Source organism: Brevibacillus centrosporus (assembly GCF_003710815.1).
GTDB lineage: Bacteria > Bacillota > Bacilli > Brevibacillales > Brevibacillaceae > Brevibacillus > Brevibacillus centrosporus.
The window spans coordinates 1-55660 of sequence record NZ_RHHP01000026.1 but is presented as its reverse complement, the minus strand read 5'-3'; the positions used below and the strand labels follow the sequence as shown (position 1 = coordinate 55660).

Here is a 55660-nt window from a genome sequence, read left to right as displayed (position 1 = left end):
CCGAAAAACCAACAAGACCTTTAACAGCGGGTATTGCTACCCCTGTTTCACCAAACTGCCGGAAAATGACCTGTGCATCGTCAAACCGCACGAATGTCATTTTGACTTGGGGACCTGCCGGGATGAAAGCTTCGGCGAAACGTACTGCATGATTCCCCATTTGGTCTATCTGGCGGTTTCCAGCGATATGAAGGTGGGCTTAACCCGCAAGCACAACCAGCTGAAGCGCTGGGTGGATCAGGGGGCGATCCGGGCGATTCCGATTGCGGAAGTACCTACACGCCGCATGGCAGGACAGCTGGAGTTTCATCTCAGCCAATACTTGCCGGACAAGACCAACTGGCGAAAAATGCTCAAGGGCGACGTCAAGGAGATCGACCTGCTCGCGATGCGCGACGAGGTATACAGCCATTTCCCTGACGAGTTCAAGCCTTTCCAGTATCGCGAGGACGAATGGGTGGATATCACTTATCCGATTTTGGAATCGTTGGACAAAATCAATTCCAAAACACTGGACAAAGAAGAGAAGCTCGGTGGCCGCCTGATTGGCGTCAAAGCACAGTACCTGATTTTTGACAACGGTGTGTTTCAAACGCGCAAGCACGCAGGCTATCAGGTAGAGATTACAGCAACTCCCTCTGCATAAAGTCACGCAAACTCCTCAAACTGAAAAGCAACAGCAGGGAGGAGAGAAGGCCATGAGGGATGAACATATCGAATATACAGAGCCATTGACCGGAACACTCGCCGAGGCAGTCGAAAGAGAGGACGCCACCCAGCTGGGAGTCCCTTTTTCGCCACTCGCCCAGACGTGGCAGGTCAATCCAGCGGACGAGGACTCCGATCAGGCTCAGCAGTAGGAAAGCGGCAAAACGACAGGCATAGCAACTAGGGAAACGGCAGCCAGAGAGTAAGGATGGCTGTCGTTTTTTGTGCGAATAAAAGGGATGAGTGGCTTACGTTTTCGAATGGGCGGCTGCACAGGTGGCAGGCGCAATGGTATGCTAGCGATAAAGAGCTTCATACAAGCAATCCACACAAATGACCGAGGTGAATCTTCATGGCGATAAAAGCCTATCTGTACAACAAATGCGACACCTGCCGCAAAGCGAAGAAATGGCTGCAGGATGAAGGTGTAGGGTTCGAGGAAATTCCGATCGTGGATGCGCCGCCGTCGAAAGAAGAGCTGCGCCGTATCTGGAAAGCGAGCGGACTGGATTTGCGGAAATTGTTCAACGTGAGCGGAGTGCAATACCGTGAGCTGGGGCTAAAAGACAAGCTGCCAACCATGTCAGATGAAGAAATGCTCGAGCTGCTGGCGTCCAACGGCAAGCTGATCAAGCGCCCGCTGATTACAAACGATGAGACAGTGACACTTGGCTTTAAGGCAGAAGAACTGGAAAAAGCGTGGGGAGGCAAATAACTATGCGTCAGCCCTCCAAACGCCTTGCTTATCTATCTGCGGCTATTTTCTCGGAAATGGCTGCACGCAAACGGGAAGTGGCCCAAAAGAGAAAGGTCTACGATTTAAGCATCGGAAGTCCCGATCAGCAGCCGGAGTCCCACTTGCTGGAAACGCTGGTGGAAGCGGTTCAGCAGCCAGGCGCGTTTGGCTATGCACTGAGTGAGGGAACGGCTGCGTTTCGCGAGGAGGTGGCTCGCTGGTACCAATTCCGTTTTGAGGTGGAGCTCGATCCGCAAACAGAGGTCCACTCTCTGATGGGCTCCCAGGACGGCTTGGCCCACTTTGCTCTGGCTTGGTCAGACCCAGGAGATCTGGTGCTGGTACCCGATCCAGGCTACCCCATCTATGAGGGCAGCGTTCATTTAGCGGGCGCAGTTCCGTACCCCATGCCCCTTCGAGGGGAAAACGGCTTCCTTCCCGACCTGAATGCCATTCCGGCAGATGTGGCGAAGCAGGCGAAGTTCATGATCCTGAACTATCCGAACAATCCAGTGTCTGCTGTAGCGACCCTCTCCTTCTTTGAAGAGGTAGTAGCTTTTGCGAAGCGTCATGACATCATCGTCGTACACGATCTGGCGTATTCCGAGATGGCGTTTGACGGATACAAGCCGCCGAGCTTTTTGCAGGCTTCGGGTGCCAAAGAGGTAGGAATCGAGTTTAACTCCTTTTCCAAAAGCTTTAATATGGCAGGCTGCCGGATTGCGTACGTCGTAGGAAATGCGGATATCATCAAGCCGCTCGCAGTCGTGAAGTCCAATGTCGATTACGGTGTCTTTTTACCCGTTCAGCAAATGGCGGTAGAAGCATTGCGCGCGGACCGAAAATCGGGTGGTGCGAATGCGGTGGGACCGATCTATCAGGAGCGCCGGGATGTGCTGCTGTCTGCTTTAGCCGAGGCAGGCTGGCAGATTGAGCCGCCGAAAGCGACCATGTTCGTCTGGGCAAAAGTACCCGATGGCTGGACCTCGAGGGAATTTGCTTTTGCCCTTCTGGAAGAGACGGGAGTCGTCGTGATTCCCGGGAGTGCATTCGGTGTGGAAGGTGAAGGGTATGTTCGTATTGCCCTGGTACAGACACCGGACGTATTGAAGCAAGCAGCCGAATCCATTCGCCAGTCAGGAATATTAACGAGCAGGCAGAACCGGAAATCGCCTGTGCACGAATAAATTCCTGATTTTATGGGAAATAACAAATGAGTACACGACCGATATTTTCAAGGGGAGAAACGGGCCTTACACCTTGTGAAAAAACGTCTGTTCAGAATTTTGAGGAATGAAGAGGAATCCTCGAATGTTCGTCAAATATGTATGTGGTATGGATAGTACCTGATAGGAGGATACGTAAACGATGGAATTCCCGAAAGATCTACGTTACAGTGAAGAGCATGAGTGGGTACGTGTAGAAGGAAACAAAGCTTATATTGGCATTTCTGCTTTTGCTCAGGCAGAGCTGGGTGACATCGTATTCGTCGAGCTGCCAGAAGTAGGCGCGACGATTCAACAAGATGAACCATTTGGCAGTGTGGAATCCGTCAAAACGGTTTCCGAGCTGTACGCTCCAGTGAGCGGTAAAGTTGTAGAAGTAAACGGTGAACTGGAAGATGCGCCAGAGCTGGTCAACTCCTCGCCATATGAAAAAGCTTGGATGATCGTCGTAGAGCTGTCTGATGCGGCTGAGCTGGAAAAACTGCTGACCGCCGACAAATACGAAGCAATGGTAAAAGAATAAGCAAACAGGCAAAAAGCCGGGCGATGCATGATCGCTCGGCTTTTTCTATGTGACATTACGACAGCTTGAACACGCGAACGGCATTGTTCATTTCTTCCGCCATCGTTGCTAGCATGGTTGCCGCTGCGGATATTTCCTGCATGGAGGCATTTTGTTCCTCTGCGGCCGCAGCAACATTTTGAGAATTGGCGGCAGAACGTTCGGAAATAGCAGAGATGTGATCGATGGCTGCAATAATCGTTTCCATCTGCTCGCTGATTTGTTTCATTTCCGTGCCGAGGCCATCTGTACGGGCAAACAATTGTTTCGTCGAGCTGGTGATTTGGTCGAAGGCAGATCGGGTTGATTGGACATTTCCCCACTCCCGATTCGATCAAACCTGAATATAAGCTTTAGGCAGAGCAGGGAATAATTTCAAACTAGTCAGAAAACATTGGTCAGTAAGACGCGAATCAGGTACAATAGGGGAACCATTACATTTGCCATCAATCGATTGGTATCTTTTGCGGGTAGAGAGATCTGCCGTGAGTAAGCTACAATTGCTGATACAGACAGAGTGTCGACCAAACGAAGCATAGTTTGGCGAAGAAGGAGGGAGACTATATGAGTTATTGTTGTGGTGCCGGAATGGTAGGATCGGTTGGGTCTGTCCGTCATTATAAAACGTTGGTGCATAACGTCCCCATCATGTTTTGTCCTGTATGTGACAGAATTGAAGTTCATCCCGCTATTGAGGGCGAGTATGAAATTCTAGTAGAATATGCTCAGGGAGATCAGGCTCCTGAGGTGGACTTTGCTGATTTCGTAAGTGTTGACAATACTACTGAGTTGTTTGAGAATTGTACCATGACGGATGAAGCAGCGAGCTTCGCCGATGTACTCAAACAGCAAATCGATATTTCGCTGGATCTTTTGGGCGTCGCCAAAGAATTGAAGGATGAGGAATGGCGTGAAGCCCTGATGATCCGTCTGAGAAGGTTAAGCGAGCGGCTGAAGCAGTACAATAAGAGAAAGCAAATGTCGCAGAAAAGCGCGTGACCGTAAGTTGACTTGGGAGGCAGTGTGAATGTTTCATTTGAAAGGCGTTCATCACATCGCATTGAATTGCAGCGATGTCGTGAAGGTAGCTCATTTTTTTAAAGACATTTTGGAAGTTCCGATCCCAGAAGAGAATATCGTGGAAGGAGCACCTGTCTACTTTCAAATTGGCACATACACACGGATTGGTCTCCATCCATATAGCGGTGGGGAAGGCAAAGGCGGAGTGGGGCAAGTCGACCACATCGCTTTTTCCGTAACGAGCCGCGCCGAATTGGACTATCTGGTTGACAAACTGGAAGCGGAGAATATTTGCTATCGGGGTCCAATCACTCGACCGACGAGCTTTAATCTCTATTTTGAGACACCGGATGGACATCATCTGGAAGTTCGACTGGATAAGGACGAATTTGACGAATAACATGCGTATACAAGAGCTTCCGCCCAAATGGGTGGGGGCTTTTCTAACGATTCGACGGCATGTCGAGAAAAAGAGGCTCTCGCTGACAGGACACGACAGGCGTTCCCATCCCTCGTCAAAGGATTCGACCAAGCCATCCGCGAACCCATTGGAGGGAGAGGAGTGGGCGAGCATGGTCGGAATCAGTGGGGTGCTGATGGAAGTGGCAGAACGTTTGCAAAGGAAGGCTCATGTACGGCTGTTGACAGCAGGATGGGACAAACGGATCGGCATTGTGGCAGTGGATACCCGGCTCCGGTGGCAGATGACTTTTGTCAAAGGAAGCGCTTCTTGCGGGGAGTGGAAAGAGGACGTGCCCGCCGACTTGATCTTGCATGGAAATGAGAAGGAAATCCATATGCTTCTGGCAGGAGATGCTCTGCAATACGCCAGTGTCAGGCAGCGCGTAAGATTTGTAGGAACGCTGCGCGATCAATTAAAGCTGGATGCGATCTTGCGGCTTACCAGCAAATGATCGCAGGCTGTTGTGTTATAATAGAAAAAATATAGAGAATTCGAGGAGGAACCGCGTATGTCCACGACGATTTCTTTGAAGCAGGCGGTGACGGCACGTGTGTCATCTATTGACGAAACATTCCGCCATTTGCACAACAATCCTGAGATTAGCTGGAAAGAAGTGCAGACCACACAGTATCTGGCGGAGCGGATGCACAGACTCGGACTGCGTGTAACGACGTTTGATGATTGTACAGGCCTGGTTGCGGAATGGGGCGAAGGAAGTCCGGTGGTGGGCTTGCGGACTGATATTGACGCGCTCTGGCAGGAAGTGGACGGGGAGTGGAGAGCCAACCATTCCTGTGGACATGACGCGCATATGACGCTGATCGTGGAAGCAGTCGAGTCGTTGATCGCTTCGGGATATAGCCCCCCGGGGACGTTGAAAATTTTGTTCCAGCCTGCGGAGGAAAAAGGGACTGGCGCCCTCAAGCTGGTGGAAAAAGGTGTCGTAGATGATGTGGACTATTTGTACGGCGTGCATCTTCGCCCGATCCAGGAGATGAAGGGCGGCTACGCGGGTCCTGCGATCTACAATGGCGCCGCAACGTTTTTATATGGAGAAATTACAGGTGTATCTGCTCACGGCGCGAGACCGCATTTGGGAATCAATGCGATCGAGGTAGCCAGCGCGATCATAACAGGAGTCAGTCAGGTACATACAGATCCACGAGTGCCGGCGACCGTGAAAATGACAATGCTCCAGGCAGGTGGAGAGAGCTACAACATCATCCCGGACAAAGCGCGATTTGCGCTCGATTTGCGCGCTCAAACCAATCAAGTCATGGACGATTTGCTTACCCGTGTGCGCCAAGTGATTGATGGAGCCGCCGCTACTTTTGGGGCGACGATCGAGGTGCAGCAAGGCTCTCGTATGGTGGCAGCCGAAGTAAACGATGAGGCGAAAAAGCTGATGGAGGAAGCGATCATCGATGTGCTTGGCGAGGATAAGCTGGAAGAAGCGCCTGTCAGTCCGGGGGCAGAAGACTTCCATTTCTACACCGTAGAACGCCCTCAGATCAAGGCGACGATGCTTGCATTCGGCTGCGACTTGAAGCCGGGCCTGCATCATCCGCATATGGAATTTGACCAGTCGGCATTGGTAAAAGGGGTCGAGATCCTCTCGAATGTCGTGATTAGGACTTTTGCTAAAGGGAAGTAAAGAGAGAAAAAAAGAAGCCTCGTACCGATTTAGGTACTGGGCTTTTTCAGCGCCGATTTCGGTATTCTTTCGCCGCTTTCATTTGTGGTATGTTTGCGTTAGGGAATTGGATAAAAACAAGGTGGTGGAAAGGAATGAACAGAGTAACGCAGCAGTTCGCTTTCTCGAAACGAAATCCCGATTTGCCGATCATGGGAGCAGCCTATGCCAAGACTGATCCTGATATTATGCCATTCGCTTATGGATTTCCCGCACCACAGGCTTTTCCGATCGCTGCTTTTCAGGAAGCATCTCAATCCGCCTTATTATTAGAAGGAACAAGAGCCCTGCAATATACCGGAGGACCAGGGCAAAAGCAGGTACAAGCCTGGATCGCCCAGCGCTCCCCGCTGCGCGGCATCAAGCCAGAAGAGGATCAGCTCATCGTGACAACCGGCTCCATGCAGGCGATCGATATGGTGACTCGCGTACTGACGGACGAAGGAGATGAGGTGTGGGTAGAGTCGCCTTCCTTCTTCGGGACGATTCGCTCCTTTATCACGAATGGATTGAATATTCGGTCGTTTCCGATTGATGAGGATGGTCTGTGTGTGGATGAGCTGGAGTCAGCCTTGCAAAAAGCAGAACAGACAGGCGGTAAAATGCCCAAGCTGCTCTACATCATGCCCAATTATCAAAATCCCTCAGGAGCTACCTTGTCTTTTGCTCGGCGTGAAAAGCTGGCGAAACTGGTGCTGCGCTATAACTTCTACATACTGGAGGATGACGCCTATGTCGATCTGAGCTTTTCGGGCGAATACCTTCCTTCCGTCTACAGCTTCGCGCCAAAGAGGGTTGTCTACATTAGCACGTTCTCGAAAATCATTGCTCCTGGCGTGCGCATGGGCTGGGCAATCGCCGACAGCCAAGTGATCGAAAGGATGAAGCTGTTTAAGTCGGATGGGTATACGAGCGTATTTGTCCAGGAGGTAGTGGGGCAAATGCTGCAGAAGATGGATTACACCGCTCACATGAATCGGATCAACGAGATGTACCGAAGCCGCAGAGATGTCATGGTAACCGAGCTGCGTCGCGTTTTTGGGGATCAGATTGACTTTCAAGTTCCAGATGGCGGCTTTTTCTTGTGGGTGCGTTTTCCGGAAGGGGTCAATACGACGGAGATGCTGACGCACGCATTGGAATGTGGAGTCAGCTTCTTGGATGGACAAAACTTTTACCTCGAAGGAGTGGACGGTACCCGATTTGCTCGGCTGTGCTATACGTACTGTGATGAGGAGTCCATTAAAAAGGGTGTGGCAGCCTTGCATGAGGCATGGAGAAGAAGTCACTCTCTCCGATAATCAGGGGAAGAGAAGTCTGAAACAGGGTAAAGCAAAAAAATGGGCAAGTAAATGAAGCTTATGTGAACAAGAACCCGATGCCTTGCTGGTATCGGGTTTTTTGTGTACCATTAATTCACTGCCGAGCTAGTGTGGAAAACTGGGGGGACAAGGGAAAACTAGCGGGAGAAGTGGTATTCACACATTCTCCATAAGAGATTATAAAATTATGTAGCTTATTTGATTAAATGTGATATACTAATTACAAATTGAGCAACAATAATTAAACTTATTTCGAGTCACTCTCGAGGTGAGCGACCGTATTAACGGATAGAATGACCGAAGTCGAAGGTTAGTCATCATAATGGATATACATTTGGGAAGGAGATCGTTCACACATGGAAACCAACACCGTTCATAAGCTTACTGACATTTTGGGAGCTGCAAAGGTCTATAATAACCTGCCAGTTGCGAAGCTCGTAGAAATGGCGGTTAAGCGTGGCGAAGGGATTTTGACCGACAAGGGGGCGCTTAATGCGCTAACAGGCAAGTTTACAGGCCGTTCGCCGAAGGACAAATTTGTGGTGGACGAAGCTTCCGTACACGATAAAATCAACTGGGGTCCGGTTAACCAACCAATTTCCTCTGAGAAATTTCTCCGTCTGCAGCAAGATGTGCTCGAGTACCTGCAAGGAAAAGAGCTGTTTGTGTTTGACGGTTTTGCCGGTGCGGATACGACTTACCGCTTGCCGATCCGCGTAGTGAACGAATACGCGTGGCACAATCTGTTTGCTCGTCAGCTGTTCATCCGTCCGTCCGATGAAGAACTGGCGAACCATGAAGCAGAGTTCACCGTAGTGTATGCGCCAAACTTCAAAGCGAACCCGGCTGTTCACGGAACAAACTCCGAAACGTTCATCGTGCTGAGCTTTGAACACAAAACCGTTTTGATTGGTGGTACCGAGTACGCTGGGGAAATGAAGAAGTCGATTTTCAGCGTAATGAACTACATGCTGCCTGAGCGCAATGTACTGTCCATGCACTGCTCTGCAAACGTAGGCAAAGATGGCGACGTTGCCCTGTTCTTCGGTCTGTCCGGTACTGGGAAAACGACTCTGTCCGCTGACCCGAACCGCTTCCTGATCGGTGACGACGAGCACGGCTGGTCTGATAACGGCGTTTTCAACATCGAAGGCGGTTGCTACGCAAAATGCATCAACCTCTCTGCAGAGGGTGAGCCGCAAATCTGGAACGCGATTCAATTCGGTACCGTTCTGGAAAACGTAGATATCGACAGCGAGACACACAAAGCGAATTACGACAGTGCAAAATATACGGAAAACACCCGTGCAGCTTACCCTGTTGAAATGATTAACGGAGCGGTGATCCCTGGTGTGGGAGCACAGCCAAACGTAATCGTGTTCCTGACAGCGGACTCTTTCGGGGTATTGCCTCCGATCTCCAAGCTGACGAAAGAGCAAGCGATGTACCACTTCCTGTCTGGCTACACCAGTAAAATGGCAGGTACAGAGCGCGGTGTAACAGCTCCACAAACCGAGTTCTCGACTTGCTTCGGATCTCCATTCCTGCCGCTGCACCCAGTGGTATATGCGGAAATGCTCGGCAAGAAAATCGACGAGCGCGACGTACAAGTATACCTGGTGAACACAGGCTGGACGGGTGGACCAGTGGGCGTAGGAAGCCGTATGAAGCTGTCCTATACTCGCGCTATGGTTACAGCAGCACTGAACGGCGATCTGGAAAAAGTGGAGTACGTGGCAGACGCTACCTTTGGTGTTCAAGTACCAACCACTTGCCCGAACGTACCAGCAGAAGTACTGCAGCCACGCAATACGTGGGCGAGTAAAGAAGACTACGATAAACAGGCAGCTGATCTGGCTTCCCGTTTCATTGAGAACTTCCAAAAGAAATTCCCGAACGCAACGGATATCGCACAAGCAGGTCCTAAAGCGTAATCAAATAACGCAACAAGCAAAAACGGTTAGACGCGAGGTCTAGCCGTTTTTGTGTTGGGGAGTATGGAGCTATTGGTCTTTCATCTCCAAAATGACAGGGCAGTGATCGCTGCCCAGGATCGCGGTGTCAATTCTGGCGTCGATGAGAGAGGGCGCCAGTCTTTTCGAGGCGAGGAAATAGTCGATGCGCCAACCGATATTTCGCTCCCGGACATTCCCCATATAGGACCACCAGGAATAGGCGTCTGCCTGCTCCGGGTAGAAGTAGCGGAAGGTGTCGAGAAAACCGGATTCGAGCAGCTGCGTCATCTTGCCGCGCTCCTCAGGAGTGAAGCCAGAGTTGTTGCGATTGGATTTCGCATTCTTCAGGTCGATTTCCTGGTGCGCGACATTGAGATCGCCGCAGACGATCACGGGCTTTTGGGTGTCGAGCTGCATCAGATAGTGACGGAAACGATCTTCCCACTCCAATCGGTAATCCAGGCGGGAAAGGTCGCGCTTGGCATTGGGTGTGTATACATTGACGAGGAAGAACGAATCAAACTTCAGTGTAATGACACGTCCCTCAGGCTCGTGATTTTCTTCCAGACCATAACGGACGGACAGTGGCTTGACCTTTGTAAAGACAGCCGTACCGGAGTAGCCTTTTTTGATAGCGTAATTCCAGTACTGCTCGTACTCTTCGCCGCATTCAGCTGTAAATTGTCCTTCTTGCAGCTTTGTTTCCTGGATACAGAAAATATCCGCATTTATTTGGGAGAAATACGCTTGGAAGCCTTTGTTTACGCAAGCGCGTAATCCGTTTACATTCCATGATACCAGTCTCATAGTCGCTTTGTTCTCCTTACTACGGTTTGGGCAGATGCCGTTTCTACTATCCTAACACAGGGAGGAGCGGTTATGAGAAAGGAAAAAACCCTCTGCAAAATAGAGGGTTCATGGCAATTGGCGGTCACGTATGGGGAGGAATCGAGGCCAGTTCCTTCATGCGATTGGCAACAGCTTCTGTCAATTCTTGTGTCAGCTCGGGGATCGAGGTCTTCAGGAAGGCGTTCACCATCGGAGCCTTCACACCTTTTGCGGTAATGTCGAGAAAACCCGTCATTTTCGTTCGATTCAAACTCAGCGCCTGTGCCTGGAAGTAGCCATCACCGGCAAAGTTTTCGTTCAAGCCGGTGAGGGTAAACCTGACTAGAGTGGGCTGGATCCAATCTGTAATATCGACCTGCAGCTGAATTTTTTTCTTCATGATGCCGATATCTCCCGAAAAGGTCCAGGTGGATTGACGGGCATGGATGATCTCATGGCTGATGTAGCCGGGCACGAGCGGAATCCAGTTGTCCATGACACTAACAAACTCCCAGATCGTGGAGATAGAAAGGTCCAGCTCGATCTCATGCAATCCTTGAGGCAAGGTTCCTCACTCCTTTCTCGCGTGGTGGTTCATCCTGTTATATGTATTGTGGCAAGCCGCGAGATATATCGGGAATTTTTAAAAAGCCACTTGATACGGCTCCGTCATGGGAATATAAGCAGAGGGACCCGTCATTTTCCAAACGATGAAACAGGATGATCAGGCTGTTCGGGTATCACACACGAGCGGTGAGGGAAAGATGTTCCAGTAGCAGGTGGAGGGGCGGAGCATTGTCGCCAATTTCCGACTTTTTAAATATAATGATTTAAAAATTACAGATATGTTTCATTCCTTGATTTATAATTATTCTTATTATAAGATGAGTATTGAGAATGGATTGAGAATCAACCAACTCACTTCTGACGTTTATGGAGGGAATTCAGATGACAGCTGTACCGCATTTGCAAATAAAAAACCTTCGCGCCAAGATCGAGGATAAAGAAATCCTCAAAGGCATGAATTTGGAAATTAAGGGCGGCGAAGTCCATGCAATCATGGGCCCGAACGGAACTGGTAAATCTACTTTGGCATCTACGCTGATGGGTCACCCTAAATACGAGGTAACCGAAGGCGAAGTCATTATCAACGGCGAAGACTTGCTGGAAATGGCAGTTGACGAGCGTGCACGTGCTGGACTGTTTTTGGCGATGCAATATCCATCCGAAATCAGCGGTGTGACCAACTCCGACTTCCTGCGCTCTGCAATCAACGCACGTCGCGGTGAAGGCAACGAAATCTCCCTGATGAAGTTCATCCGTGAGATGGACAAGAAAATGAGCACGCTGGAAATGGACGATTCCTTCTCTCATCGTTACCTGAACGAAGGCTTCTCCGGCGGGGAGAAAAAACGCAACGAAATTCTGCAAATGATGCTCCTCGAACCTACTTTCTGTATCCTTGATGAGATCGACTCTGGTCTCGACATCGATGCATTGAAGATTGTAGCGAACGGCGTAAACGAAATGCGCTCCGCTGATCGCGGATTCTTGATCATCACGCACTATCAGCGTTTGCTGAACTATGTGAAGCCTGACTTCGTACACGTCATGATGCAGGGTCGTATCGTGAAGTCCGGTGGTCCTGAGCTGGCTGAACGCCTGGAGGCAGAAGGCTACGACTGGATCAAGGAAGAGCTCGGCATCGAGGATGAAACCGTAAACGCCAACGTGTAGGAAGAAGGAGGCAGCAGTGAAATGAGTGTGGATGTACAGCTCCGCTTCGACTCCGAAGCGATCACCGAGTACTCCAAAGCCAATCAGGAGCCTGCCTGGTTCCTGGAAAAGCGCCTTGCCGGCTTAAAAGCGGCAGGAGAGCTGCAACTGCCCGCTTTGGAGAAAACGAAAATTGATAAATGGAATACCACTGAGTTTGACCCGTTTCAAACGGCTGCCAAAGCGGCAGCAGCAAGCGAGCTTAGTGAATTGGTTAAAGCCCAAATCGATGTAGACAGCGTAAAAAACCTGCTGGTGCAAAAAAATGCATCCTCTGTTTTTGAAGCAGTCTCTGAGGAATTGAAGAGCAAAGGAGTCATCTTTACCTCTTTTGCCAAAGCTTTGGTCGAGCACAGCGATTTGGTACAAAAATACGTAGGAACAGTCGTTTCTTTCGACGAGCACAAGCTGACAGCTCTGCACACAGCAGTAGTGAACGGCGGCGTGTTTATCTACGTTCCTAAAAATGTGGAAGTAGAAGTGCCGCTGCAAGCAGTGTTTGAGGTGGCTGGCGACCATGCGCTTTTGTCCCCGCACGTATTGATCGTAGCGGAAGCGAACAGCAAAGTGATCTACGTGGATACATTCGTATCTGGCGAAGGCACGAGCATGGTAGCGAACAGCATCGTAGAAGTATACGTAGGCGCAGGTGCATCCGTGCAGGTAGCTTCTGTACGTTCCCTGTCCACAGACGTGCACGACTACAGCTTCCGTCGTGCGACTGTTGATCGCGACGGTAAAATGGAATGGATCCTGGGCGAGATGAACGACGGCAACACCGTTGCGAACAACACCACCATCCTCAAAGGTACCGGCTCTACAGCCGAAACCAAATCCATCTCTGTTGGAACAGGCTCCCAACGACAAAACCTGACTTCCCAAGTACAGCACATCGGTACGCATTCCGAGTCTGATATGGTCAGCAAGGCTGTTATGACAGGTGAAGCAGTCAGCATTTTGAACGGTATCACTAAAATCGAAAAAGGCGCTGAAAAAGCAAACGGTGTACAGGCAGAGAACATCCTGATGCTGAGCGAAAAATCTCGTGGAGACGCCAACCCGATTCTTTTGATCGATGAGGATGACGTAAAAGCGGGTCACGCAGCTTCAGTAGGACGCTTCAGCGAAGAGTCTCTCTACTACCTGATGTCTCGCGGGATTACCCGTCAAAATGCAGAACGTCTGATCATTCTCGGCTTCCTCGATCCGGTTGTGGCTGAAATTCCGGTTGAAGAAGTGAGAAACAGACTTCGCCAAGCGCTCGAAAGGAAGTTAGGCTAATGAACGCCAAGGAGCTTCGGAAATATTTTCCTATCCTTCATCAAGAGATAAACGGGCATCCGCTCGTGTATCTCGACAATGGAGCGACTTCCCAAAAGCCGATTCCGGTAATGGAAGCGATGGATAAATACTACAAGGCGTACAACTCCAACGTTCACCGCGGCGTACACACTCTGGGCAACATGGCGACAGACGCGTATGAAGGAGCGCGCGAGAAGGTTCGCGCGTTCATCAATGCTCGGGAAGCAGCCGAGGTGGTATTTACCCGCGGAACGACGTCGGCGATTAATACCGTAGCGTACGGCTATGCTCGCGCGGTTCTGAAGCCAGGCGATGAGATTGTGACCACGATCGTGGAGCACCATGCCAATTTCATTCCATGGCAACAAGCAGCCAAGGCGACCGGAGCTACCTTTAAGTTCATTCCGCTGCAGGAAGACGGAACCGTGACCCTGGATGCAGTGAGAGAAACGGTTACGGACAACACCAAACTCGTCGCGATTCACCATATTTCCAACGTACTCGGGGATACTACACCGATCAAGGAAATTGCGAAAATCGCGCATGAGCACGGCGCACTTTTGCTGGTGGATGGGGCGCAGGGAGCTCCTCACAAAAAAATCAACGTCCAAGACCTGGATTGCGATTTTTATGCGTTTTCCGCTCACAAAATGGCAGGTCCGACTGGTATCGGCGTGCTGTACGGCAAACGTGAAGTGCTGGAGCGAGTCGAGCCGATGGAATTTGGCGGCGAGATGATCGACTTCGTGGAGCTGTATGATTCCACGTGGAAGGAGCTGCCTTGGAAGTTTGAAGGCGGTACTCCCATCATCGCGGGCGCTATCGGACTTGGTGCAGCGATCGACTTTTTGAACGAAATCGGTATGGACAACATCGAACGCCATGAAAAGCAACTCGTGAAATATGCGATGGAGCAAATGCGTGAGATCGAAGGCTTAACGATTTACGGCCCGCAGCAGGACCGCAGCAGTTTAATAACATTCAATCTGGATACGGTACATCCGCATGACCTGGCGACGGTTCTCGACAGCTATGGAATCGCAGTCCGTGCCGGTCATCACTGCGCGCAGCCACTGATGCGCTGGTTGAATTGCACGGCTACCGCACGGGCAAGCTTCTACGTGTACAATACAGAGGAAGAAGTAGATGTACTGGTAGAAGGATTGAAGAAGACGAAGGAGTATTTCGGCAATGTCTTCTCTTGATGATTTATACCGCCGCGTGATTATGGATCACTACCAGAAGCCCCGCAATCGCGGGAAGCTGGAGGAATCCGACGGACTCATTGTCAATTTGAATAACCCGACCTGTGGCGACAGCATCTCGCTCTCCTTGAAAGTTGCGGAGGGCAAGGTGGTGGACGCGAAATTCATGGGCGAGGGCTGCTCGATCAGCATGTCCTCCGCATCGATGATGACGGATGCCGTAAAAGGAAAGCCTGTAGAAGAAGCGCTTGAGCTGGCTCACAAGTTTTCCGATTTGATGCAGGGCAAGGAGATCGACGATTCGATCGATCTTGGGGACATCGAGGCACTGTCTGGTGTCGCGAAGTTCCCTGCCCGCATCAAATGTGCGACTCTCGCTTGGAAGGCGCTGGAGCAAGGCATCAAACAGGCCGAGCAGGAATAGCTTTTCAGCATATGAAAATAAAGGAGTGAGCAACGATGGCTAAAAAAGCCCCTGAAATACAGGATTACCAGTACGGTTTTCACGATAAGGACGTTTCTGTATTCCGTACGAAAAAGGGTCTGACACGCGAAATCGTCGAAGAAATTTCGCGTATCAAGGACGAGCCAGCATGGATGCTGGAGTTCCGTTTGAAGGCTCTGGATATTTTCAACAGCCTCCCAATGCCAAAATGGGGCGGCGATCTGGATTCCCTCGACTTTGACAGCATCACCTACTATGTGAAGCCGTCCGAAAAACAAGGTCGCAGCTGGGATGAAGTACCAGAAGAAATCAAAGCGACTTTTGACAAGCTGGGAATCCCTGAGGCGGAGCAAAAGTTCCTCGCGGGTGTATCCGCTCAGTACGAGTCTGAGGTTGTTTACCACAACATGCAGGAAGACCTCGAAAAACTGGGCGTTCTTTTCTGTGATATGGACTCTGCCGTGAAGCTGTATCCAGACATCGTGAAGGAATACTTCGCGACCGTTATCCCAACAGCAGACAACAAGTTTGCTGCTCTGAACTCGGCTGTATGGTCCGGTGGCTCCTTCATTTACGTGCCAAAAGGCGTAAAAGTAGAGACTCCGCTGCAGGCTTACTTCCGCATCAACTCCGAGAACATGGGTCAGTTCGAGCGTACCCTGATCATCGCGGATGAAGATTCCTTCGTTCACTATGTAGAAGGCTGTACAGCTCCGATCTACAGCACGGACTCCTTGCACTCCGCGGTTGTAGAAATCATCGTAAAAGAGCGCGCACGCTGCCGCTACACCACGATCCAAAACTGGTCCAACAACGTATACAACCTCGTTACCAAACGTGCGGTTGCTTACGCAGATGCGAACATGGAATGGATCGACGGCAACATCGGTTCCAAGCTGACGATGAAATATCCAGCGGTTATCATGAAAGGACCTCGCGCAAAAGGTACTGTTCTTTCCATCGCGGTAGCAGGAAAAGGACAACACCAGGACGCAGGTGCGAAAATGATTCACCTGGCTCCGGATTGCACATCGACCATCATTTCCAAATCCATCTCCCGTGATGGCGGTAAAGTAACCTATCGCGGCCTGTCGCAGTTTGGACGCAAGTCGGAAGGCTCCAAGTCCAACATCAAATGCGACACGCTGATTCTCGATAAGCTGTCCACGTCCGACACGATCCCGTACAACGAGATCATGAACGACAACATCACGCTCGAGCACGAAGCGACTGTTTCCAAAGTATCCGAGGATCAGCTGTTCTACCTGATGAGCCGCGGCCTTTCCGAAGCAGAAGCAACCGAGATGATCGTTATGGGCTTCATCGAGCCGTTCACCAAAGAACTACCGATGGAGTATGCGGTTGAGATGAACCGTTTGATTAAATTTGAAATGGAGGGAAGTATCGGGTAAGATAAAGTGAAGCGTATCAATGACTGAACGGTTTTCGAACGCGGCTTGATACCGATTTGATACCGTTTAGTCAAATACGCTCATGACTTCTTGCTTTCTTTCAACATAGAGGTGTCCATATGTGTTAGCGGTTTGTTTGATATCGTCATGCCGCATAAGTTCTTTAACCAGATAAATGTCCACGCTTTTGTTTATTAGATATGATGCGTAGCTGTGTCGTAGATCGTGGATTCGCAGATCTGGGAACACCCGTTTAAATCGTTTATGATAGTGTGAGTAGTGGTATGGGGCCACTCCTCCAAAAACATAAAGCTCATTATTGAATCCGTATATCTTTTGTGCGGATTCTTTTTTTATTTCTGCCAGCATTTTAGAAACAAAATGGGGGAATGGTACATATCCAACGCTCCCCGCTGTCTTTGGTGTTGTGATACTGCGTGTTGTGATATCCATCGTCTTGTCCACATAAAGTTGGTTCTTCTCTAAATCAATGTCCTTCCATGTTAACGCCATTGCCTCACCTATCCGCAAGCCGGTGTAAAAGAGCAAACGAGTAAGTTCTCGGTAATAGTGGATGTCAAAGTTGTTTATTTTTCGCTCGAATTCATCCCTTTTAATAAAGTTGATCTTTGGCTTTACTCGCTGTATCGCACCAACCACCAGGGTCGGGTCCACCTTCAAGCCAAAAAACTTGACGGAGTGATTAATCAGTATTTTAAAGTTGCTGTAAACCGTTCGAGCGCTGTTCAGTGATACAAATTCGCTTTCCAATTTAGCTTTAAAGTTAACGACATGCTGTACATTAATGTCCCTGATTTTCATATGGCCGAAGAGAGGCTGGATGTGTAATTTGTATTCATTTGTGCGTCTCCTGATTGTTTTTTCTTTAAATCTCTTGTGCTTGATGTTATGTTCGAATACCTCATCGACCGTTACCTCATCTGAAAAAGCGGTCTGTATGCTGGCAAGAAATTCAGCTTCTGCAAGGATAGCATCTCCACGCTTTTTAAATCCTCGTTTCATCTTCTGCTGATTCCGCCCGTACATATCCTTGTACCTGACTTTGTAATACCACGTTTTGCGTTCTTCATCTTTGTATACTGGCATGACCTTTTCCTTTCATGGGAATATATGTTCCATAAAAAATATATAGAAAACAGCCTTGCGGCTGGGAAGCGCAAAGTTATTCAAACATTTCGAGTACACCTAAAGGTTCAAAGCAGATAGTATGATGGCCAACCGTTACCTTTATGCCAAACTTCTCAATATAGCGTTCCAGTGCTGATTCTAGGAATTCCTCAGTAACACAAAGAAAATCAGCAAGTTCGTATCGGTTACGAATACCTTGTTTGTGAGCTTGTACGAAAGAAGAGAGAGGAATGAGTTTTTCGTAAGCCCATGCTCGAGCTCTTAATTCTTGCTTCCGATTTTCAACTTTTTCCTGATCTAGGATGTCTCCAGCAGAAGTAAAATGATGGCCAAGCTCCTCCGCCAAAATGCAGCCTTTCTCGATACGGGTTTGTATGTGTTTATTAATCCAAATAATATCATCAGCGTACAATCCTTTAATCCTCAGCTTCATAGGACGTTCGTATACTTCTAAGTTGTTGTGAAATGCCTCCCTGAGTAGTGTCTCATATACCATATTGTCACTCCTGGTGTTTTCGTTTTGATCTCACGAACTCCTTGAATTTAGCAATTTCCTCCAACTCTTCCTCGGTCCATTGCTCTCCATCGTGGTGCGCGGCGAGCGTAAGGACTTCCTTTTCCCCAGCTGCCATTTCTTCTAATTCTTCAACCGTTATCCCTAAAGCTTTACATACTTTGATTACGTTATCGACTGAAGCTCTACCGACTCCTCGAGTAAGCATGGACTGTAGGGTTGTTGGTGGGATGCCAATTTCCTCAGCAAAGGCTCTCCTGCTCCCCTTTTTATCTATTAGATCTGCTAAAATCTCAGCTTTCTTATCCACCGATCGCACCCTCTCAATATATTAATTCTATGTACGCTTTTCCGTATATACCTACATCCTACAGCAACTTACAAACTCTGTAAAGTATGAAATGTACGCAAACGCGTTCGAAAATAGAATAAAAAAGTTGACAATGAACGATATAGCGTTTATTATCTGTTTTACAAACGCAATTGCGTTCAAAGTGGTAGGAGGTGGTTAAATGAGACACAAAAATTTGCGTGCCGAGATGGCAAGGCACAATGTTACCGTTGGTGATTTGGCTGATTCACTAGGCGTTCGTTATGCAACCGTGAGCGACAAGTTAAATGGCCGATCCCGCTTTTTTTATGATGAAGCAGCCCATATTAAACGTAAATTTTTCCCGAAATGCAAAATCGAATATTTGTTTGAACAAGATGACCAAGACGATGATTCAGTTACCAGTGCAAGTCATGTAGGGGCAGGCGAATCCTATGAAGCACTTTTATGATTCGAAGGACGTAATGCAACTCCTAAGCCTAAACACAATCAGAACTGCTCAACTTCGTATACAGGCGATGAATGAGGAGTTGAAATCTCGGGGGTACTGGATTGAACGGGGAAAGGTTCCGATTCAGTTCTTTCACGAGAAATATCCATTCATTAAAAAAGTTGAAGGGGTTGTGTAGGGAATGAAAAATCTGGCAACGCCAGTTGAGATGGTTGAGGACATTCTTCGGTGTCCAGAACTGCAAGCAAGAATAAGCGGAGATGCTTTTATCGGACTGCTTCAAATGTCGTATGAACAAGAAAAAGCCGCCTGCAGCAACAGGCGGTCCAAAGTTAGTAAAAATTTGGGTACCAGTAGCTTATCACAGTTACTGGGGGGAGGACAAGCTTTATGACACGAGCTGCAGCAGCTGTCGTTATTGAAGATGGCATAGCTTACGATCCTCATGGTCGGATGCAGTACCACCCAGAGTTTCACTTTAATCATGGAGCGCCGTTTGAGGAAGAGGAGCTGGAGTACCTGTGCAAATTCTATGAGACGGATCCAACCCGCTCGCTCTCATTTGAACTCGGCCGGACAGAACGGACCTTGAGGTCGAAAGTGGATCAGCTAAGAAAATCAGGAATGTACCAGGTCTATATAGACCGTTGGAATGCGCGATACGAGATGGAAACTAAAGCGGATGGAGGCGTGCGTCAGTGACTACCAGTGAGAAATTGCAGATTGTCGACCATTGTGAAGAATGCGGCGGGGAATTGATCCAAGGACAGAGTGTGTGGAAGGTTGGAGAAAATTTGCTCTGCACTCGTGCTTGCATGCTGAATTATGTAGGAGCCGTAACGATAACGGCGGGGGAGGAATAGGACATGGAAGCTATCGAGCAAATGCATGTCGATGGTATTGATAGCCATTTAATTGTAGCCAAATTGGTCGGGGAAATAGCTGCTCTGTCGTATCTCATCCAAAACTTTACGGAATGCGCGCTAGATACGCGATATTCGGGGTTTGTGAATCAAATCGATGTGCGAATCGCCAGCAGCCATGAAGACTTTATGGATTCGTCATCTGAAAGGTTGGTCACGGAACAGTTCTACCTTAATAATCTTCGTTCCAATATGGTTCCTACGAAAAGGGAAGTAACCAGGCTTCTAAAAGTGAAAGCCACATTGGTGAAAATACTGGCAGACAAGCAGATCGATTATAAAGCGCTTGGGTACACAATCGAGACAGTTGAATACAAACGCTACTTTCTAAGTGGCCGTAATGAGGGGTAAGGCGGGCTTCGGCCCTGCTTGCAGGATCGGGATGACTGGTCTTGCAAGGAGGTTCGAACCTCCAGCAATACATAAGCGAGGTCTAAGCGTGGAGCATTCGAGGAAGTGCAACGGCTGCCGTAGAGGTTGGGACGGTGGCGGCCTCGTGACTAATGAAAGGAGGCGTATAAGTGGGAGAAGTATCTGAAAGAATCTTATCCGGTCTGATGTGCCAGGTATGCGGCGGGTATTTGGAAGATTTCGCAGAGCCTGGGTATCCAAGAACTTGCGAAGAATGCGAGGACAAAAAGTAAAAGACCCAGCGCGGCAACGCTGAGTCCTGAAACACTCACATTTGATTCTTTCCATCGTATCACAGATGGGATCGGGAGGAAAGGACCTTGATTTGTTTGAAGGGCGACGAAGTCAAAATGAAGTCGGGAGAAATCGGAGTAGTTACCGAGACATGGGGGCTCGCTCGCGATTGGTGCAAATTGAAGAAGGATGACGGGAGCACCATTATTACCATGACTGAAGATATCGAATCGATCATTAAGCGCAATCGTCAGAGAGGGACGGGGATGAAGAAATGATCAAAATTAATAAGCTGGAAATCGAAAATGTGAAGCGTGTCAAAGCTGTCAAAATCGAGCCGTCAAGCGCTGGGTTGACCGTTCTCGGTGGGAAGAATCGTCAAGGTAAAACCAGCGTCTTAGATGCGATTGCATGGGGGTTGGGGGGCAATAAGTACCGTCCCTCCCAGGCAGAACGCGAAGGATCGGTAGTACCTCCGTATCTCCATATCGTTTTATCCAATGGCCTGATCGTTGAGCGTAAAGGTAAAAATAGCGACTTGAAGGTTATCGATCCAAATGGACAGAAAGGCGGCCAGCAGCTGCTCGACAGCTTTGTTGAAGAGCTGGCGATCGATTTGCCCAAGTTCATGAATTCTACGAGCAAGGAAAAGGCGAATATCCTGCTTCGGATTATCGGTGTGGGGGACAAGCTTCACGAGTTGGAAGTAAAGGACCAGGAGCTTTACAACCGGCGTCATGCGATCGGGCAGATTGCAGACCAGAAAGCCAAATTTGCCAAGGAGCAGCTCTATTACCCGGATGCTCCCAAAGAACCGATTTCGGCATCGGAGCTGATTCGCCAGCAACAGGAGATTCTTGCCCGGAACGGAGAGAATCAGCGTAAACGTCAGCGGTTGGCTCAAATTGAAGCAGCGTATGCCAGTCAACTTGAAGAGATCAAAAGGTTGACGGATTTACTTAATCAAGCTAGGGACAAATACAGTCAGCTCACTGATGATTTGCAGATCGCAAGGATGGATGCGATTGACTTGCGCGACGAATCGACCGCAGAGCTGGAAACCAACATTCAACATGTCGATGAGATCAACCGTAAGGTACGGGCGAATCTTGATAAGGACAAGGCTGAAACAGATGCCAACGAGTACCGCGTACAGTACGAAGCGCTTTCGGCCGAGATTGCAGTGATACGACAGCAGAAAACAGCCCTTCTCACGAATGCAAATTTACCTCTACCGGGCTTGTCTGTCGAACAGGGTGAGTTGATTTATAACGGCCAGAAGTGGGACAACATGAGCGGATCCGACCAATTGATAGTTGCAACGTCCATCGTGCGACGCCTCAAGCCAGAATGCGGATTTATCTTGTTGGACAAGCTCGAGCAAATGGATCTAGCGACGCTGAATGAATTTGGTCAGTGGCTGGAGCAGGAAGGGCTGCAGGCCATTGCGACACGTGTCAGTACAGGAGAAGAGTGTTCTGTGATCATTAGCGATGGATATGTGGTGGGTGAAGAGAAAGTCACTCTTCAACAACCGTCTGGGGAGATTGATGCTGGTCCGACTTGGAAGGCCGGGGAGTTTTGATGGGAGCGTTAATCGATTTAACTGGTCAACGATTTGGTCAACTCACAGTTATTCAACGGGCCGGAACCAGAAACCGAATGGCTCTGTGGCGCTGCAAGTGTGACTGCGGAAAAGAAACGTTGTCGCTTTCGGGTAGCCTTCGATCTGGATCATCAAAATCTTGCGGTTGTTCAAGACTCGCTCATTTGATTGAGTCTCCGCCTAAAAAAACACATGGCGGAAGCAAAGGTCGTTTGTATCGTGTTTGGCGCGGGATGATAGACAGGTGCTATTATCCCACGCACAACCGGTATTACGCATACGGCGGTCGGGGCATCTACGTTTGCGACGAATGGAAGGGCGACTATGCAGCTTTCCGAAAATGGGCATTAGCATCCGGCTATGATCCTGACGCGGCGCGCGGGGAATGCACCATAGATAGAATCGACGTCAACGGACCTTATGCCCCTTGGAATTGTCGCTGGGTTGATTCAGTCATACAAGCAAGCAATAAACGGAAAGCAGGTGAATTTTAATGCAAGTCATCAGCGGTAAGGTAGAAAAGGCTAAAAAGGTTGTTCTATACGGCCCTGAGGGGATCGGCAAGTCCTCTCTAGCCGGGCAGTTCCCACGGCCCGTTTTCATCGATACCGAGGGGTCGACCACGGAAATGAACGTCGATCGGCTGCCTAAGCCCACGAGCTGGACAATGCTCAAACAACAAGTGGAATGGGTGAAGCAACAAGTTGGCCGCTTTGGAACACTTGTCATTGACACCATTGACTGGGCAGAAATGCTGTGCGTGGAGAGTGTATGCGCGCAACATGGCAAGAAGGGAATCGAAGATTTCGGATACGGTAACGGCTATGTCTACACCAAGGAAGAATTTGGGCGTTTCCTTAACCTGCTCAGCGATGTCATCGAAGTCGGGATCCATGTCGTCCTGGTTGCGCATGCTCAGATAGTGAAATTCGAGCAACCCGATGAAATGGGGGCTTATGACCGTTATCAGCTCAAGCTTGGAAAAAAGACCAGCTCGCAGACTGCACCACTGGTGAAGGAATGGGCAGATATGGTCCTGTTCATCAATTATAAAACCTTCTCGGTAGCTGCTGACGCTAAAGGTACCAAGCACAAAGGGCAAGGCGGCGTGCGCACGGTGTACGCTACTCATCATCCCGCGTGGGATGCAAAAAACCGTCATGGTTTGCCAGATGAGTTTCCGCTGGATTATGCCCATGTCGCTCATATCTTCAATGGTTCTACAAAAGCGCAGCCTGCCTCAATAACACCTGCAGCAGCTCCTCCAGCAATCGATCCGCCCGCACAGCCTGCACAGGAAGCGTGGGGACAGATGACCGGGGGGCAGCAGCTAGCTCAGGAACAACAAACTTCTGCCGAAGAAGCGTTGAAACCGCACATTCCGAATGGTATTCCGGCCTCGTTGCGGGATCTGATGGTACAGCATCAGGTGTCGGAAAATGAGATTCAGATCGTGGTAAGCAAAAAGGGCTACTACCCCATGGATACGCCGATCACCAACTATGATCAAGGATTTGTTGAAGGTGTGCTGGTAGGGGCTTGGCAGCAGGTTTTCGCAATGGTCCAACAAGTAAGAAACGATATGCCATTTTAACAACGGGAGGAATTACACATGAGCCAAATGGAGAGAGAACTGGGTTGGGATGACGAGATTCAAAAGGATGGTGGCGGGGGGTTCGTACTACTCCCTGCCGGTGACTACAATTTTACAGTCACAAAATTTGAACGTGCTCGATTCGCCGGAAGCGACAAAATGCCACCTTGCAACCAGGCGAAGTTGGAGATCACTGTTCACTCACCGGAGCATGGCGACATCGTGGTTTTCCATAACTTGTTCCTGCACAGTAAGACGGAAGGACTGCTGTCCAACTTCTTTGCGGGCATTGGATTGAAGAAAAAAGGTGAGCCTTTGAGAATGAACTGGGCGGCCGTCCTGGGTCGTAAAGGGCGTTTGAAGCTGGAAGTGCGGAACTACAAGCATAACGGTGAGGACCGTTCGAACAACCAAGTCAAAAACTTCTATCCTTACGATGACCTGCCTGTACAGCAGCAACAGCCGCAATACAATCAGGCTTCACAATATAACCAACAGCCACAGCAAAGCTTTCAGCAACCGCAGCAACAGGCATATCAGCAGCAACAACAACAGCAGTATCAAGCCCCGTTTCCAACGGGCGGACAACAGCAAGGCGGCGGATTCACTCCGGGCCAGTTTTAGGAGGAGAACATGGAGCTTAGACCATACCAGCAAGCCGCGCGGGACTCTATTCAGAACGAATGGAAAAGTGGCGTGAAAAAGACGCTCCTGGTCCTACCGACTGGATGCGGAAAAACAATCGTTTTTTCAAAGGTTATCGAAGATCGGGTAAGGCTGGGCGAGCGTTTGCTCGTCCTTGCCCACCGAGGTGAGCTACTGGATCAGGCGGCCGATAAGCTCGCCAAGTCGACAGGACTCGGGTGCGCAACTGAGAAGGCGGAACAAACATCGATCGGTAGTTGGTATCGCGTTGTCGTGGGCAGCGTACAAACTTTGCAGCGGCCGAAGCGCCTTGAGCAATTTACACCTGACCATTTTGACACGATCATCATCGACGAGGCGCACCATTGCATATCCGATGGCTACCAGCGCGTGCTGCAATATTTTAAATCAGCTAACGTCCTGGGTGTGACGGCCACGCCGGACCGCGGCGACATGCGGAATCTCGGCTCCTATTTTGAAAGCCTGGCTTTTGAGTATACGTTGCCAAAAGCGATCAAAGAAGGCTATCTCAGTCCGATCAAAGCCCTGACCATCCCTCTGCAGCTGGACTTGTCAGCAGTTGGACAGCAGGCGGGCGATTTCAAAAATAGCGACCTGGGTACCGCTTTGGATCCGTACCTTGAATCGATCGCAGCAGAAATGTGGCGTGTTGCTCAAGATAGGAAGATCGTTGTATTTTTGCCTCTGGTAAAAACCAGTCAGAAATTCACGAACATTTTGAATTCTTATGGATTTAGAGCAGCAGAGGTAAACGGCGAGTCGCAGGACCGAGCACAGATTTTGGAAGACTTCGACAAGGGCAAATACAATGTCCTTTGCAACTCGATGTTGCTCACGGAGGGCTGGGACTGCCCTAGCGTGGATTGCGTAGTTGTCCTGCGGCCTACGAAGGTTCGCAGTTTGTACAGTCAGATGGTCGGGCGTGGTACCCGGCTTCATCCCGGAAAAACTGAATTGCTATTGCTAGATTTCTTGTGGCATACCGAACGGCACGAGCTTTGCCATCCCGCGCATCTGATTGCCGAGAACGAGGAAATCGCCAAGGCTATGACCAAGCAGATCGAGGAGGCTGGTATCCCGCTGGACCTCGAAGCTGTCGAGAAGCAGGCGGCGGAAGACGTGATCGCACAGCGTGAGGAAGCACTGGCCAAACAGCTTGCTGAAATGAAGAAACGTAAACGCGCTCTGGTCGATCCGCTGCAATTTGAAATGAGTATCCAGGCGGAGGATCTGGCGGGCTATGTGCCCTCGTTTGGATGGGAGATGGCACCACCAAGTGATAAACAGATCAAAACGCTCGAAAAGCTCGGCATTCTTCCTGATGAAATCGACAATGCTGGTAAAGCTACGAAGCTTCTGGAAAGGCTGGACAAGCGTCGAGAAGAAGGGCTGACCACTCCGAAGCAGATTCGTCTCTTAGAAAAGTACGGATTTGATCACGTCGGAACTTGGTCGTTTGAAAATGCAAAACGTCTGATTGATCGCATCGCAGCTAATGGATGGCGCGTGCCGACTGGTGTAAATCCGAAGGAGTACCGTGGGGAGTAACCATATAGGATACAAACGCTCAATTATGTTAAATGGGGCGTTCTATATGCCAGATATAAAAGATTTACAAGGGAAGTATGTCCAGGGGTTGCTGGACTATGACGAGATGAAATTGTACCTTGGATATCTCGAGAACAACCCATGTGCTGATTTTCGTGAGGATCGCATTTCGAAACTTCGAAGACTAATCGATGATCACGAACGAAAATTATTAGCTAATAAGTCAGAGGAAGCGAAGCATAATGAAGCTGCTCTGGAATATAGAAAGCTCACGATAAAGTGGGAAAATGCCGGCGCTTACTGGAAGCCAATCGGCAGTGTTATCACGAAATGGTACTACAAGGGAGAGTGTTTCTTCACTTGGTTTAGTGGGGTGGACGCTATCGAACACTTAAAATCTGCAAAACAAGCTGACGCAGCGTTTGAGCAATTAAGAAATTTTGTGAAACCCGATCTGGATTTAGCGAACGTCATGCCTGGAAAGGTTGTTGAATGCAGTGATCAAAATAAAAGCGAAGTGTACTGATAATGCTGGCTATGAGTGGCTGCTAGATGTCGGAGCAGTATACGACATCTTAGCTATAAACCACGAGACTATTATGATTGCTCATCCGAGGCGTGGGGCTTATGGACTTAATAGAGACAGGTTTCGTTTGACACAGTAAGGAGTGGGACAATGGAAGGTTTAGTGAGGATTTTTAACAATTGTGCTTGTTGCGGAGTCAGATTTGAAATGTATCATCACGGGGATTATTGGTGCGATAGATGCGCCAAAAACATCCCTGATCCAGATGGAGAGGGATGCTCTGAGGGCGATGTGGATGCCTAATTATCACTCCACTTCATCCTGGTGCAATTCATGAAGTACGGCAAGTGTACCAATTGATTTTTCTAATACATCGTCACTAGATTCACAGAATGGGCAACCAGGACAGTAATTGGTTGTGTGATAATCGGCACCTTCAATGGCAAAGTGTTTTTTACAAACCTGACAAAGATATAAGGTCATGAACACGGATATTCACTCCTAACAAGATAGTAGTTTCTAAATATAATAGCATTTTAATCATGACAACTGTTTGTCAGAGAACGTGTGTTTTATTTAACAAAATGTGTAAAGAGAATAGGAGGAACGGACATGAGTATTTGCGTAAATTGCGGAAAGTCATTTGATCATTATAAAAGTTTCTACACTGACATTTGCGATCCATGCGCTGAGATTGCAGAAGGCAAAAAGATCGAGGATTTGGAAAGAGAAGATTCCAAGTACGATGATCACGTTTTAACAAAATAGTTATTAAGCAAAAATGGAGGGGTTATCGTGGAGGAAAAAGAGTATTTGATCTTAACTACAAGACACAAAGATATGCTGTTCGGTGGCGATGTTCATCTGTTCTGGGGGACGAACGGCGGCGGGTACACTGCAATCCTACAACGAGCAGGACTATACACCAAGGAAAAGGCTTATAAGCTCGGAGGCGAAGGGGACATCCCTGTGCACTACACTGTATTTGGTAAAGACAAGAGCTTCTTTGAATCTGAAGAAAAGTTCATTCAAATGCCGACTTTATATTCAATCGGCAAAGAATCCAAAAATCTTATTGCGGATTGGCAATATCAATTTAGACATAATCAAACAGCACTTTAGGAGAAGGGGGCATCAAATTGTACTCTGCGGGTGTAAACGGAGCGGTCATTCTTGTTTGGACAGTCGTCGGGATTGGTGCTGCAGCTGTAGTTGGGCTGGGGGCGCTTGTCTATCATTGGGTTGCGTAGCAAAACGGTAATTTAGATAAATGGGGGTGGGTCAGTTGAGACATATATCAGAGGACGGTTGGGGCGGTCATTACTGGTGCGACGGCACAAAGCGCGGATATTATTCGATAGGTTCCTTTTATCGAGAAGGTATGGAACATTTGCGGGGTTATATGGAACAAGGAGAGGACGAATTGATCCAAGAGGGTGATTATTACGAACCGCCTTATTATGAACCAGTTCCATACGCTTCCATAAGAGTGGAACCCATCATGAAATGTTGGGGAAAGGGAAAGCGATAAACGTGTCACACAACACACGATTTGTAAAGTAGGAGGCGATTTTTATGGCGAAATTCTTGTTTTCGGTGTCAACGGGTCTTGTTGGCAGTAAGCAGGAGGAAATCGTTGAAATTGACGACGTGGAGTTGGATGGCCTGTCACCAGAAAAGCAAGAGAAAGTGGTTCAGGAAGCATTTGAAGAGTGGATGTGGAACACCATCCAAGTTGTTTGGGAGAGAATTGATTAACAAAACAATCGATTTGTAAAGGGAGCGAGTAGATGGCTGTAACGATCATTTTGAAAAGCGGCTACAAGGTCATAAATGAGGGAACGGCGACAGTGGATGAGTTTTTTCGCAACATGTCAACAAAAGAGGGTGCTACGCTCTCTATCACAGATGACAACGGGCATTTGAGAGGATTTATCGTATGTTCCGAAGTCGCGGCAGTTCTCGAAATGAAAGAGTAATTATCAAAACATTACGGGTGACAAGGAGAATTCTTATGAAATTCAATCCAGGCGATATCGTTGAATACATCGATTCTGATGGCGATAGAAGTGTCCATTACATCAGCCTTTATCGAGAAGACAAAGACAAGTATGCCTTATGTAGGTGTTCATGTGAAATTGGCGTTATCGGAAAGGATTACAAATCGGCTAGGTTGGTATTCGAATCAAGACTCAGATTGGTAAAAGAAATGCAACAAATCAGAAAGTGAGTTGAAATCGATGGAACACAAACTGGATCTCGTTGCGCTGCTGTCTTACATCGACCCAGCCTACCTTACCTATCAGGAATGGGTTAACGTCGGCATGGCGCTGAAATATGAAGGATATACAGCCAGTGACTGGGATGAATGGAGCAAGCGCGACGGGGCCAGGTACCATCCGGGCGAGTGCTTCAAGAAATGGACGACATTTGAAGGTTCTGGCACGCCGGTAACGGGAGCCACCATCACGCAAATGGCAAAGGACAACGGATGGGTTCCGCGTTTTTCGGATCGTGAGGATCGGGAACTTGGCTGGGACGATGAGATTGCTGCCGGAGAGTATGTGGTTGTCGACAAGAACTGGATCGAAGGCAAGGAAATCCACGAGCCAGCTGCCTGGAACCCGGTTCAGCAGCTGACCACTTACCTGGAGACGCTGTTTGAAGCATCCGAAAACGTAGGCTATGTGACAGACACATGGCAAAACGATGAAGGTAAGTATTTGCCCACCAAAGGGGCATGGGATCGGACTGCAGGCGAGCTAATCCAGCTGCTTAACCAATGCAACGGTGATATAGGCGCAGTCTTGGGAGACTATGATCCTGCGGCAGGGGCTTGGATCCGCTTTAACCCGCTGGACGGCAAAGGCGTCAAGAATGAAAATGTGACCGAGTTCCGCTACGCTCTCGTGGAGTCAGACACGATGGACATCGAGAAGCAAAATGCCATCATGCGTGAGTTGGAGTTGCCGATCGCCGTCATGGTGTACAGCGGTGGCAAGAGTCTCCACGCTATTGTGCGGATCGATGCGGCCAACTACGACGAATACCGCAAACGAGTGGACTACCTCTATAACGTCTGCAAAAAGAACGGGCTGAACATCGACAACCAAAACCGGAATCCATCGCGGCTTTCACGCATGCCGGGTATTGAGCGGAATGGGAAAAAGCAATTCATTGTTGATACGAATATCGGGAAAAGCAGTTGGGCCGAATGGAATGAATGGATTGAGGGCATCAACGACGATCTGCCGGACCCAGAGAGCCTGACGGACTTTTGGGAGAACATGCCGGTTCTGGCGCCGCCATTGATTCACGGTGTGCTGCGGCAGGGTCACAAGATGCTTATGGCCGGGCCTTCGAAGGCTGGTAAGTCGTTCGCGCTGATTGAGCTCTCCATCGCCTTGGCTGAAGGTGACAAGTGGATGGGCTGGCAATGCACGCAGGGGAAGGTCCTGTACGTTAACCTCGAGTTGGACCGAGCGAGCTGCCTCCATCGTTTCCGAGACGTGTACATGGCACTGGGGCTCCAGCCGCGGAACATAGGAATGATTGATATTTGGAACCTGCGTGGGAAGTCCGTACCGATGGACAAGCTGGCACCAAAGTTGATCCGGCGCGCGGCCAAGAAAGGGTATATAGCCGTCATAATCGACCCAATCTACAAGGTCCTGACGGGTGACGAGAACAGCGCCGATCAAATGGCCCATTTCACCAACCAGTTCGATAAAATTGCCACGGAGTTGGGAGCCAGCGTGATCTATTGCCACCATCACAGTAAGGGATCACAGGGCGGCAAGAAGTCAATGGACCGGGCCAGCGGCAGCGGCGTATTCGCACGCGACCCTGACGCGCTGATTGACCTCGTGGAGCTGGATATAACCGAAGCTTTGCTGAAACAAGAGGAAAACAAGGAAACATGCGCTATCTATCAGTGGTTCTTCCAAAAATTCAATCCAGACTATCTGGACACCCATGTATCACAAGATGATCTGCTGAGTGCCAGCGCGATGGAGGACCATGCAAAACGGGCGATCCTCGGTCAGCTGGCAACCGCCCAGGAAGAAATCAAAAAGGCAATTCAGAGTGTCCGTATCCGCTCAGCTTGGCGGGTGGAGGGCACGCTGCGGGAGTATCCAAAATTCGAGCCAGTCAATATGTGGTTTCAGTATCCAATCCACCGCGTAGACGATGTAGGTAGCCTCAAGGACATCGAGCCAGAGGGCGATGCTCCAGCGTGGAAGAAGGCGACGAACAAGCGGAAAGATTCAGCCAAGAAGGATCGTCGAAGCAAAGCTGAGGAGTTCGAGGACGCGGTGAACAACTGCAATATGGGGGAGCCTCCATCAGTCAAGGACCTCCAAGATTGGTTCTCTTCTACTGGAAAACCGATTGCCGAACGAACAATTCGGGACTGGATTACAAAATACGGGTATCGGATCGACAAAAACAAGGGTGTCATTGTTAAAAAAGAGGACGGCGACGACCAGTAAAACCCCGCAAAAACAAATTCCGCAATGTTGCGGGGAAAACATCAATTCATGGTCATTGCAACACTGCGGAATTTGAAAAATCATGGTCATTGCAATGTTGCGGGGATTTGATACGTCATGGTGCCCGCAACACAGCGGCGGGGAACCTTATTATTAAATAATAATAGGAATAGGGAGTGGCGTGTCGCAAGCGCCACTCCCCCTTCCCCTAAATTATTTATGCCGCGGACGACAAGAGTAAAAAAATGGAAGTTAATAGGAAGGGGGACTAGGCGATGGCAAATCTCTTTGCTAAGAGGAGTAAGAAGTTGGATGTAGGTAGGAACCTTCCTCCCAGTTATCATAAGCTGCCTGGAGAAGAGTATGACGTCAGAAAAAGTGAAATCGTTCAATGGTTGATTCAACAGCCGTCAATTTTAGAATTCCTTTGGGATCAATTTAAGCAATCAGGAGAAATAGTCTACGACCCATCTACGGGTAAATGGCGCGGGGTTGATTACGACAACATCTGCCCTCACGATGTCACATGGGATGATTGCCTAGTTTGCAGGCACTAGGAGGAAATGATGACAACTGAATTTTTCATGCCAATGAAAAAAGTGCCGACCGTCACTCATCAGCAAAAACAGGTCACAGTCATAAATGACAAACCAGTGTTCTATGAGCCTGCCGAACTGAAAGCAGCCAGGGCGATGTTGATGGCTCACCTGGGTCAGAACGTGCCGCAGCGTACATATTCCCGGCCTGTTCGGTTGATTGTGAAGTGGTGCTTCCCGATCACAGGAAAGCATGGTGACGGCGAGTACAAGCACACGAAGCCCGATATCGACAATAGCCAGAAACTATTGTTTGACTGCATGACGGACCTGAGATTTTGGAAGGATGACGCGATGGTAGTCAGCCTGATCGCTGAAAAGTTTTGGGCTAGGCTCCCAGGAATCTATATCAAGATCGAAGAGGTATAGCCTATGAACTACAAAGCCTTTTTCGACGATGTCCTTGGGTGGATCCATCAGGCCAATCAAATAGCAGCTCAGTACGGGATGCACAGTGAGCAGTTCTGGGCTTGGGTGGCTGATTCGAGCGGTAAGCTATGTCAGAAGTATCAGAACCATCAGCTGGCTATAAAGCAAATGCTCATGCTCGTTGAATGGCTTGAAGGAGTGTATGAAAACATGAGGGAAAGGGGCTAAACGGATGAACACTGCATTGAACAACGATGTTGATGCGTTGGTTCGGAACACATTGCCATTCGTCCATCACATACTGAAAAATTATTACCCACCAGCCGGGTTTGATTATGATGACCTTTATCAGGTTGGATGCATTGGACTTGTCAAAGCAGCAAAAAAGTTCGATCCGTCCTTTGGCATTAAATTCACAACTTATGCAGGGCACTTTATCGAAAATGAGCTTAGGAGAATGATTCGCACCCAAAAGGCAGTGAAGAGATCCGGTGATGTCTTTTCAATGGATGGGACTGGCGATGAGGAAGAAGGATCACTGGCAGATCTGCTAGCAAACTTTGATTCGGTGGAAGAAGAGGTCGAAGCTAAATTGTTGTTCTCAGAGCTGATGCGCCAGGATCCAGACATCACCATGCTTGCTTTGCAGGGGTACACCCAGAAGGAAATTGGCTCGAAATTGGGGATCAGTCAGGTTCACGTTTCGCGGAAAATCCGAAAGTTGAAAAATGCTACAGCATCATTGTGCTGATTAAGCCAATGGTTACCAAAGCGAGATTTTTCGGACGATCTAGTAGCCGTGGGGATATCCGGTTTGGGCACAACGAAGAGGACACGATGCCGAGCGAAGTCATTACCTACAAGCTTTCACCGGTGGAAATGGCAAAGCTCTTGGAAGGGGATAAGAAATCAATGGGTGCTGCTACAAAAAGCAAAAGGGATTTGACAAAAGATGTCTATCTGAAATTGGTCAAGCAAGGCATGATCGATTCGCATATTCGTAAGGAATATGGGATATCCAACTGGAGAGCGTTGAAGCGATTGAAAGATGCCTGGGGGATTGCGGGGGACAGTGGGGCGAGTAAGGGAACGAAAGCCCCTGTTGTTCCTGCAGGCGTTACGCTGGAGCAGGTCATGACGAAGCTGAATGAAGTGGCCGCTGAACAGGCTGAAACAAAAAAACAGCTGAACGGGATCCATGAGATCCTCACTCAGCTGACGCAAAAGATAAATTCACCTGTTGATCAGTATATCCAAAACGGAGAAGAAAAATCTAACTCAGACAATTCAGCCGAACTGATTCGGGCGTTACTGAAAGAATTGCTTTGAAATAAAAAACGGTAATTGCGAGGAGGGGTTGAAGTGTCACCGATGGATCAAATAGTCGCTATAGCGCCACAACTACCTCGAGAAGTCCTGGACGACATCTATCGACGCATTGGTGATTGGCTTGCAAGCGGCGGGAGTGAAGACGATCCGTATATCGAGCAGCAGCTGCGGTATGCGAAAAGGTTTCTGATGACGTGATAGACACACAACAATCGATTTGATAAATGAAAGGGGTATGTAATATGGCAGGGGTAAAAGTAGATCGGGTATTGGTGCAAGGCACCGTGACATTTACTGTACGTTGCAATGATCTGATGGGGATGGTTACTCCTGAACAGGCGGCAGACGAGGATTTCATGAAAGACTGGTTTGAAGATAAAGCGTTCAAAATCATCGATTCTGCTGATGTAGAAGTGGAATACGACAATGAAGTACCAGTGTTGATCAGCGAAGAGACTGCCCAAAAGCATACTGATCAGGTAATCATCGATGATGACTGGATTGAAATCCGCTTAGAGCATCAAGCGAACGAAGGATCAGCTTAATTTAACTTTACTTTTGAGAACGATCTAGATAACAAGGGACGGTGAATACATGGAGACCATCCAGTCCTATCACGATCTTTGCAAGGAGATCGACATTTTCGAAATACGCATCAACGACCTGGAACGGGAGTATAAGTTCTGGTACCACGCATGCTTTAGCTCCAGCAGGAAAGTCTCCGTCCCGTTGAATGTTTGTCTCGATCGCATGGAAGTCATATGCGACCAGGTAGAGGCATACAGCACGATTCTTGAGGAGAAAGAGAAAACCAGAAAGTCAATCGAGGAACGCATGAATGAGTTTGATGGGCTGGAGTATAAGGTGCGGTATATGCGTGACGTGGAAGGAAAGACCCTGGCTGAGATAGCAGCTGATCTAGGTTATTCTTACGACTGGATCAAAAGGATAAGCAGCAGAACCAAGAGTACACCAAGAGTACACCGCGCTGTTGCAAAAGACGTGTTACGATGATAGCGTGAAGAAAAACGGACAAGCCACCTGATCGCTCAGGTGGTTTTTGTATGATACAAGTGCGGCAAAATGGTTAAGCTACCAGAAAAAAGGAGTGGTAATATGAGTCAGCAACTGGGGAGCACGCTTACAGATATCAGCACGAAATACTTGACGGAAGAACTAATGCGGCGTGAGGATGTATCTGCGATTACGTTGGAGCCATACGCCATAATGAAAATTACCGCTGGCAGCAATGAACGAGAGGTACAAGGGCCAGCGATCATTCTCATCAATCAGGACTAGACGCGGTTGTAGAGAGCATGTGTCTCCACCGATGCTGGCAACTACTGAACAGCGCAAAACAAACTCTAGTCTGCAACGCAAAAACTGGCGGTCTTTTATGCAGAGTTTTATGCACTTTTCCTAACGGGAAATAACGAAAAACGTTGATAAATCAACCTTGCATAAAAATGCATGAGTGATAAAAATCGAATGTACGTTTCTGAACCCTTGTAAACTCAATGTTTTCGGGGGTTTTTGTATTTTTCGTCTGAGTCCGATAGCGAGTATTATGTTAACCGGTTTTGAGGGCTTATGCATATCGTATGCACCGAAAGACAAGCCCATTTACCAGGCCAGAAGGCGGTGAGGTGACATGTAATGGCAAGAGAACGCAGCCCCAATCGGGAAAAGGCTTTTCAACTGTGGAGTGAGAGTGGCGGCACACGGATGCTGAAAGACATCGCGACCTCTTTAGGTGTTTCCGATGCCTTAATCCGTAAGTGGAAAAAGGCTGACAACTGGGACGGCTTGACGAATGGTTACGTAACCAATGCGAATAGTCACGTAACCGATGATTCGAATGGTCACGTAACTGTTGGTCACGAGCCAGAGGAGACGAAGCCTCAACGGGGCAAAGGGGCCCCAAAGGGAAATCAATACGCCAAGGGAAACAGCGGCGGTGCGGCTCCTAGAGGAAACTCCAATGCTGTGAAGCACGGCTTGTTTCGAAAGTTTCTTCCGGACGACGAAGAAACGAGGGAAATCTACGACAACGTAGGCCAGGTCAATCCCCTCGATTTGCTTTTTGAGGCAATCCAAATCAAAGTTACCTCGATCGTCCGGGCCCAAAAGATCATGTTTGTCCGCGATCAGGATGACGAAACAAAAGTGTTAAAGCGTGAGAAGCGTACTGACACTGGCTGGGAAGATGAGTATGAGCTGCAGCATGCTTGGGACAAACAGGCTTCGTTTCTTCAGGCGCAGGCCCGGGCCATGGCTACTCTAACATCAATGATTCGTCAATACGAGGAGATGTGTAGGTTAGGGTTTGCAGATGAGGAGCAGCAACTGCGGATCCAGAAGCTGAAAGCTGAGGTCAAAGCACTCGATAACCCTGCGGGGGAGGGTGGACAAAGTGGGCTGGATCAGCTCGCGGAAGTCATTGCAAAAAGCGCGGCAGCGATTCAAGGTGATACGTGATGGAGTTCCAACTATTCGGCGAAAAAATCACGAGGTTCATTTTAAATCCGATCGAAAAAGACGCAAGGATCAATATTCTTGAAGGTTCAGTCCGCAGTGGCAAAACTGTAGGTATGATCCCAAAGTGGATAAATTATATCAAGCACGGACCTAAAGGCTTATTAGTCATTACTGGCATATCGAAAGAGACGATCTATGATAACGTCTTGCAAGATTTGTTCGACACCGTCGGAACTGACAGCTATAAATACAATCACCAAACCGGACTCATTCAGATGTTTGGCCGAAAGATCAAAGTCATCGGGGCCAAGGACGAGGGATCAGAGAAGTACCTTCGTGGTAAGACATTGGCCGGAGCTTACTGTGACGAGCTAACGTTGATGCCGGAGAAGTTTTTCAAGCAGCTGCTCAACAGGTTGTCGGTCAAAGGCGCGAAGCTCTACGGCACGACAAACCCAGATCACCCTTACCATTATCTCTACACCGAGTACATCACGGATGAGAAAAAGCTCAAAAGTGGCATGATCAAGGTGTATCACTTTGAGCTGGATGACAATCCGAACCTGGACGAAGAGTACAAAACATTCATCCGTAGTGCCTACACTGGGTTTTGGTATTTACGCATGATCGAGGGCAAGTGGGTTGTCGCACAAGGCGCAATTTACGATATGTGGGACAAGGATTTAAACACATTCGACGACAGTGACCTTATACCTGGTTTCAAAAGCCTGGCTCAACGATACATAGCCATTGACGTAGGGACGCAAAATGCGATGGTGTATTTAGATTGCTGGGACGATGGAGACACGGTATGGATTTTGGATGAGTATTATTACGATGGACGAGCAACAGGACGGCAAAAGGAAAATGCTGAATACGCAGATGACCTCGAAAAGTTCATCGGCGACGACTACCCCATGTCTGTGATAGTGGACCCATCTGCAGCTAGTTTTAAGACGACGATGCGACGTAGAGGTCTGCGGATTAAGGACGCCGATAACGAAGTCCTGGAAGGGATTCGGATGATGTCCACGATGATCGCGAAGCGCAAATTGCGTGTGCACCGCGAAAAATGCCCCAATTTCCTCAAAGAGATTGCCGGGTATGTCTGGGATGAGAAGGCGGTGCTAAGAGGTGTAGAACAACCGCTGAAACATGCGGATCACTGTATGGATGCTTGCCGGTATTTTGTGAAGACGATCGTTAAGCCGAGAAGGCTCGAGGGCTAAAAGGAAGGAGGATGACAAGTGAGCAAACGTAGTCGCAAATTTGGAAAGGACTCGAGACAACCTCCTGCTAAACACAAACAAGAGACACCAGAGCCCAAGTTGCCTCGTGGACTGACGACGGATGCCTTTCAGAACGTTCTCGCACGGCTGGGGCATGGCACACCCAACCTCATGGAAGGCACCGAGTATCCGTTGACCCGCCTTACTCAGAACTATCAACTCATGAACAGTCTGTATCGAAGCCACTGGATCGTCAGAAAGATCATTGACACGATACCGGAGGACATGACTCGGAACTGGATCACAATTTCGACACAGCTGCCTCCAGATGAGATCCGGAAGCTAGACAAGGTATGGCGTGTCCGTAGGGTTAGGCAAAAGATCCTCGAGGGATTGAAATGGGGAAGGCTTTACGGCGGGGCTGTTGGGCTGATCATGATTGAGGGGCACGATGATATTCTTCATCAGGCTTTGGACTTCGATATGATCATGCCAGGTGCATTTAAGGGCTTGATCATTCTGGATCGCTGGTCCGGTGTATATCCCAGCGCTGAATTGGTGGACGACATCGATGACCCTGAGTTTGGGCTACCTGAGTCCTATCAGGTTACCCTTGACGGGGGCCAGACGATGCTAGTTCACCACAGCCGTATTGTCCGCTTCACTGGACGCGAGATGCCTTACTTGGAGAAGCTCGCAGAGACCTATTGGGGAGCTTCCGAAGTTGAGGTCGTGTTTGATGAGCTGAAAAAACGGGATAATACATCCTGGAATATTGCCCAGCTCATTTTCCTAGCCAATCTCCGTGTGATGAAGAGCGAAGACCTGGGGGAAATGCTGGCAATCGGAGACCAGCGCATGCAAACGGATATTTACAATACTCTCCAGGCGCAGAACTGGCTTATGTCCAATATGGGACTGCACTTGATTGGCAAAAACGATGAATTTCAAACACACCAGTACACGTTCTCAGGTCTGAACGATATTTACGAGAGTTTCATGCTGGATATCGCGGGGGCGAGTCAGATTCCGGTCACGAAGCTATTCGGTAGGGCACCTGCGGGCATGAATGCGACTGGTGAATCAGACATGCAGAACTACTATGAAGTTGTCCAGCAGCAGCAAGAGTCCGTGCTAGGCCTAGTGATCGATAAGCTGTTGCCTGTTATGTGCATGTCGGAGTTCGGGGCAATACCCGATGACCTGGACTATACCTTTAACCCGATCCGCACTCCTGATGACAAAGAAGTAGCCGATCTTGCTGAAAAGAAAACACAGTCGATTTTGGAAGTGTACAATGCGGGCCTTATCACCCAAAAGGTCGCTTTGAAAGAATTGAAGCAGCTCTCCGATTCGACAGGGATGTTTAGTAATATCACTGACGCAGACATCGAAGAAGCTGTCAACAACACCCATCAAGGTGAATTAGGGTTTGGTGGTGGATTAGGATATGGCGAAAGCGAGATCACTCTGGGCTCCGAAGAGACGAATCGAGCAAGCTTATCGCAAAGCGATTCAAGAGGTGTTACGAAATTTAGGAGAGTCCTTGACCGGATTAGAAGACGTCTCCGAAATGATTAGTAGAATCAGGGATTATACCTATGATCCACGATTCATTGAGTACGCAGAAGCTGAAGCTTTGAAAATGGTTACCCACCTGTTTACTGACGCGGGTCGTACCTGGAGGCAGGCTGCAAAACGTAACAGCATGGGGCGACTCATATTTGAGGCCATGCAAGAGGAAATGCGAGGACCGATCGGCCGGTCTATCCGACTTCAAGCCGAAAGGAATGCAGCAATTATCAAGTCGCTTCCGCTCGACGTGGCAAAGCAGGTAAATGAGCATGTCTTGCGCGAGGCTATGAAGGGTACACGAGCAAGCGAGATCGCAGAACAGATCAAGGTATTTTTTCCGGAGGCTTCAAAAGCAAAGGCAAACGTGATTGCCAGGACGGAGGTCAGCAAAACCTCTACTGCGCTTACTCAGGCTCGCTGCGAATATGTAGGGGCCGATTGGTACATATGGCGTACAAGCGAGGATGCCCGCGTCCGTGACTCACACAAGCTTATGGATGACGTAATCGTGAAATGGAGCGATCCTCCGAGTCCGGAGAAACTGGATGGCGCGAAGCGTGCCTTTGGCCATTACCATGCTGGAGAGATCTTTAACTGCAGGTGCTATACGGAGCCCGTTCTTGATCTAGACCAGTTTACTTGGCCTGCAAAGGTGTATTACGGCGGGCGAATCCAGCGCATGACGCGCAAACAATTCCAAAAGATTGCTTGAATTTGAAGCCTATTAATCGGCTTCTTTTTTATTGATTGAGAGGAGGTGAAAAGAATACATGAGAGCATATTACGGTTCTCGGTTCAGCCCAAACATGACAGAGACTCCAGAGGGGTTTCTAATTTGCCACAACGTACCCATTGCCCGGACAGGCTGGTATGAGTATCTTGGGGAAGAAATCGGCGCAGACGATCAGCGAGGAAAGATCGTGAAGGTGTACCGGAGCCCGGAGGAAGTATTCAGCCCTGCGGCGATTGCCAGCTTTGAAGGAAAGGTCCTGACTGATGAGCACCCGCACGAGGCAGTCTCACCTGACAACGCTACTCGATACACCAGGGGCGTTGTCCAGAACGTTAGACCAGGTTCAGGAAGTGATGGGGATCTTCTTTTAGCTGACCTGGTTGTCTATGACCAAACCCTGATCAACGAGATCCGGGACGGAAAGCGTGAAGTCTCTTGCGGCTATGATTGCGCGTACTTGGTAGCCGAGGACGGAACATATCAACAGGTGCAAATCTGTGGAAACCATGTCGCTGTCGTGAAAAGTGGACGGGCAGGTGACCGCGTTGCAATAAAAGATTCGAAGAAAATCGATCCGAAAGGGGATAAAAGCATGGCGAAAAAGATTGTATTACCGAAAAAGACAAAATCGCGTGTGACTGACTTGCTGGCGGCAATCGGCTTGAAGCAATTTGCTACTGACGCGGAGCCAGAAGACATCAAAGAGGCGGTTGACGCACTCGTTGAGGAAAGAGGCGGCGAAGACGAAGATCCGGCAGAGCCTGCCAAAGGGGCAGCGACTGACACACAGGACCCTGCAGTCGCAGCACTTACTGAACAGGTAGCTAAGCTTACTGAAATTGTTACTCAGCTGGCTCAGAACAATAAGCCTGCTGCAAGTCCAGAGGATGCAATTGACGCAGCTATCGCGGAACTGGAAAAGGAAAACAGTGGAGCAGCTTCAGATGACGAAGAGGAAAGCCACACGATACCAGTTGAGCAAATGGACGAAGATGGTCCTGTGACTGATCCAGAAGATCGTCCGCAGAGTGCTTTGACCGGTGACAATGCCTATAAGATTCAGGCCTTGCGTGCCATCAAGCCCATTCTCGCAGCGATTCCGGATCCAGCGGAACGAAAACGAGCAACCGATGCTGCAATCGCTAGTATCAAGAGCAGGCCAGCTAAAAACACTTACGCAGCGATCAAGCCAAAGAAGCCGGCAGCGGACACCAAAGCGATTGATCGACAACAGCAAATCGCTAATCTCGGACGAGAGATCGCGAAGAAGCACAATCCCCACTACAAGGATCGCTCTTAAAGAGCGCAAGAAAGGATGGATGAACAATGCCAGGAAAGGTAATTGGGAAATCTCTAAACCTCGGATATGCAGGAACCGTCTCCCGCAGTGCTGACGCCATTATTTCAAGTCGAATGGTTAAAGAAGCGGATACTGACCCTATCAATTTTGGTGAGGCTGTCGTTTTGAACGGAGACAACACTTTTTCCAAGTTTGGCGCTGACGGCACAGCAGCGACTTTCGCCGGAGTTGCCGTCCGTGAAGTGAAGCAAACCACGGACTACTTTGCTTCCCAAGGTTACTATTCGCCTGGGCATACGTGTGACGTAATCGAGCGTGGCTCTGTGACCGTTGTCTGCAATGTTGGAACGCCTACCGCAGGCGGGGATGTATACGTAAGGGTCGCGGCCAATGCCGCTATCCCAACCGGTGTGATCGGCGGGTTCGAAGCAGCAGCCGATGGCTCGAATACTGTTAAACTCACCGGGGTTAAATGGAAAACAGGCAAGCTTGATCCAAATAAAGTTGCTGAGATCACAATTCTGTCGCGGAACAATCCGTAAGAGGGGGATGAACATACATGAATGCACCGAAAGCACCTATGGCAAGAAAAGTGCACACAATTGACGGGATGGGGCCATCCATGGTGATGAATGACGCTGCGATCGGCACCGGCATGGCCTTCCTAGTCGGGGAGCTGGAGAAGCGTGATCCGCGCCTCCTGGAGCCACTGAGCAGCGTTACTTGGATGCGTGACATCGTGTCCAAGACCGGTGGCGGATGGGTAGATTTCACTTCCAACCAATTCGTTGATTATGCTACTACCGGCGGAAATGATGACGGCATTATCGGCGGCGAGACCAACGATATTCCGGTCATGCAGGCAAATGCGACCAAAGATGTGTACAAGGTGTTCAACTTTGCGAATATCTTGAAGGTTCCGTTCGTGGACCAGCAAAAGCTCCAAAACATTGGACGCAGTCTGGACGACATCTTGGATAAAGGGATTCGCCTGAACTACAACAAGTCCATCGACAACATCGTCTACAACGGCGTGCCTCGAGCAGGAGTGTACGGGCTCGTTAACAGTCCGGACATCACGGCAGCTGCTGTTGTTAACGGAGCATCTGGGCAATCCAAATGGAACAAGAAGACTCCTGATGAGATTCTGGCCGACATTAATGCGATTATTACGGATACCTGGGCGGCATCTGAGTACGATCTGACCGGGATGGCAAACCATATTCTGATCCCGCCGCAACAGTACGCATACCTGGTTGGAACAAAAGTGAGTGAGGCCGGTAACGTATCTATTCTGCAATTCCTGCTGGATAACAACATCGGCAAGAACCAGGGTATCGATCTCACGATTGCCCCGTCTCGCTGGTGCACAGGGGCGGGCACTGGTGGCACGGATCGGATGGTTGCATACGTCAACGATGAAGACCGAGTGAACTTTGACCTGACAGTCCCATTGAGCCGCGTCATGACACAGTCGCAAGTGACGGAAATGGCCTATTTGACGGCTTACGCTGCACAGATCGGGCAAGTCAAGTTCTTGTATACTCAATGCGCGCGCTATGGCGACGGCATTTAAGGAGGACCACTACTATGCGTATCTTCTCGAAAAGATCTTTCCAGTTCGACCATCCTGCAGGCCAAGAACCTGCGGTGGTCATCCAATCACAAAACTTCGCTGACGTACCAGGTTGGGTGGCAGCCTCTGCGATGTTCAAACTTGCAAGCAAAACTGGCGATGTCACTGTAATTGAAAACAAGCACGATGAAAAAGCGGCTGAGACTGGCGCTAAATCGAAGAGTGCAGCGGAGAAAAAAGCGGAAGAGCAAGCCCAAAAGGAAGCGGCAGCGAAGGCCGCAGCTGAGGCTGACCAATCACAATAAAGCAGGTGGGCGTGCATGTCGATCGCAAATGATGGAACTATGAGCGCTGCAGGAATCACAGGGGTTGCGTCCAACGTAAGGACCGGAAGCAACCCTGCTTTCACGTTTGATGACTTCATCGAGATTTACCCGCAATTCGGCCCAAACACCGGACAGGAATATGTAATCCCTCAAGCGATCGTGCAAATGTACATCGATCTTGCGGACGCATGCATCAAAGAGGCGCGTTGGCGCTCCTACTGGAAAGTAGCGATGGGGTGGTTTGTGGCTCACTTCTGCACGATGTATTTACAAGGCACGGCCGACCCTGACAGTGGAGCTGCTGGGGTCTTGCAAGCAGGTCGAGCACGCGGCTTGATCACCTCGAAGTCAGCAGGAGACGTGTCTGTGAGTACAGATTACTCCATGGTGGCCCAAGACTTGGAAGGCTGGGCATCGTGGAAGCTTACAACGTATGGGCAGCAGCTTGCGACGATTGGTCGGGTAGTAGGAAAAGGCGGAATGTACGTCTACTAGAGGTGACTGACTATGTTTAGTGCACTGGCAAAAGTAACTTCTAGGATCGATAAAACAAATGATCTTAAGAAAATAGTGGATAGCTTAGCGAAAAAGCAGGTGTACGTAGGCATCCCGGAAGGCAGCGACCGACCAGAAGCACAGGGAGAGCCTATTACCAATGCCCAACTGCTTTATGCCCACACGCTCGGTATCCGTCAGAAGGAAATGCGTGACGAGATGAATCCAAAGGTAGAAAGCGGCAAGATGCCATACAGTAAAGCTTACCAAATGTGGATTCAGTCGCACGGGTCGCCACTTTGGAAATCACCGCCGCGCCCGGTGCTTGAACCTGCTATTGAGCATAACAAGGACGTGATTGCCAAGCAGCTGCGGAAAGTTTCAGAGGTTGCCTTGGACGGCGGGGATCCAGAACCAGAGTTGAACAAGGCCGGTCTACTGGGACAAAATGCTGCTAGAGGTTGGTTTACCGACCCAGCAAACGGATGGCCGCCAAACTCTCCAATTACAGAAGAGAGAAAAGGCAGTGACAAACCACTGATAGATACAGGTGATCTCCGTAAAGCGATCACGTATGTAGTGAAAGGATGACCGGAACATGATCGATGTCAGTGAAGTGATCACAGACCCTGATTTTGCGCAGGCGTATGTGGTACATCGAAGATCAGACTCCTGGACAGCAGGCCGTACATTATCTTCAGAGGCACCGATCAAGATGGTCGGAGTCATTACCGTCGCTGATGCTAAGACGTTGAATCAACTACCGGAGGGTGACCGAGTAACGGGCTTGATGTGCTTCTACGCTACTAAGGAGCTGTTTACGACCAGTGACCAGGGAACATCCGATCAGATCGAATGGCGAGGAGAAAGGTACCGCGTGAAGCAAGTATTCCCATACGGCGACTATGGGTACTACAAAGCAATCGGAGAGAGAATGGCGGGTGATTAAATGGCAGATTCGGTACTTTCGCTCTCAGAGATTGAGGATATCTTCTGGAATTGCACAATCCGGAATCTCGGCCTTAATCCTGTAGACAAGGACAGCCAGAAGCGGATTCGTATTGGATACCCGACAGAAGGCGCTCCTGCATGGAAGCGTACCGAGAATGTCGGGTTTATTCTTGTCTCGCTTGCTAACGATCCGGTCGCACAGCAAATAGAGATGAGCTATAAAAATGCCAGCTCTACAACGATTGACCAGGTCTCCAGCTATACGCGAGTCATCCAAGTGGCGTGGACCTTTTACGGCCCCAGCAGCTTTGATGACGCTGATCGGGTCCGCGTTGGACTTTTCAGAAGTCCCCTGTCATTTGCACCGTTGCATCTGGTTACAGATGTCCCCTCTCCCGTTCGATTACCAGAATTGTTCGGCGGTCAGTGGTGGGAGAGGTCATCTTTCTCCGCTCGCTTTAACGAAAAAGTTGTCCGCAGCTCTGCGATCAACTACATCGATTCAGCAGATGTGCAAGTAATTCCAAATAGATAAGAAAGGCTGGTGTTTTTCTTGGCACAGTCTCTTGATGATATCGTCAAGGTAAATGTCACGGTATCGCCTTTGTCGCAGAGCGCCGGGACATTCAATATTGGTTTGATTGTCGGAGGATCCAACATCATCCCTGTTGCAGACAGGGTACGAATCTACAATGGGACCGCAGACATGTTGGAAAACGGCTGGACTGGAGAAGAACCCGAGTTTGAGGCGGCTACGCTTTATTTCAGCCAAAACCCATCGCCACCTAAAGTGGCCATTGGTAAATGGGACAATTCAGCTGAGAGTGAAGAGTCAGTCGATGAAGCTGTGGCGGCTTGCCGGGCTGCAAATAACGAATGGTACGGTTGTTATGTCGTAGATGCTACAGCCGCAGATATCGAGGCGGTTGCCGCTGTTGTAGAGCCTATGATCCCTTCAACGGCATACTTCTACTCAACAGCAGATCCCAATGTGAAAGCGGGCGCTCCAGGAAACATCATGGAGACATTGAAAGGCAAAGCGTACAAACGCTCCTTTGGTCAATACAGCACAACTCCGCATGCTGCTGCAGCTGCCTTGGGATATGCGATGGGAGCAAATACGGGTCTTGCAAACTCGGCGTATACGATGGCGTACAAAACGCTTGTCGGCGTGACACCAGAGTCCCTCTCCACTACCGAAGTGAAAACAATCCTAGGGCTGAACGGAAACGTCTACACGAACTACGGCGCCAGCTATAAGCTACTCGTTCAAGGGACTATGGCTGACGGCACCCATTTCGATGAGGTGCTTAACCTGGACATGCTCAAAGCGGAGATTCAGATTGGGGCGACGAACGCACTCGTAAATTCCGCTAAGATTCCGCAGACTGAAGACGGCCTGTCGCTACTGATTAGTGCGATCGAGGAGCAATGTGAGAAATCGGCTAATCGGGGGGCGATCGCTCCAGGAGTGTGGAAGGCGGCACCGGTTATGTCTTTACAAACGGGAGACACGTTATCCAAGGGATATCTGGTTTTGCCAGGAAGGATTGCAGATCAGTCACAGGATGAACGGGATGACCGAAAAGCGCCCCCGATCTACGTGCCAGTAAAAATGGCAGGCGCAATTGAACACGTTGTTATTGGTGTCACCGTTAATCGATAGGGAAGGAGGGATTGGAAGTGTCCTACACAACGTATAGCTTTGCTGATGTGTCCATGGTCATTAGTCACCCCTCGGTTGGGCAGTTTGTGGCGACGGGGGCTGGCCTCGGTAGTATTTCTACGGCGATGGCGCAGGATCGTTCCGCACACGACCTCTCTGCCGATGGGAGCGTAATGGTAAGTAAAATTAAAGGCCGAAATGGTAACCATACGATTTCTGTCCAGCAAACGTCTGAGCTCAATAAATGGCTCCTGAAACTCTACAACTATCTTGAGCAGGCACCTACATCGGAGTGGGCCGGGATCAAAATCACAATCCGAGCCTCCGCGATGCAGGACCTGATCCGTTCAACAGGCGTTTCGTTTCAGAAGCTTCCGGACAAACCGTTCCAGGCCCAAGGGCAACAAGTCTCATGGGTGCTGATGGCGGCAGATATCGACCAGACAGTAGCCTAATATAATTCCAGATGGAGCCCACCCGGCTCTATTTTCATTTGAGGAGGAGACTCTACATGCAACCACGTATGAGCTATAAAGATGTCGAAGTGAATGGTCGGAAGTTTCGGGTGAAGAAGTTTCCGGCTCGAGTCGGCTCTTTCATGATTATTAAGTTAACGGCCATCCTGGCTCCTATGCTAGCTTCGATCAAGCCGAGCCCATCAGCTAAGTCAGTGGAGGATGTTAATCTGGAGAACCTTGATATCACAGGCATTATGGGGCATCTCAGCAGCGTTTCTGAAAAAGATTTCACCTACATCCAAGATCAGGCGCTCCGTGTGTGCTTCGAGTTACTGCCTGCTGGGCCTGCACGGGTCATAAACGAAGACGGATCATTCGGCATAGAAGACATCGAAGACGACACGGCGACAATCATGGCGCTTACTGTCCATGCGCTGGGATTCAATCTATCAAGTTTTTTTCAAGGCAGCGGCCTCCATGGTCTGGTGGCGGGCTTGATTTCATCCCGGCAAGGTTAGAAAACGTGGATGAATTTCTATTCGCGCCGGTATTAGGCGGGCTTTGGGTGCACAGTGATGTGGTCAGAGACGTGTTTGATATCGATGACCTGCTGGACGCACACGAAATCATGGAAGTAAGAGCGGAGAACAAGCGAAGAGCAGAAGCTGCTGCCAGACTATAGGAAAGGGGGATGCCTGGATGATCGACGTAATCAAAGAGTATTTGGTTTCGCTAGGAATGTCGGTTGATAGAAAGTCTTTTGACGATGCTGGCAAGACGATTGAAACCGTAGAAAAAACAGTCAAAAGCTTTGCTGGATCGACGATCAAGGGATTTGCGGTTGCGGGTGCAGCGATTGTAAGTGCTTTGGCAAGTGCAAGCATTGGGATCTCTGTCTTTCTTGGTAGTCTGGCGAAAGCTGATCTGGAGAACGAGAAGTTTGCACGCAAGATGTGGCTATCCAAGGACGCGGCAGCTGAACTGAACTATACGTTGAAAGCCATGGGCGCTACGGTGGAGGACCTGTATCTTAGCCCGGAGCTATTGAGGAACTTTCAGCAACTCCGCTCTACCATCAGGGAAATGAAGCCCCCTCCCGAATTTCAGGATCAGATGAAATCCATCCGTTCCATTCAATTTGAATTCCAACGATTGCGGTTGGAGGCAGCATATGCTCTCCAATGGGTTGGCTTTTATCTGTACAAATACCTGGAAGGACCGATTAAGGGGATCAAGGGCGGCCTCCAGGGCTTTAATGACGCGATCATAAAAGGCATGCCCCAATGGACCAAAAACGTTGCTCAATTCGTCAGTTGGATTGCCCGACTAGGCATAGCGTTAATGAAGGGGGGCAGGGATGTCCTACACTTTTTCTCGAAACTTGGTGATCATATACCGGATAAGCTAAAACTGATCGGCGCGGCTCTGATAGCTCTTGGGCTCATCATTAAGACAGGTCCAATTGGCATAGCCTTTGCCCTGTTCACTGGGCTTTTGCTACTGCTCGACGACTTCTACACCTATCTGGAAGGCGGAGAGAGTGCCTTCGCTCCTCTGTGGAAAAAACTCCTGGAAGTCTACAAAACGCTGAAAGATACCGGAGCCATCGACAGATGGGGAAAGGCGTTCGATAAAGCCCTTCGCACGATCAGGGACTGGATAAAAATTGCCGGGGATTGGCTCCAGCAGCTTTTCAGTAAGTTCCAGGAGCGAGGATATCTCGATGCATTTGTAGGGGCATGGTCCTCGGCATTTGATCTTTTGTATAAGATCGTAAAAGAGCTTTGGGACTGGGTAGTTTCCTTCTTCAAGGATTTGAATGATGAGGGGATATTATCAGGGCTTGTAGATTCTTTGATTTCCCTCGGGAAAGAAGTTTATAGCACTATTTCTTGGGTGGCGGATCTAGTTTCTGCATTCCTAGAAATACAGCAAGTGCAAGACGTCCTGGAGGGAATCGGGAATATCCTTTCAGGCTCTTTAAAGATGGCGCTTGAAACGATTAAGCTTAACATCGATAACGTGGTAAACGCAATCAAATTGGCACGCGCATGGCTATCAGATGATGAGAATGGCGTACAAGAAGCCTTGCAGGAGAGAAAGGAGCTCACGGAGAAGGCGAAGGATCGAGCATCCTACTACGGCAACAAAATCAGTGAAGGCTTATCGTATCTGTTCGTAGACCAGAACGGATCAAATCCGTTCCTGTCCGATGAAAAACAATCAGACAAGCTGAATTCCAGCGTAAACAATTTGCCTAAGGGGATGGAACCCTCGTTCAAAAAGGCAATGAATGAATCGGAGCTCGTGAAAGGTTTTCGTAACTTCAATCAAGACTTGAAAACAGGATTTAGCTATTTAGCAGCGGCAATCAATCCGGACGTTTTTAAGCAGTTTCAGGATATGAGCATGGCTGGGATCCCGAGTAGTTATATGTATTCCAATACTGCGACATCCAATCAAACGATCATCCAGAATGAAAATAAACCGGTATTCTACATCACCAGCACTGATCCAAAAGGGGCAGCGCAAGAGGTGGGACATGAGTGGAACGGTATGAATATCCGCAACATGAAAGCCATTTACGGATAAGAGGGGGATACCATGGCAATCAATCCGATTTTGGATCTTAATTCCCAGCCAATCGCTTCCCTGGTTTACCTCAAAACGAATATAGGCGGCTGGTTCTTTGATGCCTTTCTACGCTCTACCCATACCAGCCGCCTCAATATTACTCAGCACCCTGTACAAACGGGGGCCGCGTTGACCGACCATGCGTTTCTCCAGCCGAAAGAGCTGACGATGGAGATCGGAATGTCAGATACGGCTTCCAGTCTGATTCCTGGTCAATTCACAGGCGGCTGGAGCCGGTCTGTGCAGGCGTTTAAGGTGCTACAAGAGCTCCAAGCTTTACGCGTGCCCTTGCAGGTGCACACGAGGCTCGGATTGTATCAAAACATGCTTATCGAGGAGATTTCAGCTCCGGACGATTTCACCACTTTGTTAGGGCTAAGGTGTACGGTCACGCTGAGGGAGATTATCGTGGCACAGGTGAAGACGGTCAAGATTAGTACCAATCCTGCAGTGACGGATCGGGCGAATAGAGGTAAGCAAGAGCCATTACAGAATCAAAGCGTAATAGTGGAGATGGGATTAAAAAAACTGTTGGGGGGTTAATAAGGTGGCAGCAGTATTACTACCAATACGACCATCAATGAATCAAAAATTCACTTGTACACTCCCAGTCAGAAACCAAAATATTACACTGGAAATTTCATTGACATATAATCAACGAGAAGAGTATTGGTTTATCGCTATTTCAGATCACACAACCGGTATAATGCTGATCGATTCCCTCCCGTTAATAGCAGGAACATACCCAGCCGCAAACCTGCTAGGGCCGTACGAATATCTTGGGATTGGTAGTGCAGCAATTGTCTCAGCGAATGGCGATGACTCAACACCCACTTTTGAGTCTTTAGGAAAAGAACATTTCGTGATCTGGTATGACAATCTTTCGTGAGTATTAAGGGCGAGCATTGGTTAGATTCCTGTTTGTTACAAAATTCGACAAAAAAATTAAACGTTATATGCTAGCATACAGGAAAATCCATCTGGTGGTGTTAAAATGAAAAAAATTCTTTATGCAGTAGTTCTAATGCTTTGTTTTACGATCTTCGCTTCACCAACGAGTGCCAATACTAATAATCCCGCGCAGGCAACAACTGCTCAGATTCCGGATAGTATAAAAACCCTAACAGAGTTAGGCGATTATATCCAGTCAAACGGAATTGTTAAAACATATTCAGATTACAGAGATTTCATGGAAAAAAATAAACCTTTTGTCCAAAAACTGAGCCCCAATCTCATCGACTATGGATTCACATTTCGTTTGTACGCAGAAACGAATACACCGATGAGAGATGATGGGCTAATTAAGATCACACATGATTACGGGGTGAAAGAAGCCAAACTCTGGGTAGTCCCCTTCATAATTTCGAATAATAGCGATGAAAAAGTAGAAATCAGCAAAGAGAGTTTTGCTCTGGTACCAAGATATATACCAGATGGCAATGGGTTGTATCCACTTGCTATCGGACCTGAATATATAATGGACGGTTCGAAAGAAGTTGGATACAGAAAGATACTGGGGGCATTCGAGATTCCACCGAAAAATGAAGTGCATCTAAATGCAGTTTTCTATGTTTTCCCTACCACGTCAGAGCAATCTGTAAATCTGAGGGTATATGACGGAAAAGACCATACTGACATAAACATTGCAAAACAATAATGATCGGCTTTGTTAAAGCGCTCCTACTAGGGGCGTTTTTCTTTTTGCCTCAACCGATGGGGGGAGAAACTTTGGCAGAACATATCAAAAACATCGCCACGTATGAAGCGCAATATCAAGGAGTGGATGCTGCCATAGTCTTGGCTACTCTGGAGGCAGAAACGAACTTCACCAATAAAACGGGAGACAGTGGAAACGCATTAGGGCCAGGGCAAGTTTGGCCGAAGTGGCATAACGATGCCTTCATCACACAAGCCAATCGCTTCCGCTTACGATGGCCCGATTCGCATCAGGAACGAACGAACTTGGTGCTGAGCAACGATCACTTTGCCACGGCAGTTGCGACGATGGTCATTGCCCGAACATGGAAAGCGGTAAACGGTGATTTCCGTAAATTCTCCGAGAAATACGTTGGCCCCAGGATTCCTGACTCCGACTACATAAGGCGCTTAAAGATATATCAAAAGTACGCCGGGGGAAACGTGGTTCCCTCGTCGTATACTCCTGGTGGAAGCACAGATGGAAACAGCAGCAGCGATATGGGGTCGAGTGGACTTACAGCAAGCCCAATAAATGATGTTGTTCTACCGGAGACAAACTACGGCGTTGTTGCAAACAGCCAGAAATATGGGAACGTCTTATATGGTCGGAAATATCGAGTGCTGGTATCCAATGGAAAAGGAACCGCGCTGGATGTTTCAGACCTACGCTGCGCGTTCAGCGTTTATAAAACCATGATGCAGCCGCAATTTTCAACCGTGACCATCTTCAACCTGAACGCGGAAACGGAAAACCAGATCATCAACGAAGGCGATAGGGTAATTGTAGAAGCCGGGTATGAGGGAGAACAGTATGGACTCATTTTTGTCGGGGATGTCGTCCAGCCGATCCGGGGGAAAGAGGACGGCGTGACATACAAACTCACGCTTAATTCGATCGATAGCGACCGAGCTCTGAATTTTGGTTTTGTCGGTTTTTCAGTAGCGAAGGGCCAAACTGCTCGGGACCAGGTGAATCAAATTGCTGCTAAGGCAAGCATACCCTCTCAGTTAGGGTCGATCTCAGAAGGGCTGAGTTCGGCTAAGCTCACTCGTGGGAAAGTTTTCTTCGGTGCTACGAAAGATTATCTACGCCAATTATCGCAGTCAAATGCCGCTACGTTTTATATGGAGGATGGGAAGGTCAACATCATCCAGGCACCAGATTTCCTTAAAGACGAGATCGTCGATTTATCCCCCGAATCAGGATTGATCGGTACGCCGGTACAAAGCGACTTTGGGGTTAAATTTAAGTGTTTGATAAATCCGCGTTTAAGGCTCAATTCGCTCGTGCGGATCAATAATAGCCAAATCCAAGCGCAAACGTTTCAGGTAGGCCAGATCCCTCGAGCTCTCGACGCAGAAGGAATTTACCGGATTGTCGAGTTACAAAACCATGGAGATACTCACTCTGATGACTGGTATACAGAGGCAACGTGTGTATCACAGGCGGGAGGCGTCATACCCGGGTTGATGTCGTCAATGGGTTCGAATATGTGGAGGGGATAGCGAGATGGGAGTACCGGTCGATGAACGCCTCGAGAAGAGTGAACTAGAATTTTACAATATTTTGGTGGATAGGATTTTCAGTACCTTAAGAGTCTGCGTACCTGGAATCATTCAGGAGTTTGATCCAACGTCGCAGACAGCAACAGTAAAAGTGGCAATTCGTGAACAGGTAAGACAAGAGAATCTGGAATACAAGTGGACGGAGATTCCGCTGTTGTTGGACGTCCCTGTTGTTTTCCCGCGGGGCGGCGGGTATGTTCTTACCTTTCCAGTCAAGCAAGGAGATGAGTGCCTAGTCGTCTTCTCTGATATGTGCATAGATGCTTGGTTTTCCTTGGGGGGCATACAAAACCAGATCGAGAAGCGCCGACATGATTTATCGGATGCAATCGCCATACCTGGATTGTGGAGCCAGCCAAGGGTGTTGAAAGATTACTCTACAAAACATGTGGAGCTCCGAAACGAGGACAGAAACCAATTTATTCGCATCAAAGAGGGGGCGATCGATTTAGTTGCCCCCTCGGTCCGTGTAAACGGGGTGAATATGACGACACAGGAAGCGTACAGCGAATGGATCGACGGGGGAGGGAAGGTTGACGAATGAGATATCGACCCATGCTTAACGGCGACTACACCATCGGTAGATCGTTTCTAACTCAGGCTGCAGCTGTTCGTCAAGCGATCTATACGCGATTAAAGCTCTTGCAGGCAGAATGGTGGGAGCAACAAGACGATGGTCTCCCTCTCTTCCAGAACATTCTTGGATCTCGTGGGCACCCAGATAACCTTCAAGCGGTTGATCTATTGGTTCATGCTCGAATTATTGAGACGCCTCGTGTATCCCAAATTAGCGATTTCCGCAGCTCTTACGAAAATCGGATGTATTCGTTTGAGTGTAGAGTAGAGACAGACTTTGGAGAAACGATTTCTGTATCTACGAATCTCGGCATGGAGGTGAGTTGATTTCATGGCTTATTTTGCACCATATATTGATGAGTCAGGTTACCATATGCCTTCGTATACAGACATCCGGGACGATTTGATAAGTCAAGCTAAGCAGATATTCGGCCAGGACATCTATCTGGGGAACGACAGCCAAGACTACCAGTTCATTTCTGCAATCGCAAACAAGCTCTATGATTCGTACCTTACATGCCAAGCAGTTTACAACAGCCGTGGGCCATCTACCGCAATCGGGACAGGGCTGGATGTGATCGTAGGGATAAACGGGATCAAACGTCTAAAAAAGGACTATTCGAAAGCGCCCGTAATTCTCACAGGCACCCCGAACGCTTTCATTACGGGAGGAATTGTTTCTGGTACGGATGGTACCCAGTGGTCGCTACCCTCATCTGTTACGATCGGATCGAACGGGACTTATTCGACTACAGCAACTTGTTTGACGCCAGGGCCTATTATGGCTGCACCGGGTACCATTACAGGCATCGTTACACCTACTTTAGGATGGACGAGCGTGACAAACCCAGAGCCAGCTACACCAGGTCGAGACACGGAAGAAGATCCGCAGTTGAAAGCGAGACAAGCCATTAGTACGGCTAATCCGAGCAGGACGGTTTTAGAGGGAATAAAAGGCGGCATAGCTGCGGTTAGTGGAGTAACCCGATACGAGGTGTATGAAAACGACTCAAGCGAAGAAAATGAAATGGGGCATCCACCTCACTCCATTACGGCAGTGATTGAAGGGGGAGATGAGCAGGCTATTGCCCAGTCCATCTTTGTCAGGAAAACACCAGGATGCAACACGAACGGGACGACGACAGCAGTGGTCCAAGACATCTATAGTGATGAGTCTACGCCCATTCGATTCTATCGGCCAAGCTACATTGACGTATCTGTGGTCGTTCAGGTGAAAAAACTGAATGGGTTCACCAGCCAAACGGCGGACGATATCGCGGGTTACATTGCTGACTACCTTAATAGCATGTCTCTCGGTAATAGCAGCTTGATTGTTTCTAGCCTGTGGGGGGCCGCACTACAAGCAAACAGGATTTTAACAAGCCCAACCTTCTCGATTGTAAGCCTGACTGCAGCTCGTCCTGGAGAAGAGCAGAGCTCAGCAGACATCCCGCTGGCATTTTTTGAAGCCGTTCGAGGTGCAACGGAAAATGTAACCGTGAATGTCATAGCTTAGAAAGGAGACGGATACGATGGCGATTGAATCTTATCTCGATCTCGTTACCTCGCAGCATCGTGACAAAGAGAAGTTCATCCGATGGTTGAGCGCGGTGCTTGAAAAAGCTGACGACGCCGAAAATGTAGCATCCAGCATTCCTAATGCTTTTCACATCGAGAACGCAGTCGGCGCCCAGCTAAATATACTAGGTGATTTGGTGGGCAGATCGAGATACCTGCCTTTTCAATTGGCGGACGGGACGTCACCTATTTTGGACGATCACAATTACCGTGTCGCCTTAAAAGCAAAGATTGCCCAGAACCAGTGGGACGGCACGCTGCCCCAAATCTATGAATTGTGGTCAGATTTGTTCCCCGAGGCACGATTGAGAATCAAGGACAACCAGGATATGACCATGAAGGCAACGATTCGAGGGGAACTCGGGCTGCAAAGTATTGAGCTCGTGACGCTGGGATACATTCTTCCAAAACCCTCTGGCGTGCAGCTGAATATTGCATGGGAATCTGAACTAGACCGAGTGGACTCTATTGGAATATCTGTTACACTGCGAGACACGGTTGTCCTTGCCTGTGGTGCACCAATAGATTAGCTTTCCTTGAAAGGGGGAATTGAAGTGGCTTTATACGGACAAATGGTCGTCACGCGACTAGGGCAGGTTCTTTACGCCAAAGGACAAGTAGGAGAGCCGATCGTTTATACACGGATGCGTATCGGATCCGGCAGCTTCTCGGGAGATCCAAAGAGCCTGACCGAATTGGTTCAACCTTTTGCTGATGTTCCAATCACTTCGTTTTCAGTAACGGACCAAACCGCCCATATCAAAGGCGTCTTCCAAAATACCGATATTGCTCAAATCACATACTCTTGTGAGATCGGGCTGTATGCGCGGGATCCTGACTACGGAGAGATCCTGTATGCTTATGCGAATGCAGGCAGCAACGGGGATTATATTCCGCCAATCACAGCTGGGCCTTTTTCTCGGGAGTTCCAACTCAACGTTGCAATCGGGAGTGCGAATCAGGTCACGGTTAACATCCCTTCTACTGCTTTTGTAACCATTTCTGACTTTGAAAATCATGTAAATGACGAAAGCATACACATGCCGAGAGTCGAAATCGAGTCGAAATTTACAGCTTTAGACGTACGCGTACAAGCACTCGAATCCTCCATGGCGAATGACCTTCGAGACAATTTGTTCTCTTTTGATTTCGCCTCAACATTGGGGCTGCTAATCGACGCAGGGTGGGTTGACCAGGCCAATGCGAGGCTGGTGATCAAATGATAGGGAAAATGAGGAAACCTGCCGATAACGGCCATTTACGATAGGAAAGGGGGAGGAACATGCCTAGTATTACACTTAATAGAACAAACTCCGTGACGAGAGACACTTACCTTTCGAGCGCGGCGCCTACTAGCACCTATATCGGCGTAAACCCAATTGACGTCGGTACTAATGATATCGGGTACATTTCGAGAGCGTTGGTATT

Annotated in this window: 72 protein-coding genes (1 of these 72 cut by a window edge); 65 read left to right on the top strand and 7 right to left on the bottom strand. The window is 48.9% G+C overall.

Annotated elements, in window-relative coordinates:
- From EDM55_RS20245 to gcvH, 5 genes are all read left to right on the top strand, one after another.
- Window positions 1–646, top strand: the 3' portion of a protein-coding gene (locus EDM55_RS20245) for a DUF2797 domain-containing protein (RefSeq protein ID WP_092273295.1). It extends 167 nt beyond the left edge of the window; only the last 646 of its 813 coding nucleotides appear in the window; its start codon lies off the left edge, out of view; it ends in the stop codon at window positions 644–646.
- Window positions 647–698: 52 nt separating this feature from the next.
- Window positions 699–860 carry a hypothetical protein gene (locus EDM55_RS30395; protein WP_170184517.1) on the top strand — a complete coding sequence of 54 codons (162 nt, stop codon included), beginning with the start codon at window positions 699–701 and terminating at the stop codon, window positions 858–860.
- A 200-nt stretch (window positions 861–1060) separates the two neighbouring features.
- The gene (locus tag EDM55_RS20240; protein ID WP_122961227.1) at window positions 1061–1423 is read left to right on the top strand and encodes an arsenate reductase family protein; all 363 of its coding nucleotides are present in this window, start codon (window positions 1061–1063) and stop codon (window positions 1421–1423) included.
- A gap of 2 nt (window positions 1424–1425) precedes the next feature.
- Window positions 1426–2631, top strand: a complete 1206-nt coding sequence (locus EDM55_RS20235; RefSeq protein ID WP_122961226.1) for an aminotransferase class I/II-fold pyridoxal phosphate-dependent enzyme — start codon at window positions 1426–1428, stop codon at window positions 2629–2631.
- A gap of 181 nt (window positions 2632–2812) precedes the next feature.
- Window positions 2813–3193, top strand: coding sequence for a glycine cleavage system protein GcvH (gene gcvH, locus EDM55_RS20230; protein ID WP_122923599.1), 381 nt, complete (start codon window positions 2813–2815; stop codon window positions 3191–3193).
- A gap of 55 nt (window positions 3194–3248) precedes the next feature.
- On the opposite strand, the gene EDM55_RS20225 is transcribed toward gcvH, so the two are convergent.
- Window positions 3249–3461: a hypothetical protein gene (locus EDM55_RS20225; RefSeq protein WP_122923598.1), complete on the bottom strand. Its 213-nt coding sequence runs from the start codon at window positions 3459–3461 to the stop codon at window positions 3249–3251.
- 335 nt (window positions 3462–3796) lie between these two features.
- On the opposite strand from EDM55_RS20225, the gene EDM55_RS20220 reads away from it, so the two are divergent.
- From EDM55_RS20220 to pckA, 6 genes are all read left to right on the top strand, one after another.
- The gene (locus EDM55_RS20220; RefSeq protein ID WP_092273310.1) at window positions 3797–4231 is read left to right on the top strand and encodes a hypothetical protein; all 435 of its coding nucleotides are present in this window, start codon (window positions 3797–3799) and stop codon (window positions 4229–4231) included.
- Between the two features lie 28 nt (window positions 4232–4259).
- A complete protein-coding gene (locus EDM55_RS20215) occupies window positions 4260–4652 on the top strand; it encodes a VOC family protein (protein WP_092273313.1) in 393 nt (130 codons plus the stop codon).
- Between the two features lie 172 nt (window positions 4653–4824).
- A complete protein-coding gene (locus EDM55_RS20210) occupies window positions 4825–5166 on the top strand; it encodes an SCP-2 sterol transfer family protein (RefSeq protein WP_092273317.1) in 342 nt (113 codons plus the stop codon).
- A gap of 57 nt (window positions 5167–5223) precedes the next feature.
- On the top strand, window positions 5224–6369 hold the full coding sequence (locus tag EDM55_RS20205; RefSeq protein ID WP_122961225.1) for a M20 peptidase aminoacylase family protein: 1146 nt from the start codon (window positions 5224–5226) through the stop codon (window positions 6367–6369).
- A 134-nt stretch (window positions 6370–6503) separates the two neighbouring features.
- On the top strand, window positions 6504–7709 hold the full coding sequence (locus EDM55_RS20200) for an aminotransferase-like domain-containing protein (RefSeq protein WP_122961224.1): 1206 nt from the start codon (window positions 6504–6506) through the stop codon (window positions 7707–7709).
- Between the two features lie 377 nt (window positions 7710–8086).
- The gene (gene pckA, locus EDM55_RS20195; protein ID WP_122961223.1) at window positions 8087–9664 is read left to right on the top strand and encodes a phosphoenolpyruvate carboxykinase (ATP); all 1578 of its coding nucleotides are present in this window, start codon (window positions 8087–8089) and stop codon (window positions 9662–9664) included.
- A 69-nt stretch (window positions 9665–9733) separates the two neighbouring features.
- On the opposite strand, the gene EDM55_RS20190 is transcribed toward pckA, so the two are convergent.
- Window positions 9734–10492 (bottom strand): exodeoxyribonuclease III, encoded by a 759-nt coding sequence (locus tag EDM55_RS20190; protein WP_122961222.1) that lies wholly within the window; start codon window positions 10490–10492, stop codon window positions 9734–9736.
- A gap of 124 nt (window positions 10493–10616) precedes the next feature.
- Window positions 10617–11078 (bottom strand): SRPBCC family protein, encoded by a 462-nt coding sequence (locus tag EDM55_RS20185; RefSeq protein WP_122961221.1) that lies wholly within the window; start codon window positions 11076–11078, stop codon window positions 10617–10619.
- 383 nt (window positions 11079–11461) lie between these two features.
- Here EDM55_RS20185 and sufC point away from each other — a divergent pair, with 383 nt between their 5' ends.
- The 5 genes from sufC to sufB are packed head-to-tail and all read left to right on the top strand — an operon-like array spanning window position 11462 to window position 16653.
- Entirely contained in the window at window positions 11462–12250 is a 789-nt protein-coding gene (gene sufC, locus EDM55_RS20180) for a Fe-S cluster assembly ATPase SufC (RefSeq protein ID WP_092273336.1), read from the top strand.
- A 21-nt stretch (window positions 12251–12271) separates the two neighbouring features.
- On the top strand, window positions 12272–13570 hold the full coding sequence (gene sufD / locus EDM55_RS20175) for a Fe-S cluster assembly protein SufD (RefSeq protein WP_092273339.1): 1299 nt from the start codon (window positions 12272–12274) through the stop codon (window positions 13568–13570).
- Window positions 13570–14796, top strand: coding sequence for a cysteine desulfurase (locus EDM55_RS20170; protein ID WP_122961220.1), 1227 nt, complete (start codon window positions 13570–13572; stop codon window positions 14794–14796). Before sufD ends, EDM55_RS20170 begins: the two co-directional genes overlap by 1 nt.
- Window positions 14783–15220 carry a Fe-S cluster assembly sulfur transfer protein SufU gene (sufU, locus tag EDM55_RS20165; RefSeq protein WP_092273345.1) on the top strand — a complete coding sequence of 146 codons (438 nt, stop codon included), beginning with the start codon at window positions 14783–14785 and terminating at the stop codon, window positions 15218–15220. The genes EDM55_RS20170 and sufU overlap by 14 nt, the downstream gene beginning before the upstream one ends.
- Window positions 15221–15255: 35 nt before the next feature.
- Window positions 15256–16653 (top strand): Fe-S cluster assembly protein SufB, encoded by a 1398-nt coding sequence (gene sufB, locus EDM55_RS20160; protein ID WP_092273348.1) that lies wholly within the window; start codon window positions 15256–15258, stop codon window positions 16651–16653.
- Window positions 16654–16719: 66 nt separating this feature from the next.
- Here sufB and EDM55_RS20155 read toward each other — a convergent pair whose 3' ends face one another.
- The 3 genes from EDM55_RS20155 to EDM55_RS20145 all read right to left on the bottom strand — a co-directional run bounded on the left by EDM55_RS20155 (window position 16720) and on the right by EDM55_RS20145 (window position 18626).
- Window positions 16720–17760, bottom strand: a complete 1041-nt coding sequence (locus EDM55_RS20155; protein ID WP_122961219.1) for a site-specific integrase — start codon at window positions 17758–17760, stop codon at window positions 16720–16722.
- A gap of 76 nt (window positions 17761–17836) precedes the next feature.
- Window positions 17837–18298 carry an ImmA/IrrE family metallo-endopeptidase gene (locus tag EDM55_RS20150; RefSeq protein ID WP_122961218.1) on the bottom strand — a complete coding sequence of 154 codons (462 nt, stop codon included), beginning with the start codon at window positions 18296–18298 and terminating at the stop codon, window positions 17837–17839.
- 4 nt (window positions 18299–18302) lie between these two features.
- Window positions 18303–18626: a helix-turn-helix domain-containing protein gene (locus tag EDM55_RS20145; protein ID WP_246071109.1), complete on the bottom strand. Its 324-nt coding sequence runs from the start codon at window positions 18624–18626 to the stop codon at window positions 18303–18305.
- A 202-nt stretch (window positions 18627–18828) separates the two neighbouring features.
- Between EDM55_RS20145 and EDM55_RS20140 the strand changes: the two genes are divergently transcribed.
- The 11 genes from EDM55_RS20140 to EDM55_RS20085 all read left to right on the top strand — a co-directional run bounded on the left by EDM55_RS20140 (window position 18829) and on the right by EDM55_RS20085 (window position 26606).
- Window positions 18829–19098 carry an XRE family transcriptional regulator gene (locus EDM55_RS20140; protein ID WP_122961216.1) on the top strand — a complete coding sequence of 90 codons (270 nt, stop codon included), beginning with the start codon at window positions 18829–18831 and terminating at the stop codon, window positions 19096–19098.
- Window positions 19099–19279: 181 nt separating this feature from the next.
- Entirely contained in the window at window positions 19280–19492 is a 213-nt protein-coding gene (locus tag EDM55_RS20130; protein ID WP_122961214.1) for a hypothetical protein, read from the top strand.
- On the top strand, window positions 19489–19800 hold the full coding sequence (locus tag EDM55_RS20125; RefSeq protein WP_122961213.1) for a DNA-entry nuclease: 312 nt from the start codon (window positions 19489–19491) through the stop codon (window positions 19798–19800). Before EDM55_RS20130 ends, EDM55_RS20125 begins: the two co-directional genes overlap by 4 nt.
- The gene (locus tag EDM55_RS30390; protein WP_170184498.1) at window positions 19797–19961 is read left to right on the top strand and encodes a hypothetical protein; all 165 of its coding nucleotides are present in this window, start codon (window positions 19797–19799) and stop codon (window positions 19959–19961) included. The genes EDM55_RS20125 and EDM55_RS30390 overlap by 4 nt, the downstream gene beginning before the upstream one ends.
- 3 nt (window positions 19962–19964) lie before the next feature.
- The gene (locus tag EDM55_RS20120) at window positions 19965–20372 is read left to right on the top strand and encodes a hypothetical protein (RefSeq protein WP_122961212.1); all 408 of its coding nucleotides are present in this window, start codon (window positions 19965–19967) and stop codon (window positions 20370–20372) included.
- A gap of 380 nt (window positions 20373–20752) precedes the next feature.
- The gene (locus EDM55_RS20115; protein WP_122961211.1) at window positions 20753–20944 is read left to right on the top strand and encodes a hypothetical protein; all 192 of its coding nucleotides are present in this window, start codon (window positions 20753–20755) and stop codon (window positions 20942–20944) included.
- Window positions 20941–22251, top strand: coding sequence for an AAA family ATPase (locus tag EDM55_RS20110; protein WP_122961210.1), 1311 nt, complete (start codon window positions 20941–20943; stop codon window positions 22249–22251). Before EDM55_RS20115 ends, EDM55_RS20110 begins: the two co-directional genes overlap by 4 nt.
- A gap of 514 nt (window positions 22252–22765) precedes the next feature.
- The gene (locus tag EDM55_RS20100; RefSeq protein ID WP_122961208.1) at window positions 22766–23866 is read left to right on the top strand and encodes an ATP-binding protein; all 1101 of its coding nucleotides are present in this window, start codon (window positions 22766–22768) and stop codon (window positions 23864–23866) included.
- An 18-nt stretch (window positions 23867–23884) separates the two neighbouring features.
- Window positions 23885–24490, top strand: coding sequence for a hypothetical protein (locus tag EDM55_RS20095; RefSeq protein ID WP_122961207.1), 606 nt, complete (start codon window positions 23885–23887; stop codon window positions 24488–24490).
- 9 nt (window positions 24491–24499) lie between these two features.
- Window positions 24500–26080: a DEAD/DEAH box helicase gene (locus EDM55_RS20090; RefSeq protein ID WP_122961206.1), complete on the top strand. Its 1581-nt coding sequence runs from the start codon at window positions 24500–24502 to the stop codon at window positions 26078–26080.
- Between the two features lie 46 nt (window positions 26081–26126).
- Complete coding sequence (locus tag EDM55_RS20085; RefSeq protein ID WP_141295994.1) at window positions 26127–26606, top strand: hypothetical protein; 480 nt, start codon at window positions 26127–26129, stop codon at window positions 26604–26606.
- A gap of 306 nt (window positions 26607–26912) precedes the next feature.
- On the opposite strand, the gene EDM55_RS29985 is transcribed toward EDM55_RS20085, so the two are convergent.
- Window positions 26913–27095, bottom strand: coding sequence for a hypothetical protein (locus EDM55_RS29985; RefSeq protein WP_141295999.1), 183 nt, complete (start codon window positions 27093–27095; stop codon window positions 26913–26915).
- 306 nt (window positions 27096–27401) lie between these two features.
- Between EDM55_RS29985 and EDM55_RS20080 the strand changes: the two genes are divergently transcribed.
- The 38 genes from EDM55_RS20080 to EDM55_RS19890 all read left to right on the top strand — a co-directional run bounded on the left by EDM55_RS20080 (window position 27402) and on the right by EDM55_RS19890 (window position 55455).
- A complete protein-coding gene (locus EDM55_RS20080; protein WP_122961204.1) occupies window positions 27402–27728 on the top strand; it encodes a hypothetical protein in 327 nt (108 codons plus the stop codon).
- A gap of 453 nt (window positions 27729–28181) precedes the next feature.
- The gene (locus EDM55_RS20070; RefSeq protein ID WP_122961202.1) at window positions 28182–28364 is read left to right on the top strand and encodes a DUF7167 family protein; all 183 of its coding nucleotides are present in this window, start codon (window positions 28182–28184) and stop codon (window positions 28362–28364) included.
- A gap of 32 nt (window positions 28365–28396) precedes the next feature.
- On the top strand, window positions 28397–28585 hold the full coding sequence (locus EDM55_RS20065; protein WP_122961201.1) for a hypothetical protein: 189 nt from the start codon (window positions 28397–28399) through the stop codon (window positions 28583–28585).
- A 261-nt stretch (window positions 28586–28846) separates the two neighbouring features.
- Window positions 28847–31099 carry an AAA family ATPase gene (locus EDM55_RS20055; protein WP_122961199.1) on the top strand — a complete coding sequence of 751 codons (2253 nt, stop codon included), beginning with the start codon at window positions 28847–28849 and terminating at the stop codon, window positions 31097–31099.
- A gap of 566 nt (window positions 31100–31665) precedes the next feature.
- Complete coding sequence (locus EDM55_RS20045) at window positions 31666–32064, top strand: RusA family crossover junction endodeoxyribonuclease (protein WP_122961197.1); 399 nt, start codon at window positions 31666–31668, stop codon at window positions 32062–32064.
- Between the two features lie 3 nt (window positions 32065–32067).
- Window positions 32068–32292 carry a hypothetical protein gene (locus tag EDM55_RS20040; protein WP_122961196.1) on the top strand — a complete coding sequence of 75 codons (225 nt, stop codon included), beginning with the start codon at window positions 32068–32070 and terminating at the stop codon, window positions 32290–32292.
- A gap of 4 nt (window positions 32293–32296) precedes the next feature.
- A complete protein-coding gene (locus EDM55_RS20035) occupies window positions 32297–32815 on the top strand; it encodes a sigma-70 family RNA polymerase sigma factor (protein ID WP_122961195.1) in 519 nt (172 codons plus the stop codon).
- Between the two features lie 86 nt (window positions 32816–32901).
- Window positions 32902–33393 carry a hypothetical protein gene (locus EDM55_RS20030; protein WP_122961194.1) on the top strand — a complete coding sequence of 164 codons (492 nt, stop codon included), beginning with the start codon at window positions 32902–32904 and terminating at the stop codon, window positions 33391–33393.
- A 42-nt stretch (window positions 33394–33435) separates the two neighbouring features.
- Window positions 33436–33591 carry a DUF6877 family protein gene (locus EDM55_RS30385; protein WP_373863368.1) on the top strand — a complete coding sequence of 52 codons (156 nt, stop codon included), beginning with the start codon at window positions 33436–33438 and terminating at the stop codon, window positions 33589–33591.
- Between the two features lie 44 nt (window positions 33592–33635).
- Window positions 33636–33938, top strand: coding sequence for a hypothetical protein (locus EDM55_RS20025; protein WP_122961193.1), 303 nt, complete (start codon window positions 33636–33638; stop codon window positions 33936–33938).
- 49 nt (window positions 33939–33987) lie between these two features.
- Window positions 33988–34407: a sigma-70 RNA polymerase sigma factor region 4 domain-containing protein gene (locus EDM55_RS20020; RefSeq protein WP_122961192.1), complete on the top strand. Its 420-nt coding sequence runs from the start codon at window positions 33988–33990 to the stop codon at window positions 34405–34407.
- 102 nt (window positions 34408–34509) lie between these two features.
- A complete protein-coding gene (locus EDM55_RS20015; protein ID WP_122961191.1) occupies window positions 34510–34692 on the top strand; it encodes a BC1881 family protein in 183 nt (60 codons plus the stop codon).
- Between the two features lie 357 nt (window positions 34693–35049).
- Window positions 35050–35871: a phage terminase small subunit gene (gene terS, locus EDM55_RS20010; RefSeq protein ID WP_122961190.1), complete on the top strand. Its 822-nt coding sequence runs from the start codon at window positions 35050–35052 to the stop codon at window positions 35869–35871.
- Window positions 35871–37100, top strand: coding sequence for a PBSX family phage terminase large subunit (locus EDM55_RS20005; RefSeq protein WP_122961189.1), 1230 nt, complete (start codon window positions 35871–35873; stop codon window positions 37098–37100). Before terS ends, EDM55_RS20005 begins: the two co-directional genes overlap by 1 nt.
- A gap of 18 nt (window positions 37101–37118) precedes the next feature.
- The gene (locus tag EDM55_RS20000; RefSeq protein ID WP_218033717.1) at window positions 37119–38681 is read left to right on the top strand and encodes a phage portal protein; all 1563 of its coding nucleotides are present in this window, start codon (window positions 37119–37121) and stop codon (window positions 38679–38681) included.
- Complete coding sequence (locus tag EDM55_RS19995; protein ID WP_218033718.1) at window positions 38674–39387, top strand: phage head morphogenesis protein; 714 nt, start codon at window positions 38674–38676, stop codon at window positions 39385–39387. The genes EDM55_RS20000 and EDM55_RS19995 overlap by 8 nt, the downstream gene beginning before the upstream one ends.
- Before the next feature lie 58 nt (window positions 39388–39445).
- Window positions 39446–40708 (top strand): DUF2213 domain-containing protein, encoded by a 1263-nt coding sequence (locus EDM55_RS19990; protein ID WP_122961187.1) that lies wholly within the window; start codon window positions 39446–39448, stop codon window positions 40706–40708.
- Between the two features lie 26 nt (window positions 40709–40734).
- Window positions 40735–41250 (top strand): structural cement protein Gp24, encoded by a 516-nt coding sequence (locus EDM55_RS19985; protein ID WP_122961186.1) that lies wholly within the window; start codon window positions 40735–40737, stop codon window positions 41248–41250.
- Window positions 41251–41267: 17 nt separating this feature from the next.
- A complete protein-coding gene (locus EDM55_RS19980; RefSeq protein WP_218033720.1) occupies window positions 41268–42284 on the top strand; it encodes a DUF2184 domain-containing protein in 1017 nt (338 codons plus the stop codon).
- Between the two features lie 14 nt (window positions 42285–42298).
- On the top strand, window positions 42299–42589 hold the full coding sequence (locus EDM55_RS19975; protein WP_122961185.1) for a hypothetical protein: 291 nt from the start codon (window positions 42299–42301) through the stop codon (window positions 42587–42589).
- A gap of 15 nt (window positions 42590–42604) precedes the next feature.
- The gene (locus tag EDM55_RS19970) at window positions 42605–43105 is read left to right on the top strand and encodes a DUF4054 domain-containing protein (protein WP_218033721.1); all 501 of its coding nucleotides are present in this window, start codon (window positions 42605–42607) and stop codon (window positions 43103–43105) included.
- Window positions 43106–43117: 12 nt separating this feature from the next.
- On the top strand, window positions 43118–43696 hold the full coding sequence (locus EDM55_RS19965; protein ID WP_122961184.1) for a phage virion morphogenesis protein: 579 nt from the start codon (window positions 43118–43120) through the stop codon (window positions 43694–43696).
- Window positions 43697–43703: 7 nt separating this feature from the next.
- A complete protein-coding gene (locus EDM55_RS19960; protein WP_122961183.1) occupies window positions 43704–44054 on the top strand; it encodes a hypothetical protein in 351 nt (116 codons plus the stop codon).
- Window positions 44055–44591, top strand: coding sequence for a phage neck terminator protein (locus EDM55_RS19955; protein WP_122961182.1), 537 nt, complete (start codon window positions 44055–44057; stop codon window positions 44589–44591).
- 18 nt (window positions 44592–44609) lie between these two features.
- Window positions 44610–45722, top strand: coding sequence for a DUF3383 family protein (locus tag EDM55_RS19950; RefSeq protein WP_122961266.1), 1113 nt, complete (start codon window positions 44610–44612; stop codon window positions 45720–45722).
- A 17-nt stretch (window positions 45723–45739) separates the two neighbouring features.
- Window positions 45740–46177, top strand: coding sequence for a tail tube family protein (locus EDM55_RS19945; RefSeq protein WP_218033722.1), 438 nt, complete (start codon window positions 45740–45742; stop codon window positions 46175–46177).
- 56 nt (window positions 46178–46233) lie between these two features.
- Window positions 46234–46698, top strand: coding sequence for a phage tail assembly chaperone (locus EDM55_RS19940; protein WP_122961180.1), 465 nt, complete (start codon window positions 46234–46236; stop codon window positions 46696–46698).
- Window positions 46699–46703: 5 nt separating this feature from the next.
- Entirely contained in the window at window positions 46704–46862 is a 159-nt protein-coding gene (locus EDM55_RS30380; protein ID WP_170184497.1) for a hypothetical protein, read from the top strand.
- A 17-nt stretch (window positions 46863–46879) separates the two neighbouring features.
- Window positions 46880–48772, top strand: a complete 1893-nt coding sequence (locus EDM55_RS19935; RefSeq protein ID WP_122961179.1) for a hypothetical protein — start codon at window positions 46880–46882, stop codon at window positions 48770–48772.
- Between the two features lie 12 nt (window positions 48773–48784).
- Window positions 48785–49357: a phage baseplate protein gene (locus EDM55_RS19930; protein ID WP_218033723.1), complete on the top strand. Its 573-nt coding sequence runs from the start codon at window positions 48785–48787 to the stop codon at window positions 49355–49357.
- 4 nt (window positions 49358–49361) lie between these two features.
- Window positions 49362–49703 carry a phage baseplate plug family protein gene (locus EDM55_RS19925; protein WP_141296002.1) on the top strand — a complete coding sequence of 114 codons (342 nt, stop codon included), beginning with the start codon at window positions 49362–49364 and terminating at the stop codon, window positions 49701–49703.
- A gap of 105 nt (window positions 49704–49808) precedes the next feature.
- Window positions 49809–50471, top strand: coding sequence for a hypothetical protein (locus EDM55_RS19920; protein WP_122961177.1), 663 nt, complete (start codon window positions 49809–49811; stop codon window positions 50469–50471).
- A gap of 71 nt (window positions 50472–50542) precedes the next feature.
- The gene (locus EDM55_RS19915; RefSeq protein WP_141296005.1) at window positions 50543–52018 is read left to right on the top strand and encodes a phage protein; all 1476 of its coding nucleotides are present in this window, start codon (window positions 50543–50545) and stop codon (window positions 52016–52018) included.
- Between the two features lie 4 nt (window positions 52019–52022).
- Window positions 52023–52622, top strand: coding sequence for a Gp138 family membrane-puncturing spike protein (locus EDM55_RS19910; protein ID WP_122961175.1), 600 nt, complete (start codon window positions 52023–52025; stop codon window positions 52620–52622).
- Window positions 52619–52981 (top strand): contractile injection system sheath initiator, encoded by a 363-nt coding sequence (locus EDM55_RS19905; protein ID WP_122961174.1) that lies wholly within the window; start codon window positions 52619–52621, stop codon window positions 52979–52981. The genes EDM55_RS19910 and EDM55_RS19905 overlap by 4 nt, the downstream gene beginning before the upstream one ends.
- A gap of 4 nt (window positions 52982–52985) precedes the next feature.
- A complete protein-coding gene (locus EDM55_RS19900; protein ID WP_122961173.1) occupies window positions 52986–54170 on the top strand; it encodes a baseplate J/gp47 family protein in 1185 nt (394 codons plus the stop codon).
- Window positions 54171–54186: 16 nt separating this feature from the next.
- Complete coding sequence (locus EDM55_RS19895; RefSeq protein WP_122961172.1) at window positions 54187–54762, top strand: baseplate wedge 1 family protein; 576 nt, start codon at window positions 54187–54189, stop codon at window positions 54760–54762.
- A gap of 24 nt (window positions 54763–54786) precedes the next feature.
- Window positions 54787–55455, top strand: coding sequence for a hypothetical protein (locus EDM55_RS19890; protein WP_122961171.1), 669 nt, complete (start codon window positions 54787–54789; stop codon window positions 55453–55455).
- Window positions 55456–55660: the final 205 nt, after the last annotated feature.

Coding starts and splice junctions, on each gene's coding strand:
- EDM55_RS30395 (WP_170184517.1), top strand. CDS start 699: ATGAGGGATGAACATATCGAATATACAGAGCCATTGACCGGAACACTC.
- EDM55_RS20240 (WP_122961227.1), top strand. CDS start 1,061: ATGGCGATAAAAGCCTATCTGTACAACAAATGCGACACCTGCCGCAAA.
- EDM55_RS20235 (WP_122961226.1), top strand. CDS start 1,426: ATGCGTCAGCCCTCCAAACGCCTTGCTTATCTATCTGCGGCTATTTTC.
- gcvH (WP_122923599.1), top strand. CDS start 2,813: ATGGAATTCCCGAAAGATCTACGTTACAGTGAAGAGCATGAGTGGGTA.
- EDM55_RS20225 (WP_122923598.1), bottom strand. CDS start 3,461: ATGAAACAAATCAGCGAGCAGATGGAAACGATTATTGCAGCCATCGAT.
- EDM55_RS20220 (WP_092273310.1), top strand. CDS start 3,797: ATGAGTTATTGTTGTGGTGCCGGAATGGTAGGATCGGTTGGGTCTGTC.
- EDM55_RS20215 (WP_092273313.1), top strand. CDS start 4,260: ATGTTTCATTTGAAAGGCGTTCATCACATCGCATTGAATTGCAGCGAT.
- EDM55_RS20210 (WP_092273317.1), top strand. CDS start 4,825: ATGGTCGGAATCAGTGGGGTGCTGATGGAAGTGGCAGAACGTTTGCAA.
- EDM55_RS20205 (WP_122961225.1), top strand. CDS start 5,224: ATGTCCACGACGATTTCTTTGAAGCAGGCGGTGACGGCACGTGTGTCA.
- EDM55_RS20200 (WP_122961224.1), top strand. CDS start 6,504: ATGAACAGAGTAACGCAGCAGTTCGCTTTCTCGAAACGAAATCCCGAT.
- pckA (WP_122961223.1), top strand. CDS start 8,087: ATGGAAACCAACACCGTTCATAAGCTTACTGACATTTTGGGAGCTGCA.
- EDM55_RS20190 (WP_122961222.1), bottom strand. CDS start 10,492: ATGAGACTGGTATCATGGAATGTAAACGGATTACGCGCTTGCGTAAAC.
- sufC (WP_092273336.1), top strand. CDS start 11,462: ATGACAGCTGTACCGCATTTGCAAATAAAAAACCTTCGCGCCAAGATC.
- sufD (WP_092273339.1), top strand. CDS start 12,272: ATGAGTGTGGATGTACAGCTCCGCTTCGACTCCGAAGCGATCACCGAG.
- EDM55_RS20170 (WP_122961220.1), top strand. CDS start 13,570: ATGAACGCCAAGGAGCTTCGGAAATATTTTCCTATCCTTCATCAAGAG.
- sufU (WP_092273345.1), top strand. CDS start 14,783: ATGTCTTCTCTTGATGATTTATACCGCCGCGTGATTATGGATCACTAC.
- sufB (WP_092273348.1), top strand. CDS start 15,256: ATGGCTAAAAAAGCCCCTGAAATACAGGATTACCAGTACGGTTTTCAC.
- EDM55_RS20155 (WP_122961219.1), bottom strand. CDS start 17,760: ATGCCAGTATACAAAGATGAAGAACGCAAAACGTGGTATTACAAAGTC.
- EDM55_RS20150 (WP_122961218.1), bottom strand. CDS start 18,298: ATGGTATATGAGACACTACTCAGGGAGGCATTTCACAACAACTTAGAA.
- EDM55_RS20140 (WP_122961216.1), top strand. CDS start 18,829: ATGAGACACAAAAATTTGCGTGCCGAGATGGCAAGGCACAATGTTACC.
- EDM55_RS20130 (WP_122961214.1), top strand. CDS start 19,280: ATGAAAAATCTGGCAACGCCAGTTGAGATGGTTGAGGACATTCTTCGG.
- EDM55_RS20125 (WP_122961213.1), top strand. CDS start 19,489: ATGACACGAGCTGCAGCAGCTGTCGTTATTGAAGATGGCATAGCTTAC.
- EDM55_RS20120 (WP_122961212.1), top strand. CDS start 19,965: ATGGAAGCTATCGAGCAAATGCATGTCGATGGTATTGATAGCCATTTA.
- EDM55_RS20110 (WP_122961210.1), top strand. CDS start 20,941: ATGATCAAAATTAATAAGCTGGAAATCGAAAATGTGAAGCGTGTCAAA.
- EDM55_RS20100 (WP_122961208.1), top strand. CDS start 22,766: ATGCAAGTCATCAGCGGTAAGGTAGAAAAGGCTAAAAAGGTTGTTCTA.
- EDM55_RS20095 (WP_122961207.1), top strand. CDS start 23,885: ATGAGCCAAATGGAGAGAGAACTGGGTTGGGATGACGAGATTCAAAAG.
- EDM55_RS20090 (WP_122961206.1), top strand. CDS start 24,500: ATGGAGCTTAGACCATACCAGCAAGCCGCGCGGGACTCTATTCAGAAC.
- EDM55_RS20085 (WP_141295994.1), top strand. CDS start 26,127: ATGCCAGATATAAAAGATTTACAAGGGAAGTATGTCCAGGGGTTGCTG.
- EDM55_RS20070 (WP_122961202.1), top strand. CDS start 28,182: ATGGCGAAATTCTTGTTTTCGGTGTCAACGGGTCTTGTTGGCAGTAAG.
- EDM55_RS20065 (WP_122961201.1), top strand. CDS start 28,397: ATGGCTGTAACGATCATTTTGAAAAGCGGCTACAAGGTCATAAATGAG.
- EDM55_RS20055 (WP_122961199.1), top strand. CDS start 28,847: ATGGAACACAAACTGGATCTCGTTGCGCTGCTGTCTTACATCGACCCA.
- EDM55_RS20045 (WP_122961197.1), top strand. CDS start 31,666: ATGACAACTGAATTTTTCATGCCAATGAAAAAAGTGCCGACCGTCACT.
- EDM55_RS20040 (WP_122961196.1), top strand. CDS start 32,068: ATGAACTACAAAGCCTTTTTCGACGATGTCCTTGGGTGGATCCATCAG.
- EDM55_RS20035 (WP_122961195.1), top strand. CDS start 32,297: ATGAACACTGCATTGAACAACGATGTTGATGCGTTGGTTCGGAACACA.
- EDM55_RS20030 (WP_122961194.1), top strand. CDS start 32,902: ATGCCGAGCGAAGTCATTACCTACAAGCTTTCACCGGTGGAAATGGCA.
- EDM55_RS30385 (WP_373863368.1), top strand. CDS start 33,436: ATGGATCAAATAGTCGCTATAGCGCCACAACTACCTCGAGAAGTCCTG.
- EDM55_RS20025 (WP_122961193.1), top strand. CDS start 33,636: ATGGCAGGGGTAAAAGTAGATCGGGTATTGGTGCAAGGCACCGTGACA.
- EDM55_RS20020 (WP_122961192.1), top strand. CDS start 33,988: ATGGAGACCATCCAGTCCTATCACGATCTTTGCAAGGAGATCGACATT.
- EDM55_RS20015 (WP_122961191.1), top strand. CDS start 34,510: ATGAGTCAGCAACTGGGGAGCACGCTTACAGATATCAGCACGAAATAC.
- terS (WP_122961190.1), top strand. CDS start 35,050: ATGGCAAGAGAACGCAGCCCCAATCGGGAAAAGGCTTTTCAACTGTGG.
- EDM55_RS20005 (WP_122961189.1), top strand. CDS start 35,871: ATGGAGTTCCAACTATTCGGCGAAAAAATCACGAGGTTCATTTTAAAT.
- EDM55_RS19995 (WP_218033718.1), top strand. CDS start 38,674: ATGATTAGTAGAATCAGGGATTATACCTATGATCCACGATTCATTGAG.
- EDM55_RS19990 (WP_122961187.1), top strand. CDS start 39,446: ATGAGAGCATATTACGGTTCTCGGTTCAGCCCAAACATGACAGAGACT.
- EDM55_RS19985 (WP_122961186.1), top strand. CDS start 40,735: ATGCCAGGAAAGGTAATTGGGAAATCTCTAAACCTCGGATATGCAGGA.
- EDM55_RS19980 (WP_218033720.1), top strand. CDS start 41,268: ATGAATGCACCGAAAGCACCTATGGCAAGAAAAGTGCACACAATTGAC.
- EDM55_RS19975 (WP_122961185.1), top strand. CDS start 42,299: ATGCGTATCTTCTCGAAAAGATCTTTCCAGTTCGACCATCCTGCAGGC.
- EDM55_RS19970 (WP_218033721.1), top strand. CDS start 42,605: ATGTCGATCGCAAATGATGGAACTATGAGCGCTGCAGGAATCACAGGG.
- EDM55_RS19965 (WP_122961184.1), top strand. CDS start 43,118: ATGTTTAGTGCACTGGCAAAAGTAACTTCTAGGATCGATAAAACAAAT.
- EDM55_RS19960 (WP_122961183.1), top strand. CDS start 43,704: ATGATCGATGTCAGTGAAGTGATCACAGACCCTGATTTTGCGCAGGCG.
- EDM55_RS19955 (WP_122961182.1), top strand. CDS start 44,055: ATGGCAGATTCGGTACTTTCGCTCTCAGAGATTGAGGATATCTTCTGG.
- EDM55_RS19940 (WP_122961180.1), top strand. CDS start 46,234: ATGCAACCACGTATGAGCTATAAAGATGTCGAAGTGAATGGTCGGAAG.
- EDM55_RS19935 (WP_122961179.1), top strand. CDS start 46,880: ATGATCGACGTAATCAAAGAGTATTTGGTTTCGCTAGGAATGTCGGTT.
- EDM55_RS19930 (WP_218033723.1), top strand. CDS start 48,785: ATGGCAATCAATCCGATTTTGGATCTTAATTCCCAGCCAATCGCTTCC.
- EDM55_RS19920 (WP_122961177.1), top strand. CDS start 49,809: ATGAAAAAAATTCTTTATGCAGTAGTTCTAATGCTTTGTTTTACGATC.
- EDM55_RS19910 (WP_122961175.1), top strand. CDS start 52,023: ATGGGAGTACCGGTCGATGAACGCCTCGAGAAGAGTGAACTAGAATTT.
- EDM55_RS19905 (WP_122961174.1), top strand. CDS start 52,619: ATGAGATATCGACCCATGCTTAACGGCGACTACACCATCGGTAGATCG.
- EDM55_RS19900 (WP_122961173.1), top strand. CDS start 52,986: ATGGCTTATTTTGCACCATATATTGATGAGTCAGGTTACCATATGCCT.
- EDM55_RS19895 (WP_122961172.1), top strand. CDS start 54,187: ATGGCGATTGAATCTTATCTCGATCTCGTTACCTCGCAGCATCGTGAC.